Raw genomic sequence first — 57,671 nt, 5'->3', positions numbered from 1 at the left:
CCAGCGCGGGTTCGTCGAGGTCGACGAGCTCTGCCGCACCGCCGTCGACGGCGTGTGGGCGGTCGGCGACCTCATCGCCACCCCCGGCCTGGCCCACGTGGGCTATGCCGAGGCCATCCTCGTCATCAAGCAGCTCCTGGGCGAGGAGGCCATCCCGGTCGACTACGGCCGGGTGGCCTGGTGCATCTACTGCCAGCCCGAGGTCGCCTTCGCCGGCCTGTCCGAGCAGGCGGCCATCGACGCCGGCTACGAGGTCAAGACCACCAAGCACCGGTGGGGCGGCAACAGCCGGGCGCTGATCATCGGCGACACCGAGGGCGTGGTGAAGATCATCGCCGAGAAGCGCCCCGACGGCACGGCCGGCCAGCTGCTGGGCGTCCACATGGCCGGGCCGTGGGTCACCGAGCAGCTCGGCCAGGCCTACCTGGCGGTCAACTGGGAAGCGACCATCGACGAGATCGCGCCGTTCATCCAGCCGCACCCCTCGCTGTCGGAGAGCTTCGGCGAAGCCGTGCTCTCCCTCACCGGCCGCAGCCTCAACAGCTAGTCCAAGCCCCGCTACGTTCGGGGGGAGACTCCTGAGCAGGCAACCCCTCCACCCCCCTTCCACACAAGGAGATCGGCGCATGGCCGACATCGAGCTTCCCGCCCTGGGCGAGAGCGTCACCGAAGGCACCATCACGCGTTGGTTCAAGGAGATCGGCGACCAGGTGGCCGAGGACGAGCCGCTGTTCGAGGTGTCCACCGACAAGGTCGACTCCGAGGTGCCGTCGCCGGTGGCCGGCTACCTGACGGAGATCCTCGTCGAGGAGGGTGACACGGTCGACGTCGGCACCAAGGTGGCCGTGCTGTCCGACGCACCCGGCGGCGCGGCTCCGGCCGAGGCGCCCGCGGCTGAGCCCGCTCCGGCGGCCGAGCCGCTGCCCGAGCCGCTCCCCGGCTCGGTCGAGGCCCCCCGCCCCGAGCTCATCGAGGCGCCGGCGGCGGCCCCTGCCGAAGCTCCGCCCCTGCCCGAGCCCCTCCCGGTGGCCGAGCCTGCCGCCGCTCCTGCCGCTCCCGCCGCCGCCCCGGCGGCTGCCGCTCCGGCCGGGGCACCGGCGCTCCTGTCGCCGGTCGTCCGCCGCCTGCTCGACGAGGCCGGCGTCGATGCCGCCGCCGTCACGGGCACCGGCATCGGCGGTCGCATCACGCGCGCCGACGCCGAGGACTTCATCCGCAGCAACCCCCGCACGGCCCCGGCACCCGCGCCGGCGTCCCCCGCACCCGCAGCACCCGCCGCCCCGCCGGCGCCGGCAGCCGCTCCGGTCGCCGCTCTCGCCCCACGGCCCGTCACGCCCCGCGTGGTCACCGCTCCGGGCGCCGACACCCGGGTGCCGCTCAACAAGATCCGCAAGATCACGGCCGAGCACATGGTCCGCTCGCTCGGCGTGTCGGCCCACGTGTACGTGAGCACCGAGGTCGACTACGAGGCCATCGACCGGGTGCGCACCGCGCACAAGGCCGCGTTCAAGGCCGAGGAGGGCATCTCGCTCACGTTCCTCCCGTTCGTCGCCCGGGCCCTCGTCGATGCCCTCGAATCGTTCCCGCAGGTGAACGCCTCGATGGGCGAGGAGAGCGAGCTGGTCGTCCACGGCAGCGTCAACCTCGGCATCGCGGTCGACCTCGACCACGAGGGCCTCATCGTCCCCGTCGTGCACGACGCCCAGGACCGCCGGCTCCGGGCCATCGCCCGAGATGTCGCCGAGCTGGCCGACCGGGCCAAGGGCCGCAAGCTCACCGCCGATGACATCACCGGCGGCACCGTCACCATCACCAACGTCGGCAGCACGGGCAGCGCGTTCCTGCTCCCGATCATCAACCAGCCGCAGGTGATGATCCTCTCCACCGACGGCGTCAAGCGCCGGCCGGTCGTCGTCACCGACGCCACCGGGGCCGAGAGCATCGCCATCCACTCCGTCGGCAACCTCACCCTCGGGTGGGACCACCGTGCGTTCGACGGCGCCTACGCCGCCCAGTTCCTGGCCAAGATCAAGGAGATCCTGGAGACCCGGGACTGGGAGTCCGAGCTGTAGGACCCGTGGCCGTCCCCCGCCCGCTGCACGTCCGTTGGCTCGGGCGGGTCCGCTACCAGGACGCGCTCGCGCTGCAGCACGGGCTGCACGACCACGCGCCCGACGACCACCTGCTCCTCATGGAGCACCCGCACACCTACACGCTCGGCGTGCGCGCCGATCGATCCCACGTGCTGCGCGACCCGGCGTCGGTGGGTGCCGAGCTGGTGCAGAGCGACCGGGGCGGCGACGTCACCTACCACGGGCCCGGCCACCTGGTCGGCTACCCGATCCTGCACCTGCCCGGGAAGGGCGGGGGCGACAAGCCCGACTCCGCGGCCTACGTGCACGGCGTCGAGCAGCTGATCATCGACGCCCTGGCCGACCTCGGCCTGCCGGCGGACCGGCTGCCCGACTACCCCGGGGTGTGGGTCGGCGTCGGCTCCGACAACCCGAGGAAGATCTGCGCCATCGGCGTCCGGGTGAGCCGCGGCAAGAGCTTCCACGGGTTCGGCCTCAACGTCGATCCCGACATGGCGATGTTCACCCACATCGTCCCGTGCGGCATCCCCGACAAGGCGGTCACCTCCCTGCGCGCCGAGGGCATCGACGCCTCGATGGCCGACGTGGTCGACGCGGTCGTCGCCCGCGCCGTGCAGCGGTGGGGGAGCGGCGGCCACGACCGCCACGATGTCGTGTGGCGCCACCGAGACACCGACCTGGCCCCGTTCTCGCTCGGCGCCGGGCCCGGCGAGGTCCCGCGCCCGGCCGGCACCTCCGTGCGGCTCCAGGGCCGCCTGGCCGAGGCAGGCGTCGGCGAGGGCCTCCAGATCTCGTCGCGCAAGCCCGAGTGGATGCGGGCCAAGGCCAACTTCGGCCCCGAGTACCTCGAGATCCGCAAGACCATGCGAGACCTGAAGCTGGTCACGGTGTGCGAGGAGGCGGGCTGCCCCAACATCTCCGAGTGCTGGCACGACGGCACCGCCACGTTCATGATCAACGGCGAGCGCTGCACCCGGGCCTGCGGCTTCTGCCTGGTCGACACCCGGCACCCCGAGCCCTCCGATCCCGGTGAGCCCGAGCGGGTGGCCGAAGCCGTCGAGCAGATGGGCCTGCGCTACGCCGTGCTCACCACCGTCGCCCGCGACGACCTCGCCGACGGCGGCGCGTCGCAGTTCGCCGCCACCATCGGTGCCATCCGCCGCCGCACCCCCGGCGTCCAGGTCGAGTGCCTCATCTCCGACTGCAAGGGCGACCCGGCCAGCCTCGACGCCATCTTCGAGACCCGACCCGAGGTGCTCAACCACAACATCGAGTCGGTGGCCCGCCTCCAGCGGGCCGTGCGCCCCTCCGCCGGCTATGCCCGCAGCCTGGCGGTCCTGGCCCGGGCGAAGGCCGCCGGGCTCACCACCAAGAGCAGCATCATCGTCGGCATGGGCGAGACGTTCGACGAGCTGGTCGGCACCCTCACCGACCTCCGCGCTGTCGGCGTCGACATCGTCACGATCGGCCAGTACCTGCGGCCCACCACCAACCACCTGCCGGTGGCCCGGTGGGTCACGCCCGAGGAGTTCGCCGAGCTGAAGCGCATCGGCGAGGCCCTGGGCATCGGCCACGTGGAGTCGAGCCCGCTCACCCGCAGCAGCTACCACGCCCGTCAGGCCGCCGACGCCGCCGACGTGGAAACCGTCGTGGCCGTCACGCTGGGCTGACGGCAGACTGGTCCCATGGGCCGCAGCTACGACGCCATCCCCGAGCACCTCGTCGACTGGATGGAGGAGCAGCCGATCTTCTTCGTGGCGTCCGCCCCGCTCAGCGGCGACGGCCACGTCAACGTCTCGCCCAAGGGCGGCGACACGTTCCGGGTGATCGACCGCAACACCGTCGCCTACCTCGACCTCACCGGCAGCGGGGCGGAGACCATCGCCCACACCCGCGAGAACGGCCGGCTCACCATCATGTTCTGCTCGTTCGGCGCCAAGCCCAACATCGTGCGCCTGTTCGGCACCGGCGAAGCCGTCCTGCCCGACCACCCCGACTTCGTGGCCCTGGTCGCCCTGTTCCCGGCCAACCCCGGCACCCGCAGCGTGATCCGGCACCGGTTCGACCAGGTCACCGCCTCGTGCGGCTACAGCGTCCCGATGATGGACCTGGTCGGCCACCGCGACACGCTCGACCAGTGGGCCGAGCGCAAGGGCGCCGACGGCATCGGGGACTACTGGGCCGAGAAGAACCAGCGCTCGCTCGACGGTCTCCCAGCGCTCGCCGAGTGAGGCCGGTACCGTCCGGCCATGGCTGAACGAGATGTGACCGCACTGTTCGAGGGTGGAGCGTTCTTCGAGGGGCCGCGCTGGCGCGACGGCACCTGGTGGGTCTCCGACTTCTACCGCCAGACCGTCTCGCGCATCGCCCCCGACGGCACCGAGACCGTGGTGGTCGAGGTGGAGCACCAGCCTTCGGGCCTGGGCTGGCTGCCCGACGGATCGATGGTGATCTCGTCGATGAAGGACCACAAGGTGCTCCGCTACGCCGACGGCGCGCTGTCGACGCTGGCCGATCTGAGCGGCATGGTCGGCGGCCACCTCAACGACCTCGTCACCGACGCCAACGGCCACACGTTCGTCGGCAACTTCGGGTTCGACCTCATGGGCGGCGGCGACCCGGCACCGGCCCCGCTGATCCGGGTCGACCCCGACGGCGCGGTCACGGTGGCGGCCGAAGACCTGTACTTCCCGAACGGCACGGTGATCACGCCCGACGGCAGCACGCTGATCGTGGGCGAGACCATGGGCAACCGCTACACCGCCTTCGACCTGGGTGCCGACGGCAGCCTCACCAACCGCCGTCCGTGGGCGGTGTTCGGCGAGCTGCCCACCACCAGCTCCTTCGCCGAGGGCGTGGCCCAGATCAAGGTGTCGCCCGACGGGTGCACCCTCGACGCCGAGGGCCACATCTGGGCGGCCGACGCGCTCGGCAACCGCTGCGTGCGGGTGGCGCCCGGCGGCGGGATCGTCGAGGAGATCCGGGTCCCAGGCGGTCTCGGGGTGTACGCCTGCCAGCTCGGCGGCGACGACGGCACCACGCTGCTCCTCTGCTCGGCGCCCGACTTCTTCGAGCACAACCGGGTGGCCGCTCGGGAGGCGGTGCTGTTCACCACCACGGTCGACGTGCCCCACGCCGGGCTGCCGTAGCCGCCCGCCGCCGTAGCCTGAGCCGATGTCTGCCGAGCGCTTCGACCGTGTCCGTGCCGCCATGGCCGCCGCCGGGACCGACGTCCTGCTGCTGTCGGTGGGGCCCGACCTCCCGTGGCTGACCGGCTACGAGGCCATGCCGCTCGAGCGGCTCACCATGCTCGTCGTGCCGGCCGACGGCGCCGCCACGCTGGTGGTGCCCCGCCTCGAGGCGCCCCGAGTGGTGGAGAAGCCCGACCTGTTCGCCGTGCTCCCGTGGGACGAGACCGACGACCCGATCGCCGTGGTCGGCGGTCTGGTGGGTGCGGCCCCCGCCCTTGCTGTCGGCGACAAGACGTGGGCCCGCTTCCTGGTCGACCTCCAGGTGCAGCTTCCGGGCGCGTCGTGGCGCAAGGCCAGCGACATCACCGGGCCCATCCGGGCCGTGAAGGACGAGGCCGAGATCGCCGCCCTGCGCGCCGCCTCCCACGCCGCCGACCGGGTGGCGGCTCAGCTCCAGGCGGGGCAGATCCCGCTGGTCGGCCGGACCGAGGCCGAGGTGTCCGCCGACATCGGCAACCGCCTCATCGACGAGGGCCACCACCGGGTCAACTTCGCCATCGTGGCGGCGGGCGAGAACGCCGCCAGCCCGCACCACGAGCCCGGCTCGCGGGTGATCCGGGCCGGTGAGGTGGTGCTGTGCGACTTCGGCGGCACCATGGCCGCGCCCGACGGCACCGGCTACTGCTCCGACATCACCCGGTGCGTGTCGATCGGCGAGCCGCCCGCTGAGGTGGCCGAGGCCTACGCCGTGCTGCTCGAGGCCCAGCAGGCCGCGGTGGCCGCCGCCACCGTGGGCACCCCGTGCGAGGACGTCGATGCCGTCGCCCGCCGGATCATCACGGCGGCGGGCTACGGGCCCCGGTTCATGCACCGCACCGGGCACGGGATCGGCGTGGAGGAGCACGAGGACCCGTACGTGGTCTCGGGCAACGCCACGGCGCTGGTGCCCGGCCACGCGTTCAGCGTGGAGCCCGGGATCTACACGAGCGGCGCGTGGGGCATGCGCCTCGAGGACATCGTGGTGGCCGCGGCCGCCGGGCCCGATCCGCTGAACCTCACCGACCACTCGCTGGTGGTGGTGGACGGGTAGCTACTTGGCGCCCTGGCGCAGCGCCACCACGGGGATCGTCTTGGCCAAGATGGCCAGGTCGGTGGCGAGCGACCAGTTGTCGACGTAGTACAGGTCGAGCCGGGTGTAGTCCTCGAAGGTGGTGTCGGACCGGCCGCTGACCTGCCACATCCCGGTGATGCCGGGCTTGACCCGCAGCCGCTGGGTGAGCAGCGCGTCCCACTCCTCGGTCTCGTGGGGCAGGGCGGGACGGGGCCCCACCAGGCTCATGTCGCCGCGCAGGACGTTCCAGAACTGGGGGAGCTCGTCGAGCGACGTGACCCGGAGGAAGCGGCCCACCCGCGTGATGCGGGGATCGTCGGCCATCTTGAACAGGGGGCCGTCGGCCTCGTTCAGCTCGCGCAGGTCGGCGAGGCGGGCCTCGGCATCGACCACCATGGTGCGGACCTTCAGGACCGAGAACGGCTCGGAGTCGCGGCCGACCCGCACCTGGCGGAACAGCACCGGGCCCTTCGAGTCGAGCCGCACGGCGACGGCGACCACCGCCAGGATCGGCGCGGTGAGGATGAGCAGCATGCCCGCGCCGACCACGTCGAAGGTGCGCTTGGCCCACGCCCGCCAGCCGCCGCGGGTGACGGGCTCGACGTAGACGATGGGGAACCGGCCGAGCGGCCGCACGGTCAGCCGCTGCGACGAGATGTCGCGGAGGGTCGAGGAGAGCTCGACGTGGACGCCCTGGTCGAGCAGGTCGCGGGCCAGGCGGTTGGTGACGGCGCTCTCGACGGCGCTGGCCGCGACGATCACGCTGGCGTTGGGGAACTCGTGGAGGATGCCGGGCAGCTCGGCCACGCCGCCGAGCAGCGGCAGCCCGGGGACCGGCTCGCGGGCCGGGGCGCTGTCGTCGACGAACCCCACCACCTCGTAGCCGAGCCACGGCTCGGCCTGCAGCATGGCGGCGATGTCGCGTCCCTCCGGGTTGGCGCCGGCGATGATGACGTACCGGACCATCTGGCCGCCCGCCCGCAACCGCAGGAAGATCCGGCGGGCGATCTCCCGTTCGAGCGTGACGACGAGGATGGCGCACACGCACAGGACCACGAGGCCGCCGCGGCTCGGCAGGATCTTGACCAGGTTGGCGGCGAGGGCGACCGTGAGGGTGCCGAGCAGCGAGGCGTTGACCACGCGGCGGAACTCGTCGATGCGGCGGCCGATGAACCGGGTGTTGTAGAGCCGCTGGTTGGCGAAGATGGCCAGCCAGGCCGGGGTGATCAGCACGGAGGACCACCAGAGCTCCTTGGCGGAGTGGAGCGGCCCCAGGTTCCAGGCGTGGACCAGGACGCCGGCCATGGTGCTGAAGGTGAAGACGGCGAGGGCGTCGGCCGCCATCAGCAAGAGCTTGGGCCGCAGGCCGGCACCGGTTCGGCGGGGCGTGCCGCGGCCGGTCGCAGGCGCGACCTCGTCCGTCGCGGTGGACCGGGCGGTCATCTCGCTGGCGGTGCGCTCAGACATTGTCACGGAGCGTAGCGGATATTGGGAAAAGGTCACGATTGGTCACGAAACGTACCGGATCTCGGGGTTTGGTCCAGCAGGACCACCACGCCACGCGGTCCCGACCCGGTTCTCATCGGCACCAAGCCCTACGATCCGCGGCAATGCGAAGCTGGTCTCGGCGGCGAACCGTCGTCACGGTGGTCGCCGGCCTCCTGGTGGTCTGGCTGATCGGGGTGGGGTGGGCGCTGCTCGGCGCTCGCAGCCACGCCGACGCCGGCGCCGCCGAGCTCCGGTCGGTGCGCCAGCGGGCCACGATCGCCGCCCTGACCGCGCCATCCAGCCGCGCTGACCTGGGCGAAGCCCAACACGACTTCGACGCCGCCGCCGCCCGGCTCGACAGCCCGGTCCTGTGGCCGCTGCGGGTGGTGCCGGTCGTGTCGCGCCACCTCCGGGCGGCCGACAAGCTCGTCACCAGCGCCCAGGACGGCTCCCAGGCGGCCGACGATGCCCTGCGCGACCTCATCGCCCTGACCAAGCGGTCGCAGGCCGCCGGCCCCCAGCGGGTGACCACGCTCCGCGACCTGGCGGCGGTGGCCGGCCGGGCCCACCACGCGCTCGATGCCATCGATCCCGGGTCGCCCGACGCGCTCATCGGCCCGCTGGCCGACGCGGTGTCGGAGATGGATGCCCAGCGCGACGACGCCCGCCAGGCCGCCGCCGGGCTCCAGGCCACCAGCACCGCCCTCGCCGGGGTGCTCGAGGGCCCCGACCCCTACCTGCTGCTCGGCGCCAACAACGCCGAGATGCGCAACGGCGCCGGCATGTTCCTGTCGGCGTCCGAGGTGAGGTTCGACCACGGGTCGATGAGCCTCGGCGACGTCCGCCCCACGGCCGACCTGGTGCTGCCCAAGGGCTCCATCACCGCCACGGGTGAGCTGGCCGCCAACTGGCCGTGGCTCAACCCGGCGCGCGACCTCCGGAACCTCGGCCTGTCGGCCGACTTCCCGCAGAGCGCAGCGCTCGGTGTGCAGAACTGGGCCCGCGTCGACGGTGGCGGCCCGGTGGCGGGGACGATCGTGATCGACGTCGACGGGATCCGGAGCCTGCTCCGCGTGGTGGGGCCGGTCGAGGTCGACGGGGTCCGCTACACGCCCGACACGGTGCGCGGCGAGCTGCTCCGCCGCCAGTACCAGCGCTTCGACGGCGACCGGGACGGCCGCCGCGACCAGCTCGGGGCGGTGGCCCGGGCCATCTTCGAGCGCCTCGAGGCGGGGAGGTGGAAGCTGACCGACCTGGCCACCGAGCTCACCGATGCCGTGCAGGGCCGCCACCTCATGGTGTGGTCGGCCGATCCCAAGGTGAACGCGGCGTGGCACCATGCCGGCGCCGACGGCCACCTCACCGACCGGTCCGTGTCGGTCGCCCTGCTCAACCGCAGCGCATCGAAGCTCGATTCGTGGGTCGACACCGCCGCCGCCATCAGCACCGAGGCGGCCGGCGGCGGCCGGCGCCGGATCACCATCGTCTACGACATCGACAACCGGGCCCCGGCCACGGGCCCGCAGTACCAGGTGGGGCCCAACATCGACGGCATCGCCGCCGGCGACCACCGGGCCCTCGCCGTGGTCAACCTGCCGGCCGGATCGACCGAGGTGGCGATGGACGGCGCCGAGGTCTTCCTGCGCGGGGGCGACGGGCCCACGGTGGTCATCGGTGGTGACCTCACGGTCAAGCGGGGAACCAGGGCCAGGATCACGGTGACCGCCCTGCTCCCCGCTGGGCTCGACGAGATCACGCTGGAGCCCTCGGCGCGGATCAAGCCCACCGCCTGGGCCGTCGAGGGCGAGCCGCTCCGCACGGACCGGCGCCGGACCGTCCACCTCGGGGGCTGAGCCGGATCCGACCTCGGAGCGTGGCGGTACGGCTATTTGCTCACGCAGAGTGTTGACAGCGGTCAGACGAACACCTAGGGTGACCGCATGTCGACGAGCCGCCTCCTCCAGCTCACCGCCGCCGTGCTGGTGGCGGGGCTGCTGTGGGCCGCATCGGGGACCGCCGGCGCCACCGAGAACCCCGACTACACGGCGCCGCCGCCCACCGCGGTGGTCACCACGCCGCCGCCGGCGCCGTCGGTGAAGACCGCGGTGAAGGTGGCACCCCTGCGCACCCGGCTGGCCATCACGGGCTCCGACGCCTCGGGCACGGCCGCTCTGGGCGCCGGCCTGGTCATCGTCGGCGTCGGCGTGCTGGTGGTCCGCCGCCGGAGCATCGCCAGCCGGTAGCTGACAAGATCTTCATGGGCATTGCTTCCTGACAGCGGCGATGCGAAGAGCGGGAGAAGTCATCCTGGCCCGGCGGGAGACCGCCGGCGCCAGGATCGACGACCGGCCCGCCGGTCGGTGAGCGGGTCGACCACCGCCCGGAACGCCTCGATGGTGGCGGCCGACGCGCCCCGCTCCGGTGGGATCTTCACCCGATCGGGCCGGGCGATCGCCGCGTCGATCAGGTGGCGCAGCTCGTCCTCGTCGGCCGCGAGCCAGACCAGCTCCTTGGCCGCCATCCAGTCGGTGAACGCCACCTGGTGGTCGTCGACCACCTCGTTCAGGGCGCCGAGGCGCGGGATCACGATGGGCCGCTGGCCCACCGAACGGGCATCCATGATGGTGGCCGGCCCGCCCTGGGCGATCACCACATCGGCCCGGGCCATCTCGCCCACCAGCTCGTCGTAGCCGAGCATCACCACCGCGGTGCCGTGCTGGGGGGCCGTCGCGGTGCCGTGCTGGACCAGCACCTCCGCCTCGGGGTGGTCGGCCGCCCAGCGATCGACCCAGCCGATGAGCCGGTCGAAGCGGTGGTGGTCGGTGCCGACGGTGACGAGGACCCGTGGCGAGGTCACAGCAGCGGCCCGATCACGACGCTGCCGGGGTAGTGGGCCTGCTGCTCGGGCCACTGGACGCAGAACCGGGTGGCGATGGGTCGGACCAGCCGGCCCGTGAGGGTGGGGGAGTCGATCCGGTCGAACACCTCGACGTACACGGTGGGGATGCGCAGGGCGCGGGCCACCAGGAAGAACGGCACCGCGACCGCCGCGCCGGTGGACACGACCACATCGGGGCGCAGCCGCCGGACGTGGCGGAAGGCCAGGACGGTGTTGCGCAGGAGGTTGGGGATGTTGCGCGTGGTGGGGTGGTACGCCCAGATCACCGCCTCGCTCGCGAGCAGCGAGGTGGCGTCGGGCTTGTCGAACGTGACCCACGTGCGGATCACGTCGTCCCACCACGGCGACAGCCGCATGAGCTGGGCCAGGTGGCCTCCGGCCGAGCCCACGAGCAGGGCGTGGGGGCGGTCGAGGGCATCGGTCACCGGGGGAACGGTAGTGGCCGAGTGGCCGCACCCAGGGCAGGGTCCGTACCCTCGGCATCGCCATGTTCTGTGTGACGACGTGATCGACCTCGACGCCGCCTCCTTCCTGCTGCAGTGGGCGGTGGGCGGGCTCTTCTTCACCTGGGTCACGACCCGTCGCCGAGAGGTCGGCATCGGCTACGGCTGGATGATGCGGATCACCTTCGGGCTGATGGCGCTGGCATCGCTGCTGGCGAGCCACTTCCTCGGCTCGGTCCCCGTCCGCGACGCCGCCGCGGTGGGCGTGGTGCTGGCCACCGGGTTCGCCCTGCTGGTGTCGGTGCAGCGCAAGGCGGCGGGCGTCCGCGGCCAGCGCGAGGTGGTCGAGCGGCGCTCGGCCCGGGTGGCCGCCATGACGGGGATCGACCGCGACGAGCAGCGCTTCGACAAGGACGGCCCCGAGTTCCCGCCCGCCCTCGACCTGATCGCTCCGGCCATCGGCATCGTCGGCCTGGTGGCGGCGGGGATCGACGCCGGGTCGCCGGCCTGGCTGTCGGTGCTGCGCATCCTGGTCGGCGCCGCGTTCCTCGGGTCCATCACCGACGCCATGCTGCTGGGCCACTGGTACCTGGTGCAGCCCGGCCTGGCGCGCGGGCCGCTCCTGGAGCTGGTGCGGTGGACCCAGTGGATCTGGCCCTTCGAGGTGGCCGTGATGCTGATCCCGGTCGGCATGGTCTCGGTGCTCAACGGCACCATCGACGACCACTACGGCGGCATCCTCGGCTGGATGTGGGTGACGTGCGCGGTGACCACCCTCGGCCTCCTGATCGTCACCCGGGCGGCCCTCCGCGAGCGGCAGTACTCGGCGGTCATGGCTGCCACCGGGCTGCTCTACCTCGCGATCCTCACGGCGTTCGGCACCGACCTCGTCGCCCGCGCCGTCCTCTCCTGACGCCGGCGCCTAGACCGATCGGATGACGTCGGCCTGGCCGATGCCGACCTTCACGACCACGTACAGGCGCGGCGCCGCCCGCTCGGCGGGCCCGGTGCTGGTGGCGGGCAGGATGCGATCGACGCGCACGTCGGTGCCCTCGAGGTCGACGTCGGCGCCGTCGACGAGGACGGTGCCCGCGCTGACGTGGCCCTGGAGGTGGACGACGGCCTCGGCGGGGACCCGGATGGTCGCGGTACCGATGCCCACGGCCACCCGGACCGTGGTCGACGAGCCGGGCCGGAGGGCCAGGTCGCTGAGATCGACCTCCTGGTGCCCGATGCCCAGGCGGTAGCTCGGCGCGATCTCGCCGGCGGTGGCGGGGGCGGCCAGTCGGGTGCCGACGCCGGCCCGGAGGTGCACACCGGGGATCAGCGCGACGACCAGGACCGGGGTCACGAGCAGGGTGAGCAGGGCGACGGTCCACGACCATCCGACGACCACGCCGGCGCCCAGCCCGATCAGCAGCACGACCAGGACGGCCGCAGGGACCACCCAGCCCGACGCCCGCCAGGCCCCGGTGGCCCACAGGACCGTGCCGGCGCCACCGACGAGCAGGGCGGCGAGCACGGTGGTGTTGCGGACCGACCGCTGCCGGGCCCGGCGGGCGACCACCTCCGGGTCGAGCGGGAGGCGCATCGGCTCGACGGCCGGCGGGGCGACCAGGGTGGCGTCGCCCGGCGAGCCGATCGCAGAAGCCGCGGCCGCGGCCGGCTCGGCGCGGGTCGATCGGGTGGCGATGAGGTAGCCGACGATCCCGAGGCCGACGAGGAAGGGGACGGCGCCGACATCGCCGCCGTGCACCACCGAGGCCAGTCCGGTGATCGCCACGATGGCGACCGCGACGAGGACCACGAGCAGCACGATGGCGCCGGTGTCGCTGCCGTGGTCGCGGAACCAGCGGACCGCCGGCGCTTCATCGTCCTCGTCGTCGGGCAGCAGCAGCCAGGCCGCCGCGTAGAGGCTGAGGCCCACGCCGAGCGACACGACGGCCACCACCACGAACGCGAGGCGCACGAGCAGGGGGCTGATGCCGAGGTAGCGGGCCACGCCGCCGGCGACGCCGGCGAGGTGGCGATCGGTCGACGCCCGGCGGAGCCGGCGGGTGGTGTCGGTGAACGGGTCCGTCACGGTGTCTGGTGCCATGGAGCCATCGTGAGGCCGCCCGGGTGCGCGCACCATCGGGCATGTCCCGCCCGCGACCCCCAGCACCCTGAGGCCGCCTCGGGGTCATCCCCGATGTCGCCCGGTCGGCCCGGGTGCGAGCATGGGGACCCATGTCCTCCACCCCTGGGCCGTCCGGCGCCCCGCCGCCCGCCCCGTTCCTCAGCTCGCCGCGCCGCCGCCGGTTCGCGTTCGGGCTCGACTGGTCGCCCGGGCCGCCGTGGCGCAGCCGCGACGACCGCCTGCTCGCCGGGCTGGCCGGGGGCGTGGCCGAGTGGACCGGGGTCTCGTCGGTCATCACCCGGGCGGTGTTCGCGTTCGTGATCGTGGGCAGCGTGATCGGTCCGGTGGTCTACGTGCTGGTCGCGGTGATCCTGCCGGTGTCGGACCGGTCGGTCGCACCCGAGGACCGCCCGATCCGGCTCCCGCAGGGCACGGCGCTGAGCCGGGCCGGAATGGCCCTCGCCGTCGCCATCGGCGCCACCGTCGTGCTCCAGGCGCTCGGGATGTGGTTCGGCAGCGACCTGGGCCTGCCCGCCGCGCTCGCCGCGGCCGGGCTCTCCCTGGTGTGGGCCCGCACCGACCAGGAGCGCCGTGAGTTCTGGCGCTCGCGCCTGGTCCGCCTCCCCGGCGACGCGCCGGCCGCGGCACCCGATCGGCTGCCGATCCCCGTGCCGTCGCGCTGGCGCCTCCTGCTGGGCGGGGCGCTCTTCCTGATCGGCACCGTCTGGGTGCTCGACGCCACCGACCCCGGATCGGTCTACCCGGTGCTCACCGCCATCGCCATGACCGTCGGCGGCGTGGTGCTGGTCGCGGGCCCCTGGCTGTCGGCCCTGTGGCGCGACCTGGCTGACGAGCGGGCCGAACGGATCCGCTCCGACGAGCGCGCCGAGGTGGCAGCCCAGCTCCACGACTCGGTCCTCCAGACCCTGGCCCTGATCCAGCGCCACCCGGAGACCACGCGCCACGTCGCCCAGCTGGCCCGCCAGCAGGAGCGGTCGCTGCGGGCCTGGCTGTTCGAGATCGAGGGGACCGGCGACGGCGAGGCGCTCGACGGCTCCTTCGGGGACCGGCTGCGCTCCACCGCCCACGAGGTGGAGGACCGCTTCGACCTGCCCGTGGAGCTGGTCCTCGTCGGCGACCTCCCGCCCGGTGCCTGCGACGGGCGGATCGACGCGGTGGTGGCTGCCGCGCGCGAGGCGATGGCCAACGCCGCCAGCCACAGCGGCGAGGCGCTCGTGTCGGTGTTCGCCGAGGTGAGCCCGAAGGCGGTGTCCGTGTTCGTGCGCGACCGAGGGGTGGGGTTCGATCCGGCCGCCGTGGCGCCCGACCGCCAGGGCGTGCGCGAGTCGATCGTCGCCCGGATGGCGCGCAACGGCGGCCGAGCCACCGTGACCAGCGCCCCCGGCGAGGGCACCGAGATCGCACTCGAGCTCGACCGGTGACGCGGGTCTTCCTGGTCGATGACCACACGCTGTTCCGCGCCGGCGTCCGCGCCGAGCTCCAGGGCGAGGCGGCGATCGAGCTCGTGGGCGAGGCGGGCGACGTGGCCGACTCGGTCGAGGGCATCGTGGCGACCGCTCCCGACGTGGTCCTGCTCGACGTGCACCTGCCCGGCGGAGGCGGCCAGGCGGTCATCCCGGCCGTCCACGCCGTCCACCCGGAGGTGCGGTTCCTGGCCCTGTCGGTGTCCGACGCCGCCGAGGACGTGATCGCCGTCATCCGCGCCGGCGCCCGCGGCTACGTCACCAAGACCATCGACCGGGCCGGGCTGGTCGATGCGGTGGCCCGCGTGGCCGCCGGCGACGCCGTGTTCTCGCCCCGGCTGGCCGGCTTCGTCCTCGATGCGTTCGCCGGGGAGGCCCCGGCGGTGATCGACACCGAGCTCGATGCGCTGACCCCCCGCGAGCAGGACGTCCTGCGCCTGATCGCCCGCGGCTACACGTACAAGGAGCTGGCCCGGCGCCTGTCGATCTCCCCGAAGACGGTCGAGACCCACGTCTCGTCGGTGCTGCGCAAGCTCCAATTGTCGAGCCGCCACGAGCTCACCCGGTGGGCGGCCGACCGCAAGCTCCTGTGATGCCCTGACCAGGACCGACGGATCACTTGAAGGTCGCCGGTTCCCGCCGATCAGTTCTAGGACCACGGAGAGATGACGTTGCCTGAGCTCCTGCTCCAAGAGACCAGCCCGTACAACACCCGGCGCGCCTCGCTCCTGCGCGGCGACGGTGACCTCTACCTGTACCTCGAGGACCTGGTGGGGCCCACGCCGGCCACCACCTCGGCCGTCTGGGTGGCCAACTACCTGCCCGCTCCCACGGAGGAGTCCGAGCCGTCGCACGGCGGCGCCCCGCCGCGCATGGGGGCCGGCGGCACCCGGTTCCCCGAGGGCTGCCCCGATCTGGGCCGGGCCATGGACCTGGTCTGGTTCGAGGAGGGCGACGCCGTCGCGGTGGTCGACGCCGAGGGCGTGCTGGCCGCCATCCCCGGCTGGGCCGGCCGCAGCGAGTTCTACGGCTACTCCCGCTACGCACGCGGCCGCACCGGCCTGGCCTGGGAGCTCACCCGCGATGCCGGCCAGGCGCTGGCCACCAAGGTGGTCGAGTCGCGCGAGTTCTGGAACTGGCGGGGCAACGGCGCCTGGGGCGAGGTCCGCGCCACCGGCCTGGCCCACATCGAGGAGCACACCGGGCCGCAGGAGGCGGCGTGGCCGCTCGGCACCTCGGCCTTCCCCGAGCTGATCGCCACCCGGCACCGCGTCGGGCAGCTGCCCGTCTGGGTCACGGCCACCACCGGCCTGTCCGCCCAGCGCATGGCCGGTGTCGAGCAGTACGTCGACGACCCCGACAAGGCCGGCCGCATCGAGCTGGCCATCGCCCGCACCGTGCCCGACCAGGCCGGCGCCGAGCTGCTCAGCTCGCTCGCCACCATCCCGTTCGGCCGCTGCACCTGGTTGGGCGAGGGCCACACCATCGGTGGCTCGCCCGGCAACTACCCCGACTTCGGCGCCGACAAGGCGGCCGTGCTCCTTACCGCCAACCCGCCCCAGGGCAACCGGTACCCGATGCCCGACCTGCGCGGCCTGCTGCGCCGTCGCGAGCCCGTGGTCTACCTGTGGGTGATGGTGATCGACGAGGAGACGTTCCGCCTCGCCCGCGGCCGTGACGCCCGCGCCGCGGTGGCCCACCTCCAGAGCAACGGCGCCACCTGGGTGCAGTGACCCCGGCCCGCCCGGTGGCTACCGATGGTCAGCGGGCGACGAAGTACTTGGCCTTGGGGTGGTGGCAGATGATGGCGCTGGTGGACTGCTCCGGCACGAACTGGTAGCCGGTGTCCTCGTTGACCTCGAGCCCGATGCGCTCGGCTTCGAGGAGCTTGGCGACGCGCTCGTTGTCCTCGAGGTCGGGGCACGCGGGGTAGCCCCACGAGTAGCGGCCGCCGCGGTACTGCTGGCGGAACAGGCCGCCGACGGTGGGCGCGTCCTCGTCGGCGAAGCCCATCTCCTCGCGGACCCGGCGGTGCCAGAGCTCGCAGAGGGCCTCGGCCATCTCGACGCCGATGCCGTGGAGCATCAGGTACTCCTGGTACCGGTCGGCCTTGAACAGCTCGGCCGTGCGCTCGGAGACCTTGGCGCCCATGGTGACGATCTGGAACGCCACGTAGTCGACGTCGGGGCTGTCGATCGGCCGGAAGAAGTCGGCGATGCACAGGTGCGGGTCCTTGAGGCTCCGCGGGAAGCCGAACCGGGTGATCTCCCGGTCGCGCGACTCGTCGGCCCAGATGACCAGGTCGGTGCCGTCGCCGTTGCAGGGCCAGTAGCCGTAGACGAGCTGGGGCTGCAGCAGGTCGTCGGCGCGGGCCTTGTCGAGCTGGTCGCGCAGCTCGGGGCGGAGGCGGGCCTTGAAGTCGTCGTCGGACTCGCCGGCCTCGGGCCGGAAGCCCCACTGGTTGCGGAACAGGGCCGTCTCGTTCAGGTAGGCGGCGATGTCGTCGAGGGGGACGCCCTTGATGACGCGGCTGCCCGTGAACGGCGGCACGAAGATGGGGTTGTCGGTCTCGACGGCGGGGGAGCGGTCGGGCAGCTCGATGCCGCTGTCGTCGCGCTCCTCGATGCCGGCCCGGGCGCGCACCGTGGACTCCGACGGGACCATGCCCCAGTCGGGATCGTCCTTCGCCGGGTCGCGCCGGATCTCGCCCAGCTGGTCCATGACGCGGAGGCCCTCGAAGGCGTCCTTGCCGTAGAACAGCCGGCCCTCGTAGACGTTGCGGAGGTCTCGCTCGACGTACGAGCGGGTGAGCGCGGCGCCGCCGAGCAGCACCGGGATGCTGGCCAGCTCGCGGGTGTTGAGCTCCTGGAGGTTGTCGCGCATGATGAGCGTGCTCTTGACCAGCAGGCCGCTCATGCCGATGGCGTGGGCGTCGACCTCGAGGGCCTTCTCGATCATCTCGGAGATCGAGATCTTGATCCCGATGTTGTGGACCTCGTAGCCGTTGTTGGTGAGGATGATGTCGACGAGGTTCTTGCCGATGTCGTGGACGTCGCCCTTCACCGTGGCGAGCACGATGCGCCCCTTGGACGAGTCGACCCCGTCTTCGGCCTTCTCCATGAACGGCTCGAGGTAGGCCACCGAGGCCTTCATGGTCTCGGCGCTCTGGAGCACGAACGGGAGCTGCATCTCGCCGGCGCCGAACAGCTCGCCGACCACCTTCATGCCGCCGAGGAGGTGCTCGTTGATGATGTCGAGCGCGGGGATGCCCTCGGCCATGGCCGCATCGAGATCGACGGTGAGGTTCTCGCGGTCGCCGTCGATGATGCGGTGGTGGAGGCGCTCGCCGACCGGCCACCCGGACCGGTCGACCTTCTCCTCCTTCTGGACCTTGACGTCGGCGAAGACGTCGAGGAACTTGGCGAGCGGGTCGTAGTCGTCGGCGCCCTCGGACAGGGCGCCGGCGGCGCCGCGGCGGTCGTAGATGAGGTCCATGGCGACGTCTCGCTGCTCCTCGGGGATCTTGCTCAGCGGCAGGATCTTCGAGGCGTGGACGATGGCGGAGTCGAGGCCCACCTGCTGGCACTCGTGCATGAACACGCTGTTGAGCACGTGGCGCGAGGCGGGCGACAGGCCGAAGCTCACGTTGGAGAGGCCGAGCGTGGTGAAGCAGCCCGGGATCTCCTCCTTGATGGCCTTGATGGCGTCCATGGTCTCGATGGCGTCGCGGCGCAGGTCGTCGTCGCCGGTGGAGAGGGGGAAGGTGAGGGCGTCGAAGATGAGGTCCTCGTTCTCCAGGCCGTACGTGTCCCGGGCCAGCTCGGCGATGCGCTTGGCCACCCGGACCTTCCACTCGGCGGTACGGGCCTGGCCCTCCTCGTCGATGGTGAGGCAGATGACCGCCGCGCCGTACTCCTTGGCCAGCTTGAACACCCGGTCCAGGCGCGAGCCCTCGGCGAAGCCGTCTTCGAGGTTGGCCGAGTTGAGGATGGCACGGCCGCCGATCCACTGGAGGCCGGCCTCGATGACCTCGGGCTCGGTGGAGTCGAGCACCAGGGGCGCGTTGGCCTGGGTGGCGAAGCGGCTGGCGATCTCGTCCATGTCGCCGGTGCCGTCGCGCCCGACGTAGTCGACGCAGACGTCGAGCACGTGGGCACCGCTCTTGATCTGCTCGGTGGCCATGGCCGAGCACGTGTCGTAGTCGCCCGCGAGCATCGCCTCGCGGAACTTCTTGGAGCCGTTGGCGTTGGTGCGCTCGCCGATCATCAGGGCCGACAGGTCCTGGTGCAGCGGGACCGCCGAGTAGATCGACGCGACCGACGGCTCGTGGTCGATGGTGCGCACCGCTCGGGTGAGGTTGGGCGCCATGTCGGCGAGCAGCTTGATGAACTCGGGCGTGGTGCCGCAGCAGCCGCCGATCACCTGGACGCCGAGCTCCTCGACGAAGCGCCGCTGGTGGGTCTCCATCTGCTCGGGCGTGAGGTCGTAGTGCATCTTGCCGTCGACCACGCTGGGGAGGCCGGCGTTGGGGAGCACGGAGATCGGCACCCGGCTGTGCTGCGACAGGTGGCGGATGTGCTCGCTCATCTCGGTGGGCCCGGTGGCGCAGTTGAGGCCGACGATGTCGACGCCGAGCGGGTCGATGGCGGCGAGGGCGGCGCTGATCTCGGTGCCGACGAGCATGCGGCCGGTGAGCTCCATGGTGACCTGGCACTGGATCGGGACCTGGCGCCCGATCTTGGCCATGGCCCGACGCACGCCGATGATCGACGCCTTCACGGCGAGGAGATCGAAGTGGGTCTCGAGGATGAACAGGTCGACCCCGCCCTCGAGGAGCCCTTCGGCGGCCACCTGGTAGTGGTCGCGGAGCTCGGCGAAGCGGATCTGGCTGAGCGAGGGGGCCTTCGTGCCCGGGCCGAGCGAGCCGGCCACGTAGCGCTTGCGATCGGGCGTGGAGAAGCCGTCGGCCACCTCGCGAGCGATGCGGGCGTTGGCCAGGGCGATCTCGTGGCTGCGATCGGCCATGCCGTACTCGCCGAGCGGCACGCCGAAGGCGCCGAAGGTGTTGGTCTCGACCACATCGGCGCCCACCTCGAAGTAGGCGGTGTGGAGGGCGGCGATGACGTCGGGCCGGGTGATGCCGAGGTAGTCGGTGCAGCCCTCGAGCGCCTCGCCTCCGTAGTCGTCGAGGGAGAGGTCCTGGGTCTGGAGCCACGTGCCCGTCGCCCCGTCGTACACGACGACGCGTTCGGCTACGAGATCCAGGAATGACGAGGTGCTCACCCGCAGCAGGCTACCGGCGGCCCCCAACCGGCCCGTAGTTGGTTCGCCCGCCGTAGGCTCCGCCGGGCATGGCGAACACGATCAAGATCTACACGCGCAAGGGTGACGACGGGACCACGGGCCTGTACGGCGGAGGCCGCGTCCCCAAGGACTCGGCGGCCCCCGAGGCGTACGGGACGGTCGACGAGGCCCAGGCCGCGCTGGGGGTGGCGCGATCGCTGGCCGAGCGCGGGGGCGACCTCGACCGGATCCTCATCGGCATCGAGCGGGACCTCTGGGCGCTGATGGCCGAGCTGGCCACCGAGCACGACAAGGCCCACAAGCTCGTCGACGGCACCAGCCGCGTCACCGCCGAGATGGTGGCCGCCCTGGAGGCGACCATCGACGACGTGACCGCCCGGTTCGAGCAGCCCACCGAGTTCGTGGTCCCCGGCGAGACCCAGGTCTCGGCCCACCTCGACGTGGCCCGCACCGTGGTCCGTCGCGCCGAGCGCCGGTCCATGGCGGTCGTCGCCGAGGGCTCCCAGGTCGTGCCGTACCTCAACCGGCTGTCGGACCTCTGCTGGACGCTGGCCCGGTGGAGCGAAGGCGTCTCGATCATCACCAAGACCCTCCCGACGAAAGAAGCGTGACCGTGTCGGACCGCATCACCGCCCTCGAGACCTCGGTCGCCCGGCTGCGCGCCATCGTCGAGCCCCTCGACGCCGCCCAGCTCGCGCGGCCCGCCTACCCGAGCGAGTGGACGCTCGCCGACGCCTTGTCGCACCTCGGGTCCGGGGCCACGATCATGAAGCAGAACATCGAGGCCCACCTGGCCGGGACCGAGACGCCCGCCGACTTCAACCAGGGGGTGTGGGACCTCTGGAACGCCAAGGCCCCCGAGGACCAGGCCGCCGACTCGCTGGCGGCCGACCAGGCGCTGTTCGACCGCATCGCGTCGCTCGCCGACGAGCAGCGAGCAGCGTTCTCGCTCCCCCTCGGGCCGATGACCCTCGACTTCGACAGCGCGCTGGCCCTTCGCCTCAGCGAGCACGCGCTGCACACCTGGGACGTCGAGGTGGGGCTCGACCCATCGGCCACCATCCCCGGCGACGTCGCGGCCCACGTCATCGACAAGCTCGACATCGTGCTGCGCTTCGGGGCCAAGCCCGACGGCGTCGTCCGCTCGCTGGCCGTCGAGACCACCGATCCGCAGGCCGACCTGGTCCTCGCCACCTCAGCTGACGAAGCCTCGCTCGGAGCAGGCCAGCCGACCGGCGCACCCGACCTCCTGATCCCCACCGAGGCCCTGATCCGCCTGGTCTACGGCCGGCTCGACCCCGACCACGTACCCGCGGGTGTCGACGAAGCGGTCATCGCCGGCCTGCGCCCGGTCTTCCCGGGGATCTAGGTCGCCGCGCCGACACCCGAGGTCGGCACCATCTCGAACCGGTACCCCAGCCGAGCCCGCTCGGCGGTGGTCTCCTCGGCGAGCCGGCGGGCTCCGATCGGGTCCCCCTGCCGGGCGGCGATCTCCGCCTGCGCCCCGCGGGCGTCGATCGACAGGAGCGGGAACCGGTTCACCTCGGCCAGGTGCAGCAGGGCACAGGCGGCGGCCGCCGCTCCTTCGAGGTCGTCGGTGGCGAGGGCCAGCTGCGCCCGGCCCAGCAGCACCTCTGCGGCCAGCAGGGGGGCCGGCCCCATCTCGCCGACGAGCCGCTCGTCCTCCTCGACCATCGCCCGGACCACCGCGTGGCGGCCGGTGGCGAGCAGCGGGACGTTGAGCATGGCCTGCGGCTGGACGCGGCACGCGGGCACCAGCGCCGTCTCCTCCCAGTACTGCTCGGCCAGGATCGAGGCCAGCTCGTGGTCGCCGGCGACCAGCACCCGGTGGAGCTCGTCGAGCACGACGAGGTGGTGCAGCACCGCGATCGGGTTGGGGCGCAGCCACGGCTGCACCCGGTCGAGCGCGGCCCGGTCGCCGGCCAGCACGGCCGCGCGCCCGACCGCGCCGACGGCCGACACCGTGAACGCCGGATCCCGCGGCACCGGGCCGATCGAGCGCGCGCACGCCTCGGCCAGCCGCCCTCGAGCGGTGGCGCTCATCACCTCGGCGGCGTAGCCGTTCCCGACGGTGTCGACGCTGAACGCGACGCGCTGGCGGAGGGTCATGCGGCGAAGCTCGTCGAGCCAGCGGTCGGTGTCGTCCAGCACGCCGCAGACTGCCGACATGTAGGCGGCGAAGCCGACGTAGACCGAGATCTCCAGGTCGTTGCCGCCCGCGATGATCCGGTCGGCGTAGCGGCGGGCCGGACCGAGGTCGCCCCGGTAGGCGGGGATCATCGCCCGGCCGCGGGCCAGCCACACCTGGGCCTGCTCGTCGGCCGGGTCGAGCCGCGCCGCCACCTCGGCGGCCAGCCCGGTGATGTCGTACCCGGCCCCCGTGGCCGCGGCCATCTGGGCGGCCACGGCGCCGGCCCACTCGGCGGCCAGCTCGCCGTCGCGGTCGAACGCCATGAGCCAGTCCCACGTGTCGCGCAGGTTGGCGGCGTGCCCGAGCATGCTGCGCACCGAGGCCAGCCCCCGGCACATCTGCATCACCGCTTCGGGGTCGTGGACCCGGGCCCAGTCCATGGCCGCCACCACCTCGGGCATGGCCCGCACGAACGGGGCGCGGTCGATGCCCCGGGCCCCCGTGCCGACGGACGTGCACCACCCGGCGAGGTACCGGGCGTGGCGGTGGCGGGCGCCGTCCACCTCGGCCGCGCGGCCGAGGTCGAGGCACGCGTGCCGGGTGGTCTGCAGCAGGCGGTAGCGGTTGGTCGCCTCGTCGAGCTGCACCAGGCCCTTGTCGACGAGCCGGCCCAGCGCCTCGTGCACCCCGGCTCGGTCGACGATCTCACCGTCGGACCCCACGGCCTCGGCCGCCTGCTCGCCGAACGGCGAGGCGAACACCGCGAGCCGGTGGAGCACGAGCCGCTCCCGCTCGTCGAGCTGGGCGACGCTCCACGCGATCGAGGCCCGCATGGTCTGGTGGTGCGACACGTCCGCCGGCGAGCCGCGGTCGAGCGGTGCCAGCGTGCGCTCGAGGTCGGCCGCGAGCCGCTCGAGCGACATGGTGCGGATGCTCGCCGCGGCCAGCTCGATGGCGAGCGGAAGGCCGTCGAGCTGGTGGCAGATGGTGATCACGGCGGGGATCGACGACGGCTCGATCCGCAGGCCGGGCCGCGCCGCGGCCACCCGGTCGAGCAGCAGCCGGGCGGCGTCGGAGCGCTGGAGGTCGTCGGAGGTCGCCGGGCCGGGCTGCGCCGGGTGGGGGAGCGAGAGCGCCGGCACCTGCCAGACCAGCTCGCCGGGCAGGCCGAGCGGCTCGCGGCTCGTCACGACGATCCGACACCCGGTGCTCCCGCGCAGGACCCGCTCGGCGAGGCACGCCACCGCCGTGAGCACGTGCTCGGCGTTGTCGAGGATGAGCAGCGCGGGCCGCTGCTCATCGATGTGGCGGGTGAGCTGCTCGATCAGGCCGTCGTCGCCGGCGGCGTGCAGGCCCGTGGCCATCGCCACCCGCTCCACCACCTGGTCGGAGGCCACCACCGAGGCCAGCTCGACCCAGTGGATCGTCTCGGTCCGACCGCTCGGCGTCGTCCGCTGCGCCCGGCGCCGCGCCGCCTGCAGCGCCAGCCGGGTCTTCCCGCACCCGCCTGCACCGGTGAGGGTCACGAGGCGGTGCGCATCGCTCAGCGCCGCGACCGTGGCGGTGTCGGCGTCGCGCCCGATGAACGAGCTCCACGGCGCGGGGAGGCCGTGGCCCGCCGAGGTGGGTGCCGACGCGATGGCGCGATCGAGCGCCACCAGATCGGGCGACGGCTCGGTGCCGACCTCGTCGAGGAGCATCCGCCGGTACTCCTGGTAGGAGCGGAGCGCGTCGAGCTGCCGGCCGGAGCCGGCGAGCGCCTCCATCTGCAGGGCGCGGGGCCGATCGCGGAACGCGTGCTCGGCGATGAGCGGGTCGAGGTGGGCGAGCGCGCGGGCCCACTCGCCGGATGCGACGAGGTTGGCCACCAGCTCCTCGGTGGCGGCGGCGCGCAGCTCCCCGAGGCGGTGCGCCTCGACCTCCGCCCAGGGCTCGTGGGCGAACTCGGCGTAGGCGACCCCGCGCCACTGGTCCAGCGCCGCTTCGAGCAGCAGCCGGGCCTGGGAGCAGTCGCCCGTGGTCCGGGCCTCGTCGAGGAGCCGCTCGAAGCGCGCCGCGTCGATCGAGTCGGTGCGGAGCTCGTAGCCAGGGGCAGCCGTGAGGAGGGTGTCGAAGCCGACGACGCGCCGCAGCCGGCTCACCGAGGTGCGCAGCGCTCCCGGGCTCAGCCCGAGGTGGTCCTCGAGCTCCTCGGACCGGACGATGGTGTTCGCGCGCAGCACGAGGTGGCTGACCAGACGGCGCTGGGCGTCGCTGGCGAGGTTGATCCGGTTCCCTGCGGGCCCCACCAGCTGAACGGGCCCCAGCACCATGAACTCCATGCGAGCACCTCTCCGTGCTCGACCCACCGGTCAGGTGAACGCTACCCCACCCTCCGCGCGCAGGCCCCGGGAAGTGACGCGCTCCTGTAACAGCCCATCCCCAAGATGGACGGGAACCCCTTGGCGACCGTCGAGGGACGCACCCGAGGGAGCCCGCTCATGTACCTCTTCGCACGGACCGCCAGAATGAACACGCAGCGCACCTTGGACGCCACGGCGTTCGCCATCGACATCGCTGCCCAGGTCCACACCATCACCGGTGTCGAGGTGCACACCTGGTCGCTGCTCTACGGAGGGCCGATCAACTCGGTGGCCTGGACGGCGACGGTCGAGTCGCACGCCGAGATGGGCGCGATCGGGGAGAAGCTCATGGCCGACCCCGGCTACGTGACCCGCATCGGTGAGTCCGCTGAGCTCTTCGAGTCGGCTCCCGAGGACGCGCTCACCGAAGTGGTGGCGACGGTCAACGAGAGCCCGACCCTCGGCGAGTACGCCAGCGTGGTGACGGCGCAGTGCGCCGAAGGGAAGATCGCTGACGCCATGGGCTTCGGCGTCGACATCTTGAACCACGTCGCCAAGGTGACCGGCCTCCCGAGCATGCTGACCCGCTCGCTCTACGGGCCCTGGGCGTCGATGTCGTGGATCACGCTGGCGAGCTCGCTCGACGCGGTCGACGCGGCCAACGCCGCCATGGGCGCCGATCCGGAGTACATCCAGAAGGTCGATGGGTCCGCGGGGCTGTTCCTTCCCAACTCGGGCAGCAGCATCCTCAGCCAGCGGATCGCTTGAGCGGCCAGCCCCCACGGCGTGACCTGGAGTCCTAGTCTCCGAGCATGCCTGTCACCGTCACCATCGAACACGCCCCTGGATTGCCCGACGATCTACCAGAGGGCGCAGCGGTCGCCCTCGGCGTGCGCGTCGGCCACCTTGCCGACGATGCCCCCGGCGTCGACTCCACGGCCGCTGCGCTCGCCGGCTTCGAGGGCAAGGTCGGCCAGGTCTGGTCGGCCAGCGTCGACGCCGGCATCCGGCTCCTCGTCGGCCTCGGGGCCGAGCCCGACCCCGCCGACTTCCGCAAGATCGGCGCGGCCACCAGCAAGGCCGCGGCCAAGCAGGCTGCGCTCCACGCCGACCTCCTCGGCCACCTCGACGGTGCCGCTCGCGCCGCGGCTGCCGAGGCGCTGACCCAGGGCCTGATCCTCGGCACCTACCGCTTCACCCGGTACAAGGCGGCACCCGAGGGCACCAAGCTGGCCGCGATCACCGTCGTGGGCAAGGGCGGCAAGGGCACCACCAGCGCGGTCGACAAGGGCACGGCACTGGGCACCGCCATGGTGCTCACCCGAGACCTCGTCAACACGCCCGGCGGCGACCTCACCCCCAAGGCGTTCGCCGCCGAGGCGCAGAAGGTGGCCGACGCGGTGGGCCTCGAGATCGAGATCCTCGACAAGGCCGCCATCAAGAAGGCCAAGCTCGGCGGCCTGCTCGGCGTGAACCGCGGCTCCACCCAGGAGCCCCGCTTCGTGAAGCTGACCCACCGGCCCGAGGGTCGCCCCAAGGGCAAGGTGGCGCTCGTGGGCAAGGGCATCACGTTCGATGCGGGCGGCCTCAGCATCAAGCCCACCAGCGGCATGGAGTGGATGAAGGGCGACATGGGCGGCGCCGCCACCGTGCTCGGCGCCATGAGCGTGGTGCCGCTGCTCGCCCCCAGGACCGAGGTGGTGGCGTACCTCCCGCTCACCGACAACATGCTCGGCGGCGACGCCACCCGGGTGGGCGACGTGCTCACCGCCCGCAACGGCAAGACCATGGAGGTGCTCAACACCGACGCCGAGGGCCGCCTGATCCTGGCCGATGCCCTGAGCCTGGCCGTCGAGGACGAGCCCGACGCCATCATCGACCTCGCCACCCTCACGGGGGCGTGCATGGTGGCGCTCGGCGATCGCACCGCCGGGGCCATGGGCAACAACAAGGCGCTCAGCGAGCGGGTGCTCGAGGCGGCCGGCACCCAGGGCGAGGCCATGTGGCCGCTGCCGCTGCCCGACCACCTGCGCAAGGCCATCGAGAGCGAGATCGCCGACCTCCGCAACATCGCCACCACCCCGTACGGCGGGGCGCTGTCGGCCGGCCTCTTCCTCGAGGCCTTCGTCGACGACGTGCCGTGGCTGCACCTCGACATCGCCGGGCCGTCCGACACACCGTCGGCCTACGACGAGAACGCCCGGGGCGGAACCGGCTTCGGGGTGCGCACCCTCATCGCCGTGCTGGCCGGCTGGACCAAGCTGCCCGCGACCTGATCACGCCGCGTCGTCGGCCGGGCCGTACACGGGCCTCGGCCGGAGCGGCGGCGGGATCGGCGGCCTCGGCGCACCGGTGGTGGCCCGGGGGCCAGTGGCTACCGCCGATGCGGACGCCAGCGGCTCGTCGGACCGCTGGCCGCGCGCCCACCGCAGGGCCTCGTGGGCCGTGCTGGGGTGGATCTTCCACCGGTGGAGCTGGAGCTCCGTGGCCTCGTCGGTCTCGCCGAGCTCCAGCAGGCTGAGCGCGAGGCGCCGGGCGCGGGTGCGGCGCTGCTCCGCGTCGGGGACCGCCTCGGTGCTGGCCACCCACTCGGCGTGCTCGGCCTGGAGCGACAGCGGCAGCCGATCGACCTGGTGGCGCGTGAGCGTCTGGAGGCGGGTGCGCGCCGCCAGCTCGCCGGCGCCGGAGGCCTTGGTGATGTGGAACTGCCCGGTGCGCGCCAGGGCCCGGTAGAAGGGCCCGGACATCCCGCCGCGCAGGCCGAGGCCGATGGCCTTGGCGGTGTCCTCCAGGTGGAGGTCGAACCCTCCCGGCTCCACCTCGAGCGCAGCCGCGATCCGGCGGATCAGGAACGTGGTGCTCGGCCCGAGCAGCGACAGCCAGAACCGCTCGACATAGGACGAGCGGGGGTCGTGGCCGATCGCATCGAGCACCGGGTCCTCCCAGCGGACGATCCGCAGGGCATCGGTGGGGAGGTCGATCGCGAGCTTGGGACGGGACATGGCTGCCTCCTGGCGGGGAACGTTTCCAGCACTTTCGTGCTGTTCCATGTCAAGGTCAACGGCGCGTCGGCTCGTGCTGCCGATCAGGCGCTGGACGACGGGTGGATCTCGAACTCCACGAAGAACGGGTGCCCCCAGTGGGCCACCCGGTCGTCGCGCCAGGGTCCGTCGGCGGCGCGGGTGGCGAACGCGCCGGGCCCGCGGCACGAGTTGGTCCCCGCGGTCGGGCACTCGAACGCCAGGTCCACCAGCTGCTCGGGCCGGTCGGTGCGCCGGTAGGTGGCGGTGCCCGACGAGCCGGCGGCGCCGATCAGGTCCTGGACCCAGAACCGGCCTTCGGCGCCGGCCGCGATGCGCGCCGGCGGGGGGACCACGAACGTGCCGGCGAGCACCTGGTGGTCGACCAGCTCGAGGTCGGCGGCGCCGTGGCGGTTGTCGACCACCACGTAGCACGAGAAGTCCATGGAGGTGCCGTGGGTGACGGTGGTGGAAGCGACGTCGATGGGGTGGCAGCAGTAGGCGCCGTCGGTCTCCTCGACGGCCCAGATGGCGGCGTCGATGGGGTCGGCATCGCCGTCGGCGGCGCCGGGCGGCTTGGTGTCGATCACCGCGAACGTGACGTGCTGGGGCACCAGCTCCCGGGAGAGGTCGGGCTGCGACGGGCAGTCGAACCCGGTGTTCACGTAGTTCACGAGCGACCCGTCGAGCCCGCCCACCGGCACGTGCGTGTGGCCCATCACCACCAGGTCGGCACCGTGCTCGAACGCCATGCGCTGGGCGAACCAGCCAAGGTAGGAGCCGTCGAAGTCGGCCAGGGCGGCGCGGGCGGCGGCGCCCTGGCCCACCCGGCCTCCGCCGTGGGCGTCGGCCCACTCCGTCCAGCACTCGGCGTAGGCCGCGCGCACGTCGAGGAGCGTGGCGGTGGAGCCGTCGGGCAAGACGATGGGATCGAGCGGGGTCATGGCGGTGGCGCCCGCGATGAAGTCGATGAGGGTGGCGGCCACCGACCGCGCACCCACTCCCGACACCACGCCGGCGAGCGACTTGAGGTCGATCCCGTTGGGCGCGCCCTGGCCGGCCAGCTCGGCCACCGTCTTGCCCTCACCGAGGCCCTGGCTCCAGCGGGTGGCCACGGCGCGGGTGACGAAGTAGCCGAGCGGCAGCGGCGCCCAGGGCCCGGTGGTGGTGGGCGCGTTGAAGAGCGTGTCGTGGTGGCCGTGGGCCAGCGCCAGGCCAGGAGCAGGGGAGTACGGCACCTCCTCGACGAGGCGGACGTGGTGCCCGCCGCGGCTGCGGATGCTCGCCACCTCGTCGGCGGTGATGCCCTGGTCGTGGTTGCCGGGCACGTAGGCGACCCGGCCGTCGAGCGCATCGAGCACGGCGGCGAGGTGACCGTCGAGCCCGAAGATGGCGGGGTGGCAGGCGGCGATCTCGGCGAAGCCGGGCGGACGGACGTCGGCCGGGTAGGTCCAGAAGTCGACGATGTCGCCCAGCAGCACCAGCTCCTGGATGTGGTCGGCCTGGTCGACCACCCAGCGCAGCAGGTGCACGAGGTACGGCTCGTGCAGGTGGGGCTGGTACCAGACGGTGGGCGCGAGGGTGCCGAGGTGGATGTCGCTGACCGCCACGATGTGCTGCTTGTGGCCGGTGAGCACCTGGTCGGGGGTGACCTGGGCGGGAATCACTGGCCTGGAACGATTGTTGACCTCACCGGTAGGGTTTTACTTGCCCGGAGAGCTCCCTCTCCGCACCGCTGCGTCACGAACACCTGAGGACCACGTCATGTCCACCTTCCGAGATCTCCTCAACGCCACCAAGGCATCCATCCGCGAGGTCACCACCGCCGAGGCCGACGAGCTTCGCCAGGCCGACGGGGCCATCACCCTCGATGTCCGCGAGCCCGACGAGTACGAGCAGGGGGCCATCCCCGAGTCGATGCACATCCCCCGCGGCACGCTCGAGACCAACATCGAGATGCGGGTGCCGAACCACGACACGCCCCTGGTCGTCATCTGCGCCGGCGGCACCCGCTCGGCCTTCGCCGCCCAGACGCTCGAGCAGCTCGGCTACTCCGACGTCGTCAGCGTGATCGGCGGCTTCAACCAGTGGAAGGACGAGGGCCGCGACTGGAAGGTCCCGGCCGCCCTCTCCGCCGACCAGCGCAACCGCTACAAGCGCCACCTGCTGCTCCCCGAGGTCGGCGAGACCGGCCAGCAGAAGCTGCTCGACAGCAAGGTCCTGCTGCTCGGCGCCGGTGGCCTCGGCTCGCCTGCCGCCCTCTACCTGGCCGCAGCCGGCGTCGGCACCCTGGGCATCATCGACATGGACGTGGTCGACGAGTCCAACCTCCAGCGCCAGATCCTCCACAACATGGACCGCATCGGCGACCGCAAGGTCGATTCCGCCAAGAAGACCCTCACCGCGCTCAACCCCGACGTGAACGTCGTCACCTACGACGTGCGCCTCGACGCCAGCAACGTGATGGACATCCTCGCCGGCTACGACGTCGTGGTCGACGGCACCGACAACTTCCCGACCCGCTTCCTCGTGAACGATGCGTCGGTGAAGCTCGGCATCCCGGTGGTCCACGGCTCGATCTTCCGGTTCGAGGGCATGGTCACCGTGTTCGACCCGCAGAACGGTCCCACCTACCGCGACATGGTCCCGGAGCCGCCCCCGGCCGACATGGCGCCCAGCTGCGCCGAGGCCGGCGTGCTCGGCGTGCTGCCCGGCATCGTGGGCAGCATCCAGGCCATCGAGACCATCAAGCTGCTCCTCGACCTGGGCGAGCCGCTGCGCGGCCGCCTGCTGGCCTACGACTCCCTCGAGCAGAGCTTCCGGGAGTACAAGGTCCAGGTCGACCCCACCAACGAGGTCACCTACGCCAACCGCGACCGCATCACGGTGGCCGACCTCGAGGGCGCTTGCGCCCCGCTCCCGCTCCAGCCGCCCCCCGGCTGACCCGAGCTCTTCGACGATCGGCCGGCGCCAAACCACTCGGTCCGGCGCCGGCGGCGTCGGTAGGGTCGAGGCGTGACCAGCGATCCGCACGCCCTGCGCAGCGAGGCCGATCTGGAGGCGATCTACGGCGAGGTGGTGCCGGCCGCCAAGATCAAGGAGCTGCCGGTCATCATCGATGAGATCCGTCAGTTCATCGACGCGTCGCCGTTCCTGATCCTGGCCACAGCCGGGCCCGAGGGCCTCGACTGCTCGCCCCGGGGAGATCCCGCCGGCCAGCTCGTCCGGATCGTCGACGATCGCACCATCCAGATCCCCGACCGGCGCGGCAACAACCGCATCGACAGCCTGCGCAACATCGTCCGCGACCCGCGGGTGGCGCTGCTGTTCCTCATCCCCGGCGTGGGCGAGACCCTCCGGCTGAACGGCACCGCCCGGCTCACCGCCGACCCGGCGCTGTGCGCCAGCTTCGCCATGGGCGACAAGGTCCCGCGGTGCGTGATCGAGATCCGCATCGACACGGTGTTCACGCAGTGCCAGAAGGCCCTCGTGCGGTCGAAGCTGTGGGACCCGGCCACCCAGATCGAGCGCTCCGAGCTGCCCACGGTGGGCGAGATCATGACCGCCATCACCGCCGGCGAGTTCGACGGGGCGGCCTACGACGCGGCCTATCCCGAGCGCCTGAGGCAGACCATCTACTGAACCACCCCGTCCGGGCTGCGAGACTCTGGGCATGGACGTGTTGGTCTGCGCCACCCAGGTGCCCTTCATGCGGGGCGGGCTGGAGATGATGGTGGAGAACCTCGTCGACGCCCTGCGAGACGCCGGCCACCGCGCCGAGGCGGTCCAGGTGCCTGCCGCGTGGGACAAGGACCGCCTGCTCGATGCCGCCACCGCGTGGCGCATGGTCCCGCTCGATGCCGACGTGGTGATCCCGGTGAACTTCCCGGCGTACTACGCCCGCCACCCCCGCAAGGTCCTGTGGCTGGCCCACCAGCACCGGGCCGCCTACGACGCGCTCGGCCAGCCGTGGAGCGACTTCGGGCTCGACGACGCCAGCATCGACATGCACCGGCAGGTCGTCGACTGGGACACCCGGGCGCTGGGGGAGTGCATCTCCCGGTTCACCATCTCCGGTGTGGTCGCCCAGCGCATGCAGACCTACAACGGCCTGAGCGCCACGCCCCTGTACCAGCCGCCGCCGCTCGCCGACCGGCTGAAGCCCCGTCCCGGCGGCGTGGGCAGCCACATCCTCTGCCCCACGCGGCTCGAGGCCAACAAGCGCCCGGGCCTGTTCCTCGACGCCATGGCCTCGATGCGCACACCGGTCGACGGCGTGCTGGCCGGCAAGGGCTCGCTGGCGAAGGAGCTCCAGGAGAGCACCGAGCGCCTGGGCCTGTCCGGCCGGGTCGTGCTGCCCGGCTTCGTGTCCGACGACGCGCTCGTCGAGCTGTTCCGCCAGGCCACCGCGGTGGTCTACGCCCCCTACGACGAGGACTACGGCTTCGTCACGCTCCAGGCGTTCCTCGCGGGCGTGCCCGTGGTGACCACCGACGACAGCGGCGGTGTCCTCGAGTGGGTGGAGCACGAGGTCACCGGGCTGGTCACCGATGGCTCGCCCGACGCCATGGGCGCCGCCCTCGATCGCCTGGTCGCCGATCCGGTGCTGGCCAAGCAGCTCGGGGCCGCGGGCCGCGATCGGGTGAAGGACCTGCGCTGGGAGCAGGTGGTGTCGACGCTGCTGGGCGGGGCCCCCGGGTGACCGCGGTCGATCAGCGTCCGGTGCCCGCGGATGTCGACGCCGGAGCCGGTGCCGACGGCCAGGAGCTGCCGGTCCTGGCCCTGCTGGCCGCGCCGGGGACCACCAGCCGGGCCGTCCCGCTGCTCGGCCTCCTCGGGATCCACGCCCGGGTGGTGTCGTGGCAGCGCCGGGGCGACGTGGCTCCCGATGCGGTGATCGTCACCTCCGTCGACTCGCTGCGCGCCCTCCACGGGTCGCCGCCGATCCCCACCGCCGTGTGGGTCAAGCACCACGAGCACATCGATGAGGCGATCGAGGCGGGGGCCACCCTGCTCCTCACCGCCCGGCCCGAGCTGATGGCTCGCGGCGCGGTGCTGGTGCCGCCCATCGGCATCGAGGTCGACCGCTGGCCGGCCGCCGCGCCGCTGGTGCGCCGGCGCCGTCGGGAGCAGCGCGGGCTGCCGGCCGTCCACGTGGTCAAGCTCGAGCCGGGCATGGACCCCACCGAGGCCGAGATCGCGCTGTCGGTGGCGTCGGCGGCCGTGGTGAGCGGCCCGGCCACGCTGCTCGGTCTGGCCCTGGGCACCCCGCTGGTCACCAGCACCGACACCGCCCGCCGTCTGGGCGTGCGGCCCGGCCGCGACGTCGAGGTGGCGGCCGGGCCCGAGCAGGCGCTCGAGCTGGCCGCCGAGATCGCGGCCGACGACGCCCGCGCCGCGTCGCTGTCGCGCCGGGCCCGGCGCTGTGCCGAGCACCACCTCGACCTCGGCCGGCCGGCCCTCGTCGTGGCCCAGCGGCTCGGCCTGGTGGCCACGCCCGCTGGTCCCATCGCCCGCATCGACGGCCGGCTCGACGAGCTGGCCACCCCGATCGGCTCACCCGTGCGCGCCCGCGTCGACGACGCGTTGGCGGGGTTCCCGGCCGATGGTGGAGGATCATCGGCGTGACCGCACCAGAAGACGCCGGAACCGGCGGCATCAAGGCCCGAGCGAAGCGCCTCGCCGCGCCCGTCGTGGCCAAGGCCCGCCAAGAGGTGGTGCGCGCCACGGGCGACGATCTGCTCACGATGCGCGCCGAGCTGGCCGAGCTCCGAGCCGACCTGGCCCGCCAGCGCGCCGAGCACGCCGCCGAGATCGCCGCCCTCCACGAAGAGCTCGCCGGCCTCAACTCGAACCGCCGCCGCTGACCGGCGGTCGGCCGGCCCGTTCGCCTACTTGAAGCGGGACCGGTACTCGTCGCTGTCGTAGAGGTGGGCGGCCAGCGACGACACGGTGGTGGTCCCGGCGCTCATCTCCGTCTGGAGCGTGGCGTAGATGTTGGGGGTGGCGGCGCGCTTGAGCAGCGATTCGTAGAGCGACACGATCTGGGTGGCGTCGGCGGTGCCGCGCCGGAACTCGGTCGACTCGGAGAAGTTGGTCATGACCGTGCCGCGGGGCATGCCGCCGTTCAGGCGGGCGGTCCAGTAGGAGCGGCCGGAGGCGTCGGGCTGGCGGCCGAGGACATTGGTGTACACCTGGTCGACGAACGCGCTGTTGGTCAGCGTGCCGTAGCGCTTCTTGAACTCCGAGGACAGGGCGAACTGCTGCGAGATCGAGTTCAGCGAGTGGCCCTCGCCGCGCCGGGCCATCCAGTACGTGAACCCGCTGTGGTCGGGCTTGCGCAGGAAGTAGGCGAAGTACAGGCGGGTGACGGCGTGCACCCGGGTGTCGGTCTCGGGCTCCGCCTCCATGTTGGCGATGAACCGGCCTGGGGTCCACGTCGTCCCGGCTCGGGGCGTCCAGTAGCTCAGGTCGGCCGCCTTCGGATCCCGGAACAGCACGTCGCGGTACTGCTGGGTGACGAGCTGCGTGGCGTTCGCGAACGGGGCGAAGTCCGACGCCGGCGGCGGCGTGGTCGTCGTGGTGGTGGGCGCCGCCGTGGTGGTCGTGGTGACGGTCGCCGTGCCCTGCGCGGCCTTGGCGGCGGTGCGCACGGCCGGCAGCTGGCTGTAGAGGTTGGCGCCGGGGCAGGCGGTGTAGCCGACGTCGCGGTGGCCGATGATCCGGTTCAGGGTCAGCACCGTGCCGGCCGGCCACTTGTTGGAGCCGCCGCTGGTGACCGAGACCGTGCCGGTGGGATCGATCCCGTAGAGGCCGAGCTTCCAGCCGATGACCTGGGCGGCGGCGCTCAGCGCGGCGCTGCTGGGCTGGGCCGCGGTGGGCGAGGCGCCCGGCTCGAACTGGCCGAGGAAGGACACGCCGACGCTGCCGGTGTTGAAGCCCTGGGCGTGACCGCCCACGATCGGCTTGGTCACGCCGCCCGAGCGGCCCTCCCAGATGCGGCCGAAGCGATCGACGATGAAGTTGTAGGCCGTGTCGCACCAGCCGTTGGTACCGGTGTGGTAGGCGTAGATCGACGCGAGCAGGGCGGGCACGTCGGTGGCGGCGTACGTGTTGCTGTTGACCGTGTGGTGCACGACGGCGAACTTCACGCCGCCCGAGGCGCTGATCGGGCCGCTGGCGCAGCCGGAGTTGCCGGTGGCCCAGCCCTTCGACGTGTAGGTGGTCCGCGGGATGATCTCCGGCTGCTTGGCGCTGGCCCCGGCGATCGCGGCGGTCACGAGGCTGTGGCCCGACGGGGCCTGGTAGCGCATGGGCTGGACCTGGAGGTCGCTCAGCTCGCCCTTGTTCACCTTGACCTCGACGGTGTCGACGCCGGTCGAGCTGAACCAGGCCATGCCGCCCGCATCGCGGACGCCGTCGTCGGGGCCGTCGTCGGGGTCGGCGGCCAGCTCGGTCCAGTCGGTCCACCCGTCGTCGTCGTGGCCGCGGACCGAGACGCTGCCCTCCGGCGCACCGGTCCAGCTGGCGGCGACCGACTGGGTGCCGTCCTCGACGTCGATCGAGGCGCTCCAGGCCGGCCCGGCGGTCGTGGGGGCGCTGCGCAGGGTGGAGTCGGTGGCCGCCGCGGGGGCGGCCGCGACGCGGCTGGCGGGGGTGGCGGCGGCGGTGCGCTCGGCCTTGGGGCCGCTCAGCGTCACGATCTCGGTGTGCATGGTCCCGGGGGTGGCGCCGGCGGGAGCGAACGGCAGGCCGGTCATGACCACCCACGCGGTGAGCCCGAACGGGATGGAGGCCAGGATCCGTCGCCTGCGGCGCCGGATCCGTTCCGTCGTGTCGGTGCTTGGTCCGGGCACGAACCGTCTCCTGAGGTCTGGGGATGCCACCATGGACACCATCGGCAGCTCGGCCGGTTTCTTCAGGTCAGAGGTGCCTCGTGTCCGCCCAACCCGACTCCACGGCCCCGCTGCGGGTGAGCGTCGACGTCACCTCGCTGCTGCACGAGGCCACCGGGGTCGGGGTGTTCACCGGAGCCCTGGTCGCGGGCCTCGCCGAGCGGTCCGACATCGACCTGTCGGTGTTCGCCGTGAGCTGGCGGGGCCGCGATCGCCTGGCCTCGGCTGCGCCGGCGGGCGCTGCCGTCCGGGCCCGGCCCGTGCCCGCCCGGCTCGCCCGCGCCGCCTGGCGGCGCACCGATCTCCCCACGGCCCGGATGCTCGGCGGCCGGTCCGATGTGGTCCACGGGCCGAACTTCGTGGTCCCACCGGGTGGGGGTGCCACCGAGGTGGTCACGGTCCACGACCTCACCGCCCTGCGCTACCCCGAGATGTGCACTGCCGACGTGCTCGAGTGGCCGGGCCTGCTGCGCCGGGCGCTGCGGCGCGGCGCCTGGGTCCACGCCGTCAGCCGGTTCGTGGCCGACGAGGTGCGCGAGGCGTTCCCCGAGGCTGCTGACCGGGTGGTGGCGGTGCCCAACGGGATCCGGCTGCCGGCGCCGGCCGGTCCCACCACCGACGCGTCCGCGGGTCACCACCTGGCCGGCGGGCTGCGCTACGTGCTGGCGCTGGGCACGGTCGACCCGCGCAAGGACCTCACCACCCTGGTGGCCGCGTTCGACTCGCTCGCCGACGAGGACCCCGACCTGCGCCTGGTGATCGCCGGGTCCGACGGCATGGGCGCCGAGGCCCTGGCGGCGGCCATCGCAGCGTCACCGGCCCGCGACCGGATCGTGCGCCTCGGGCGCATCACCGACGCCGCCCGCCTGGCGCTCCTGCGCGGCGCATCGGTGGTGGCCTACCCGAGCCGGTACGAGGGCTTCGGGCTGGTGCCGCTCGAAGCCATGGCGGTGGGCACGCCGGTCGTGGCCACCGCGGTGGGGGCGGTGCCCGAGGTGGTGGGCGACGCCGCGCTGCTGGTGCCCGAGCACGACGCGCCGGCTCTGGCAGCCGCGCTGGCCCAGGTCCTCTCGGACCAGGCCCTCCGCGAGACCCTGGCCGACGAGGGCCTCGAGCGAGCGGCCGGTCTTCCGTGGTCGGCCACCATCGACGGCCTGGTGGCCCTGTACCGGACCGCGAGCGGCCGGTAGCGGGACCTAGCCCTCGGCGGCGACGGTGGGCGAGGGCTCGCCGGCCGATTCGGCGGTGCCGTCGGCGGGGGTCTCGTGGAAGTAGTGGACCACCTTCGGCTCGAGCGCCACCGTGCCGCGCTGGCGGCCGGGCTGCATGACCTCGAAGCGGTCCTTGAGGTCTCGTCCGTCGTACACGTGACCACCGCTACGGGTGGTGGCCGTGACCGAGATGAGCACGGCCCCGTCGAGCAGCGGCACCCGGGGCATGTCGAAGCACACCGCGCCGACGCCGTCGCAGGCGTGGATGGGCTGCTCCATGGTCTGGGTGTCGTCGCCGAAGATCACGTTGCCGCGCACGTCCTGGAACTCGAAGGCGAAGCAGATGTCTTCGATGCGCTCGGTGGCCACGTAGTCGATGCGCAGGCGGAGCGGCTGGTTGGGCAGCAGGAACCGGGCGTCGGGATCGGGGTACTCGGCCTGGACCTTGGTGATCGACAGCGGCTTGTCGAGCTTGACGGCCGGGACGGTGAGCGAGGGCGGGTCGGCCCACTTGGGCGGCGGGGGCGGCGCGGTGACGTCTTCGTCCTCGGCCAGCAGGGCGATGCCGCGGCGGGCGAGGGTCTCGCGCAGGGTGCGGATGGCCTCGCCGGGCTCGGCCACGTCGACCAGGTGGCCGTGGTCGAGCACCGCGGCCCGGTCGGCCAGCTGGCGCACCAGCTCGGCGGCGTGGGAGACGAGCAGGATGGTGCGGCCGTCGGCCTGGAGGCGCCGGACGCGGTCGATGCACTTGCGCTGGAACGACTCGTCGCCCACCGCCAGCACCTCGTCGACGAGCAGCACCTCGGGCTCCACGTTGATGGCCACCGAGAACCCGAGGCGGGCGTACATGCCCGACGAGTAGTGCTTGACCTGCTGGTCGATGAAGTCGTGGAGCTCGGCGAAGTCGACGATGTCGTCGAAGATCACGTCGATCTGCTTCTTGGAGAAGCCCAGGATCGACCCGTTCAGGTAGATGTTCTCGCGGCCGGTGAGATCGGCGTGGAAGCCGGCGCCCAGCTCGAGCAGGGCGGCGAGGCGGCCTCGGGTGGTGACCCGGCCCGACGAGGGGCGGAGCGTGCCGGCGATGCACTTGAGCATGGTGGACTTGCCCGAGCCGTTGTGGCCGAGGATGGCGAACGTCTCGCCCTGCTTCACCTCGAACGACACGTCGTCGAGCGCCTTGAACACGATGTGGGGGTTGCGACCGGCTCGGATGAGCCGCTCCTTCGCCGACTGGCCCCCCTCTTGGTAGACCTTGAACGACTTGGTGACGTTGACCACCTCGATGGCGGGGTGGGTCATCAGATCGCCTCGGCGAAGTTGTCTTCGAGCCGGCTGAAGAGCGCCAGCGCGCCGAAGAGCAAGACGATGGCGACGACGGCGTCGATGCTCAAGTAGGTGAGGTACCAGCTCATGGGGTGGTTCGGCAGGACCGCCGCCTCCTCCTTGTTGCTGTAGTCCGGGTTGTAGAGGGTCCGCTGGAACGCGATGACCACGGTGATCATCGGGTTCAGGTTGAGGATCCACTCCTTGCCGGCGTAGCGGGTGTTGTTGAGGTGCGTGACGATGGAGCCGTACGGGTAGGCGATGGCCGAGAGCCAGAACCAGGCCAACAGCACCACCTCGAGCAGGTGCTGGGTGTCGCGGAGGTAGACGTTGACGGCGCTGAGCCCGACGGCGAGGGCGGTGCCCAGGAGCATGATGACCACCAGGGCCAGCAGGAACACCGGGATGTACGTCGGGTCGGGCATGCGCCGGAAGACGAGCAGGGCGGCCAGCAGGACGATGCTCTGCAGGAAGAAGTGGACCAGGGCGGTGAACACCGACGCCAGCACCAGCGCTTCTCGGGGGAACCACACCTTGGTGACCAGCTGGGCGTTCTGGACGATGGACGAGGTGCCCGAGCCCAGCCCGGCGCTGAAGAAGTTCCAGGCCAGCAGCCCCGACAGGAAGAAGATGCCGTAGTAGGGCACGTGCACGTCGCTGATGATGTTGAACACCAGGGAGAACACGACCAGGTACATCAGCGGGTTGAGCAGCGACCAGGCGAAGCCCAGGATGCTGTTCTTGTACTTGACCTTCAGCTCTTTGCGGGTCAGGTTGCCGATGAGCTCCCGGTACTGCCACAGGTGCGCCACCCGCTGGAACGGGTTCGGGCGCTTGCTGACCTCCAGGGCCGGCGAGACCTTGACGCGGTCGGGGACGAGCGGTTCGTGGTGCTCGGGCGGAGGATCGATGGAGATGGACACGGCGGTACGAGGCTACTTGCGGGCCTCGGTCGGAACGACTTCACCGACCACGCTCGCCAGTTCGGCACCGAGCCGATCCCAGCTGTAGCGGGCGCTGACCAGGGCACGAGCAGCCTCGGCCCGCCGCTGGGCGCCGGCCGGGTCGGCCAGCACCTCGACCACGGCGGCGGCGAACGCCTGCGGCTCGGCGAAGCGGAGGTGCTCGCCGTCGACCACGTCGATGCCGCGTGCGCCGAAGGGCGTGGAGACGACCGGGATGCCCACCGCGAGGTACTCGAGCAGCTTGAGGTTGGTGCCCGAACCGAGGCGCATCGGGTTGAGGGCCACGTCGGCGGTGGCGAGGAGCCGGTCCTTGGTGCGCGTGGAGACCACCCCGGGGAAGACCAGGTTCTCGGGGATCGATCGGTTGGCGAACGCCTGGCCGTGGCGGCCGACGGAGAGGATCACCAGGTTCGGCAGCTGCGGAGCGATCTCGATGAGCAGCTCGGCGGCGTCGAGGTTCGGCGGGTGCCACGAGCCGAAGAACACCGCCACGTGCTCGGGCTCGGCCCCCATCGATCCGGCGGTCCAGTAACGGCGGCGCCATCGGGTGCTCTGGTCCTGGCGCTCGGCCGGCGAGGCGATCTCGGCGGGCACCGTCGTGCCGTTGGGGATCACGGCCATCCGGTCCGCAGCCTGGCCGGCGCCCTCGGCGAGCGCGACGGCGTCGGTGGACGAGCAGGTGGTGGTGCGGGCCGAGCGCAGCACGGCCCGGTTCTCGACGTCGACCACCTGGGCCAGCAGGTCCCGCCCCAGCTCGGTGTCGGGGAAGATGCCGGCCTTGAGCTGGGCCTCGACGTTGAACGCGTCGTAGATGACCGGGATGTCGGTGCCGAGCTGCTCGAGGGCGGGCAGGAGGTAGGGCTCGGCCAGGATCACCGCGCTCGCCCCGTCGATGGCCTCGGCCACGGCGGCGAGGTAGTCGGGGGTGAGCTCGATGTGGCTGCCCGCGGTGACGTCGGTGACCGGCATGCGGGCCTCGGCGCTGAGCTCCTCGCCGGCGAGGTGCTGGGCGGCCGACCGGGGCACGACCACCTGGGTGAGCCCCGGCGCGAGCGACTGGACCTCGGCCTGGTTCCCGAAGTCGACCAGCGCGACCACCTGCACGGGCCGCCACCGGGCGAGGGCGCCGTAGAGGTGGCGGGCCCGCAGCTGGCCGCCGTGGCCCGGGTTGTTGATGGGGAACGTGGTGAGGACGACGACCCGCCGGCGGCTGGCCGGGACGACGGCCGCGGGTGCGGCGCCATCGGAGCCCTGGGCCGCCCGCTCCTCGGGGGTGAGGCGCGCTTCGCCGAGCACCGCGTCGACCACGCCCTCCCACGTGATCCGGTCGCCTCGCTCCTTGCCGGCCTGACCGAGCTGGTGGGCCAGGCCGTGGTCGGCGACCAGGCGGGCGAGGGCGCTGCCGATCGACGCGGCCGTGGGCTCGGCGACCAGGCCGGTGGTGCCGTCCTTGATGAACTCGGTGGGGCCACCGGAGTCGGTGCAGGTGACCACCGCGGTGCCCTGGGAGAACGCCTCGAGGGTGATGAGCCCGAGGTCTTCGTCGGCCGGGATGAACGGCGCCGCGAGGGCGTTGGCGTACAGCTCGGGCAGCTCGTCGTCGCGGACGAACCCGAGGAACCGGATGCGGGGGTCGTCGGCCGCCTGCACCTCGAGCTGGGCGCGGAGGGCCCCGGTGCCGGCGATGCGCAGCTGGGTGGGGCCGGGCACGTGGGCCATGGCGTCGATGAGCAGGTCGAGGCGCTTGGGCCCGTCGAGGCGGGAGGCGGTGAACAGGTACGACCCGTACTCCTCGTTGCGCGGCGCCTGGGGCAGGTGGCCCGGCAGGTGGACGATGGTGGGCGTGACGCTGCGCGGGAAGTAGCCCTCCCGGACGGCGACCGTGTTGGACTGCGACAGGTACCGCTTCACGGCTCCCGGCGCCATGGCGATGCCGTCGAGCCAGCGCACGGCGGTGCGGGCGAACGGTCCGGGGAACACGAAGTCGGGGTGATCGGGGCCCAGGCGGGCGAGGGCGTTGTGCCACCGCTCGAAGAACTCGGCGAACGAGCCGCGGTGCTGGGACTGCTCCATGAGGTGGAGCATGGCGAACACGTCGGGGGACGGGTTCGGCACCGTGAGCGGCTGATCGTGGTACTGGTACGTGTCGTAGACGCCGCGCAGCGGGTGCATCATCAGCAGCGTCTTGTGCGGGTGGTCCACCATCCACGCCGGGTACTTGCTGACGATGATGCGGTCGAAGTGGTCGAGGTTGAGGTTGGCGTACGTCTCGTAGGCCTCGATCACCCCGGGCAGCGTGCGCTCGTCGACCGGGATCTTGATCATCTCGGCCTCGTGCTGGGTGAGGTCGTTGATCGCGGCCTGGATGCCCGTGGTGGCGCGCTCGGCGCCGCCGCGGGTGAACGGCACGGGGGAGGGGTGGACGACGGCGATCTTCATGCCAGCACCCGCTCGATGCCGGCCCGCAGCTCGTCGGCCGCGGCGTCCCAGGACAGCTCGGCGGCGCGTCGGCGGCCGTTGGCGCCGAGCTCGGCGGCCAGGTCGCGGTCGGTGGTGAGGCGCTCGATGGCCGCGGCGATGGCAGCCGGCGTGGGCTCCACGATCAGGCCGGTGCGCTCGTGGTCGACCAGCTCCGTGAGCCCGCCGCCGTCGGTGCACACGATGACCGGCTTGCCGACGGCCATCGCCTCGATGGCGGTCAGCCCGTAGTCCTCCTGGTAGGCGGGAGCCACGACGCACGGCGCCTCGGCGAACCGGCGCACCAGGTCGTCGTCGGTGACGCGGCCGGCGAACTCCACGTTGGAGCGGTGGTCGGCGGGAACATCCGGGGCGCCCTGGCCGGTGTTGCACCACGTCTCGAGGTCGGTGAGCGCGGCCGGATCGGCGTCGGTGGTGCTGAGGCGGTGGTCGAGCGCACGCGCCCAGGCCACCCGGCCGCCGGTGCCCACCAGCGCCACGTCGAGGTGGGGGAGCAGGTGCGCCGCCGCGACGACCAGCTCGGTGCGCTTGGGGAACTCGTGGCGCCCGACGCTGAGCACGGCGCCGGTGCCGGTGGCCGCCGGCTGGGCCGGATCGTCGTCGGCGTGGTGGCCGACGACGAGGCCGGCGTGGAAGGTGCTGGCGTTGGTGAGCCCGTTGAAGCGCCGCAGCCGTTCGGCCACCGTGTCGGACCCGGCGAGGAACCAGCCGACGTCGTCGAGGCTGCGCTGGTCGAGCTCACGGATGATGCGGCCCGCCTCCCGGTGCACCTCGGGATCGGGCGCGAACCCGGCCCGGACGTACGCCTCCTCGAGGTCGTAGTACACGCGGTGGTGGTGGTAGAAGAGCGCCAGGTGGCGGGGGTGGCGGGTGGCGAACGAAGGGGGCTGGGTGGAGATCACCACGTCGTAGCGGCGGGTGTCGATCCGCTCGAACCCGTCGAGCCCGGCCAGGTACGGGAAGTACTCGGGGGCCGCGTCCCAGACGGCACGGGGGATGTCGAGCCCGGCGACCGCCGCCCGAGGCGGCCGCATGTCGATGGTGAGGCGCTCCACCCGGTGACCGTCGGCCCGAGCGATGGCCTCGAGCTCGATCACGACCGACTCCAGCCCGCCGGCGACGCCGTGCTCGGGCTTGAGGAACGCGATGCGCAGGGCGGCGCTCACGCGGTGGCGGGGGCCTTGCGGGCGACCACGCAGTAGTCGAGCGGGCCCGACAGGGCCCAGTTCACCCGGTCGACCAGCGCCTGCGAGCGGGCCAGCTCGCCGTTCGGGGCCAGGTCGTCGACGGTGAGCGCCGGCAGGTCCTCGATGTTGAGGTAGCGCACCTCGGCCTCGGCGAACCCGCGCTGGGCGACGAGGAACTCGAGGAACTGGGGGTGCAGCGGCTTCAGGTGGGTGGGATCGAGGTAGAACGACGCCGCCCCCACGTTGACGTTGGTGGGGTTGGGCGTCTCGAAGATGAGGATGCCGCCGGGCTGGAGGGCGACCAGCGCCGCGTCGACCAAGCCGATCAGCGTGTCGAGCGAGAGGTGCTCGGCGACGTGGAAGCTGGTGATCGCTCGAGCGGAGCCTTCGGGGATCTCCCGCAGGTGCACCAGGGCGTCGGCCTCGCGGACGTCGAGCCCCATGCCCTGGCAGCGCTCCACGACGACCGCGTTGATGTCGACGCCGTAGGCGGTGACCTCGTCGGTGCGGAGCAGGTCGAGCCACTCGCCGCGCCCGCAGCCGACGTCGATGACGGGTCCGGTGCCGGCGGTGGCCCGGATGTCGGCGAGGTACGGGCTGAGCTTGCCCTGGACCACCTCGCGGGTGCCGCGGAAGTGGTCTTCGAGATCCTCGTAGAGCTGCTCGAAGCCGGTGGACAGCTCCCGGGTGAGCTCGGTGAGCTGGCCGGTGGAGAGGCCCTGGGCGGCCAGGCCCTCCCGGGCGGTGCGGAAGATCAGGTCCTGCTTGGCCGAGAGCGTGGCCAGGTCGGACCGGGCCTCGGCGACGTGGGCGTGCAGGCCGCCGAGCTGGTCGGTCAGCTCACCGATCTGGGCTCGCAGGGCCCGCACGTCGTCGACGAGGTCGTCGATCGTGAGGTCGGTGGTGGCGACGCCGGCCTGGAGGCGGTTGGCGTGCTGCTCTTGGAGGTCGACCGTATGGGCGAGGCCCTCGATGGCGGCGGCGGCGCCGTCGAGCGCCTGCAGCACCGCCTTGTTGAACGGGCCCTGGTTGGACGTGACCGGCCGGACGGCTCCCAACATGGCCTGCTTGACCGGGCGGAGCCGGGCGTGCTCGGGGAGCTCGGCGCCGGCGTGGGCGTAGGGGAGTGCCTCCTCGAGCCGGTCGCGGGTGTAGCGGACGGCTTCGGCGCCGGGAACGGGGGCAGGTTCGGTGGCGCCGCCCTCGACCCGGGCCTTGGCCCGGTGCAAGAAGAGGAGCACCTCGTCGGTGTCGGTCATCGGGGCGAGGCTACCTGGACGCGCACCAGGGACCCGGCGAGGGGTCCCTGGTGGCAAGGGGGATCTGGGTTCCGTCGGCGGGGCCGACGGGGAGATCGGTGATCAGGCGGCGCGGGCCACGAGGTCGCGGGCCTGCTTCACCAGGTCCTTGGCCTGCTCGGGGAGCTTGCCCTCGAGCTGGTTGAGCAGGGCCTCGAGGCGGCCTTCGAGGGCGGTGAGGCGCTCCTCGACGAGCTTCACGCGGTCGGATGCGAGGTCCGAGGCGCTGTCGAGCTGGGCCTTGGCCGTGGCCAGGGAGTCGTTGGCCGAGCCCTTGGCGTCGTCGATCTGGGCGGTGATGGTCTTGGTGAGCTCGACGCGCTGCACCTGCAGCTTCTGGAAGGCGATGACGCCGGCGCCGACGGTGACGTAGAAGGCGTCGCGGGCGGTATCGGTGACGGTGTCGAGGGTGAGTTCGGCCATGGTGGCGCTCCTGGGGGTGTGGGGGAGATCTGAGGGCTGCGAAGGGGTGCGGCACCAGGTTGGCGCCGCTCGCATGCGAACAACACTACGCACTTTGCATAACAGTTGCAAGCACTCGGCCGGCACTGTGCCCCATGTCGCACGGCACCCGCAGGCCGGTCCCATGACCCGGGTGGGTCGGCCGTGGGCGTTAGCCTCGGGCCATCGTGGATGCAGCAACACCGTTGGACGGCACGCCCCCCAACCCGGCGGACGGAGTGCCAGCGGCGGTTCCGCCGGTCGTGGCCGTGGTGGTGGCCCACAACCCTGGCGACTGGTTCGAGGAGACCCTCCAGAGCCTCGCCGACCAGACCTACACCGACCTCTCCGTGCTGGTCGTCGACGCGGCCAGCGACGCCGACCTGGCCGAGCGCATCGGGGCGGTGCTGCCCACCGCCCACGTCCACCGGCTCGACGACAACCCCGGGTTCGGCGCCGCCGCCAACCAGGGTGCCGCCCTCGTCGAGGGCGCCAGCTTCTACGTGCTGTGCCACGACGACATCGCCCTCGAGCCCGACTCGGTGCGCGCCCTCGTCGAGGAGGCCTTCCGGTCCAACGCCGGGATCATCGGCCCCAAGCTCGTCGACTGGAACGACCCGCGGCTCCTCCTCCAGGTCGGCCTGTCGGTCGACAAGACCGGCGCCCTGGCGCCCGTCTCCGAGCGCCTCGAGCTCGACCAGGAGCAGCACGACGCCATCCGCGACGTGTTCGTCGTCCCCGGCGCCTGCACCCTGGTGCGCGCCGACCTGTTCAGCGCGCTCGGTGGGTTCGACGACCAGATCTCCGGGCTCGGCGACGACCTCGACCTCTGTTGGCGCGCCCATCTGGTCGGCGCCCGCGTCCTGATCGCGCCCGTCACCCGGGTCCGTCACCTCGAAGCGCTCGGCGAGCGCGTCGGCGTCGATGACCGGCGCAAGCAGCTGGCCCGGCACCGGCTGCGCTCGTCGCTGGTCAACTACGGCCTCTGGCACCGCATCCGCGTCATCCCCCAGGCCTTCCTGTTCGCGGTGGTCGAGGCGCTGTACGCGCTGCTCGGCGGCCACCCGTCCCAGGCCCGAGACATCGCCGGCGCCTGGCCGTGGAACCTCCGCCGCTTCGGGCAGATCCGTGCCCGGCGCCGGTTCGTGAAGTCGATCCGCACGGTGCCCGACCACGAGGTGCGCGAGCTCCAGGTCGGGGGGAGCGCCCGCCTGAGCGCGTTCCTCCGGGGCCAGATCGGCACCCGCGAGGACCGGGTCACCACCGCCACGCGCTCGTCGCGAGACCTGGCCGGCTCGGTCCGCGACAGCGGCCGCCAGCTCACCAGCGCCTTCGCCATCGTCCTCACCGTCCTGCTCGTGGTGAGCTCGCGCGACCTGATCATCCACGGCATCCCGGCCATCGGCCAGTTCGCCCGCATGCCGAGCTCGCCGTCCACCTTCATCCAGACCTGGTGGAGCGGCTGGCGCCACGCCGGCCTCGGCTCGCCGGGGGCCCAGCCCACCGGCGACGGCCTCCTCGGCGTGCTCGGCTACGTGTTCCTCGGGTCGCTGGGCCTGATGCGCACCGTGCTGATCCTCGGGTGCATCCCGGTCGGCGCGCTCGGCGCCTGGCGCCTGGCCAAGCCCATCGGCTCGCCTCGGGCCAGCGTGGCGAGCTTCGCGGTGTACCTCGCCATCCCGGTGCCGTACAACGCGCTGGCCGAGGGGTCGTGGAGCGGGCTGCTCGTCTACGCCCTGTCGCCGTGGATGCTGCTCGCCCTCGGGCGCGCCAGCGGCGCCGCCCCCTTCGGTCCGGCGGGCGCGGCGCCCGAGGATGCGGCGGCGCGCACCCGCAAGCGCTCGCCCCTGGCCATCGTGCTGGGGCTCGGCCTGGGCCTGGCCGTGGTCGCCACCCTGGTGCCGTTCGTGCTCGTGCTGGTGGTTGCCGTCGCCGCGGCCCTCACGGTCGGCTCGATCCTGTGCTTCCGCATCGTCGGCCTGGGCCGGATGCTCCTGGTCGCGGCCGGCGCCGCGGGCCTCGCCATCGTCCTCAACCTGCCGTGGATGCTCAACCTCGTGACGGGCCCGTCGCCGTGGGAGTCCATCGCCGGGATCAGCAGCTCCAGCACCGCCCCGCTCACGCTGGCCGAGATCCTCCGGTTCGAGACCGGTCCGTGGGGCGCGCCCCCGCTGGGCTGGGCCTTCCTCCTCGCCGGCGCCCTGCCGGTGATCATCGGCCGGTCCTGGCGGCTCGAGTGGGCCGTGCGCGCCTGGATGATCGTGCTCGGCGGGTGGACCGTCCTGTGGCTGAGCCAGCAGGGCCACCTTCCCGGCGGCCTGCCGCCGGCGGAGGTCATCCTCGCCCCGGTCGCCGCCGCCCTGGGCCTGGCCGCGGCGCTCGGCCTGGCGGCGTTCGAGACCGACCTGCGGGCCTACCGGTTCGGCTGGCGCCAGCTGCTGGCCGTGGTGGCGGGCCTGGGCGTGGTGCTCGGCGCCGCGCCGCTGGCGAGCGGCCTGCTCGACGGCCGCTGGCGCACCCCCGCCACCGACTACGGCGCCGGCACGGCCGACCTGCTCGACGACCCCAGCGCCGGCGCGTTCCGCGTCGTGTGGCTGGGCGATCCCGCGGTGCTCCCGGTGCGGGGCTGGCAGTACGACGACCAGCTGGCGTTCGGCACCTCCGACGCCGGCGCGCCCACCATGATCGAGCGCTGGGTGGTGCCGGAGTCGGGCGCCACGCCGCTGGTGGCCGACTCGCTCCACGCCGCTCAGGACCGCCGGACCAGCCGCCTCGGCCGGCTGCTCGGGCCGATGGGCGTGCGCTACATCGTCGTCCAGAGCCAGCTGGCGCCCACCGCCGACGAGAGCGTGCCCACGCCGGGTCTGGTGCCGATGCTCGACGTGCTGGCCCAGCAGCTCGACCTCCAGAAGGTGCCGGTGGCCGACGGCCTCACCGTCTACCGGAACCTGGCGTGGGCCTCGAGCCGCTCGGTGCTGCCTGCCCGCGAAGGCGATCGCACGTCGTACCTCGATGCCGCGGGCGACGACCTGAGCACGGCCAAGGCGGCGCTCAAGGAGCCCGACGGCGTCGACGGGGCCACGGGCGACGTGCCCGCCACCGGTGACCTGCTCATCGCCAGCACCGCCGACCCGGGCTGGCACGTGCGCATCGAGGGGGCGGCCGCCCGCCGCTCCGACACCTACGGCTGGGCCAACCAGTTCAGCGCCATGCGCTCCGGACCGGGAACGCTCGCGTTCGAGACCCCGCTGAGCCACCGTGGGGTCGCGCTCGGGGAGGCGCTGGTCTGGATCCTCGCCCTGTGGGCGTGGCGGCGCTCCCGCCGCCGGGCCCGCGACCGAGCGCAGGCCGTCGAGGTCACCCCGACCCCGTCCGCACCGATCGACGATGCCGACGACGACCTGTTCGTGGAGGTCGAGTCCTGATGGCCCGCCGATCGATCGCCCGTCGCCGTCGCAGCCGCCGCTTCACGCCGCGCCGGTGGCTCCCGTTCGTCGCGCTCTCGGCCCTGGTGGTCGGCGCGGTCATGGTCTCGTCGGAGCAGCCGCCGGCTGGTCCGGCCGCCGGCGATGCCAGCCTCGACGTGGCCCGCCTGCCCGCGGTCACGTCGACCGACGCCATCTCTTCGGCCTGGTACTGCGCGGGCGGCACCGCCACCGGCAAGGGCGGCACCGCCGAGCTGTCGGTGGTCATGGCCAACGACGCCACCCGCGGCGCGGTGGCCGAGGTCACCGTCACCGACGAGGCCGGCAAGCACGTCACGCAGCAAGTCGACGTGCCTGCCAACGGCCGGGCGCGCGTCGTGGCGTCCGACATCCTGAAGGCCGATTGGGTCGGCGTGCTCGTCGAGGTCCGCGGCGGCCGCGTGGCCGTCGACCGAGAGGTGACCGGCCCGCTCGGCTTCGACTCGTCGCCGTGCTCCACCGAGGCGAGCGGCCACTGGTACGTGCCCTCGGGGTCCACGCTCCGCGGGGCCGAGGAGTACCTCTCGCTCTTCAACCCCTTCCCCGACTCCGCCAGCGTCAGCGTGGCCTTCGCCACCGACACCGGACGCCGCACGCCCCGCGCCCTCCGTGCGCTGTCGATCCCCGGCCGCTCGGTCCGGGTGGTCAAGGTCAGCGACGACATCACCAACCGGGCGGCCATCGCCGCCACGGTCACCGCCCGCGCCGGCCGGGTGGTCGTCGACCGGGTGCAGACCTACGACGGCAGCGGCGATCCGCTGGTCGGGTCGGCGGCCGGCTCCACCAGCTCGCCGGCGCCCAAGGGCCTGGTCTCCACGGCAGCGTCGCCGGTGCGCGGCCCGCGCTGGATCTTCGCCGGGGCGCGCGTCTCGCCCGACGTCCGCACCCAGATCGTCGTGTTCAACCCCGGCACCCGTACGGCCGAGGTCGATGTCGACATCAACTACGAGGAGCCCAAGGTGCACACCTCGCTCGAGCCGGCGGAGCTCACGATCCGCCCGGGCGAGCAGGCCATCGTCGACCTCACCGACATCAGCGGCATCGTCCCCGACACCGATCTGTGGATCGACGTGCGGTCGCTCACCGGCGTGCCGGTGGTGGCCGAACGGCTCTCGTTCTTCGGCTCCGAGGCCCGCACCGGCGCCACCGCCACCCTGGGGAGCCCGCTCGCCGCCACCGGCTGGATGGTCACGCAGGGCGGAGCCACCGATGCCCGCTCCACCACCGTGCAGGTGGTCAACCCGGGCACCTCGTCCGCCGAGGTCACCGCGTTCGTGCTCTCGGGCGGGACCCGCACCGAGCTGAAGGCGGCGGCCACCACCGTGCCGGGCGGCGACCGGCGCACCCTCGTGCTCGACGGGGCCGGGTCGTCGGCCACGGTGATCGTGCAGAGCACCAAGCCGGTGGTGGTGGCCTCGTCGATCGCCATCGCGGGCGGGCTGGGCATCTCCGTGCAGCCCGCGTTCCCGTATCCCGAGACCGTGGTGGCCCTTCCCCCCATCAGCTAGCCAGACTGGTCCCATGCTGCAGCTCGTCCTCGTCCTCGTGCTGGGGGTCACCGCCGGCGCCTTCGCCTGGTTGCTCCACCGCCGCGAGCGTCCCGATCCCGAGCGCGGCGCGTCGTGGACGGTCCCGGAGCTGGTCAACCGCGACGACTTCGACCGGCCCGATGCCCCGTGGCTCGTCGCCCTGTTCTCGTCGTCGACGTGCCTCGCCTGCGTCGGCACCGCCGACAAGGCGCAGGTGCTGGCCTCGGACTCGGTGGCGGTCCAAGACATCGACTCGATCGAGCGCAAGGACCTGCACGACCGCTACGGCATCGATGCCGTCCCGCTGCTGCTCGTGGTCGACGAGGTGGGCGCCGTGCGGCGCCACTTCATCGGCGAGCCCACCGCCACGGACCTCTGGGCGGCGCTGGCCGAGCTGCGCGAGCCCGGCACCGTGCCGCCGTCGTGCACCCACGACGGCTGAGGCACGGCGACAGGTTCAGCTCTCGGTGCTGGCCGGCTCGGGCTCCTGGTGGACCGCCGTGGCGGGGTTGGCACCCAGATCGCACAGGCGCCGCACCTCGGCGCCATCGATGGTCTCGTGCTCGAGGAGGCTGCGCGCCACCAGGTCGAGGCCGTTGCGGTTGGTGGTGAGGAGCTCCTCGCAGCGGCACTCGCAGTCGCGAAGGATCTGCTCGACCTCTTGGTCGATGACCCGTGCGGTCTCGTCGGAGTAGTCGCGAGCGTTGCCCATGAGGTCTTCGCCCAGGAACACCTGACCCTGCGAGCCCCAGGCCATCGGCCCGATGCGCTCGCTCATGCCCCACTCGCGGACCATCTTGCGGGCCCGCTCGGTGGACACGACGAGGTCGTTGTTGGCGCCGGTGGAGACCACGCCGAACACGAGCTTCTCGGCGATGCGGCCGCCCATGGCCACCACGATCGACTGCTCCAGGTACTCCTGGTTGTACGAGTGGCGGTCCTCGGAGGGCAGCTGCTGGGTGACGCCCAGGGCCATGCCCATCGGGAGGATGGTCACCTTGTGGACCGGATCGGCGTCATCGAGGATGGTGGCGCACACCGCGTGGCCGGCCTCGTGGTAGGCGGTGAGCTCCTTCTCCTTGTCGGAGAGGGCCATCGACTCGCGGCGCTGGCCCATGAGCACCCGGTCACGGGCGTACTCGAAGTCTTCGCGGGTGATCATCTCGGCCCCGCGGCGCACGGCGTAGAGCGCCGCCTCGTTGACCAGGTTGGCCAGCTCGGCACCGCTCATGCCCGGGGTGCCCCGGGCCACGACGCTGAGGTCGACGTCGGGGCTGATGCGCTTGCTCTTGGCGTGGACCCGCAAGATGGCGAGGCGCTCGGAGTGCTCGGGGAGCGGCACGACCACCTGGCGGTCGAAGCGACCGGGGCGGAGGAGCGCCGGATCGAGCACGTCGGGCCGGTTGGTGGCGGCGATCATGACGATGCCCTCGGTGGCCTCGAAGCCGTCCATCTCGTTGAGCATCTGGTTGAGCGTCTGCTCCCGCTCGTCGTGGCCGCCGCCCAGGCCGGCGCCGCGCTTGCGGCCGATGGAGTCGATCTCGTCGACGAAGATGATGGCGCGGCCGAGCTTGCGGGCCGACTGGAACAGGTCCCGGACGCGGCTGGCGCCGACGCCGACGAACATCTCCATGAAGTCGGAGCCCGACACCGAGAGGAACGGCACGCCGGCTTCGCCGGCCACCGCCCGGGCGATGAGGGTCTTGCCGGTTCCAGGGGGACCGACGAGCAGCACGCCCTTGGGGATGCGGGCGCCGATCTGACCGAACTTCTCGGGGTACTTCAGGAAGTCGACGACCTCACGGATCTCGGTCTTCACCCCCTCGTAGCCGGCGACGTCGGCGAACGTGGTGCCCGGCCGCTCGGTGGAGTACGTCTTCGCCCGCGAGCGGCCGATGGACATGATGTTGCCCATCTGGCCCTGCGCCCGGCGCTGCATGAACACGAAGAAGCCGATGATCAGCAGCGGGAACAGCAGGATCGGCAGCCACGTCTCGAGGAACGTGGGCTGCGGGGTCTTGGGCTTGAAGATGACGTCGTTCTTGTCGAGCAGCGCGCGGTCTGCGCTCGGGAACGGGATGAGGCCGGTGGTCTTGAACTCGGTCTTGTTGTCGTCGTCGAGGTGGCCGGAGATCTTGCCGGTCTTGTTGTCGTACGTGATGTCGTGGACGTTGCCGGCGTCGACCTGCGCGATGAACTTGGTGTAGCTGTAGTCGCTGTTGCTGCGGCTGCTCTGGTTCAGCACCACGAGCAGCAAGACGCCGGCTGCGATGGCGATGGCCCACACACCCCAGCGGGCGGGACCGGTCAGGCGGCTGGGCATGCCGCTGCCCGAGCCTCCGCCGCTGCCCTGCCCACCGGCACCGCCGGGACCACCGGAACCGGACCCGAGCGGGCCGCGGTTGCGGGGTGGGGGAGGGGGAGGGGGCGGTGGAGGCGGCGAACCGTCGGGTGACATGGCGCCATGCTAGGGGTCCGATCCCCCCACGAGGCAGCCGGGGCGGTCACAACCATCCCCCCGCGCCAGCGGATGCATCGGTACCCTGCCGGCCATGCGCCGTGGATGTGCCCGCCCCGCCTGCTCCGAGGCGGCGACCGTCACCCTCTCCTACGGGTACGAGTCCGCCACCGTGTGGCTCGAACCGCTCACCCCCGAGGGCCACCCCATGACCCACGACCTGTGCGATCGCCACGCCGCCCGCACGGTGCCGCCGCGCGGCTGGGAGCTGGTCGACCTGCGCCAGGTCCCGGCGACGATGGCCTCCTGAGCCACTCGGCTGACGGCAGCCCAGCTGCCACCCCCCGTTAGGCTCGCTCCGCCATGGCCATCCCCTACCCGTCCGACGGGCCGATCGACCGCCCTGTGGTGGAGCCCAGATGGGGTCTCGGCGATGCCATCGGCGGCTGGTTCGTCGTCTACAGCGCCGCCATCTTGTTCGGGGCGCTGATCCTCGCCATCGGCGGCTACGCCAGCAAGCCCGACGATGCGCCGCTGGCCTGGATGCTCGTCGCCAACCTGCCCATCTGGATCGGCTTCGTGCTGGTCGCGGTGTGGGTGGCGGCCATCAAGGGCAACGGCTGGATCAAGGACTTCCACGTCTCGATCCGGCCGTGGGACGTGCCGCTCGGCATCGGGGCCGGCCTGGCCGCCCAGCTCATCTTGGTGCCGATCCTGTCGTGGCCGATCCTCCAGCTCAGCGGGAAGTCGGCCGACGATCTGGCCAAGCCGGCCCAGGACCTGGCCGACAAGGCCCACGGTGCGGGCGGGGCGCTGCTGTTCATCGTCGTCGTCGGGATCATCGCCCCGTGCGCCGAGGAGCTGTTCTTCCGCGGGCTCATGTACCGGGCGCTCGAGAAGCGCTGGGACAAGTGGTGGGCCCTCGGCCTGTCGAGCGTGGTGTTCGCCGCCACCCACCTCGAGCCCCTCCAGTTCATCCCGCTGCTGGGCGCTGGGCTGGTCTTCGGTGGCCTGGTGGTGCGCACCGACCGGCTCGGGCCGGCGGTCCTGGCCCACATGTCCTTCAACCTCACGACGGTGGTGGTCCTGCTGTGGCTGAGCTGACCGACCCCGACCTGCTGGTCGACGAGCCCGACCAGCCCATCGAATCCGAGGCCGACCCGTTCCCCACGGTGCGCGAGCGGATCGGCGCCTGGTGGGACCGGGTGGTCGATCGCGCCGCGGCCGATCCCGGTCTGGTGGTCGAGGCCTGCGTCACCATCGCCGTGCTGGTCCTCGGCACCGGGCTGGTGCTGGCCACGCTGCACCCCGCCGACCTGTTCAGCAACACCACGCCCACCGGCGGCGACCTCGGGTCGCACGTGTGGGGCCCGCGCTACCTGATCGACCACCTGCTGCCGCACTTCCGGCTCTCGGGCTGGACCCCCGACTGGTACGACGGCTTCCCGGCGTACCAGTTCTACATGGTGGTCCCGTCACTGATCGTGGTGCTGCTGACGGTCGGGCTCGTCTGGTGGCTGGCCATCCCCCTGGCGCTCGTCTCCATCGCCATCGGGCTCTCGGGCTGGACGCGCCGGCGCCTCTACCCGTACCGCTGGGTCCTCGCCACGGTCGGGTTCATCCTGTTCAACCTGGCCGTGCCGTTGTCGTACAACCGGTCGTTCAAGCTGGTCACCGCGCTGGGCCTGCTCACGCTCCCGCTGGCGTGCTGGGCGCTGGCCAAGGCGGCCGCCCTCAAGTTCCCGATGCCGCCGCTGTTCGCGGCGGCCGGCGTGGTGTTCATCTTCAACCGGGAGCCGGTGTTCAACAACACCGGCAACATCATCGGCGGCAACTTCCAGTCCACGATGGCCGGCGAGTTCGCCTTCTCCATCAGCCTCACCTTCGCCATCCTCTACCTGGCGGTGGCCGTCCGGGGGCTGCGCACGGGCAAGCACCGCGCCCTGGCGGCGGTCCTGTTCGCGCTGGCCGGGCTGTGCCACCTGATCCCGGCGTTCTTCGTGCTCGGCTGCACGGCGGCGCTGTTCCTGGTGCACCCGGATCGCAAGCGGTTCCGCTGGCTCATCACCATGGTCCCGGTGGCGGGCCTGCTCACCGCGTTCTGGGTGCTGCCCTTCTACCTGCGCAGCGACTACGTCAACGACATGGGCTGGGAGCGGCTGCCGCTGGCCTCGGGCGACGTCACCTCGGTGTCGTACTACCTCTACCCGGGTGCGCTCCGGTACCTGTTCCTGCTCGGCGGGCTGGGCGTCGTGCTGTCGTTCGTGCGCCGCTACAGCGTCGGCGTGGTGCTCGGCCTGGCGTGGCTCGGCGTGGCCCTGGGCTTCTGGCACCTGCCGCAGGCCCGGCTGTGGAACGCCCGGCTGCTGCCGTTCATGTACCTGTCGGTGTCGCTGCTCGCCGCCATCGGCGTGGGTGAGACCATCCGGATCATCGCCACCGCGGCGTCGGGCGACGTCCGCCGGCCGCTGCGCCTCGTCACCGTCGGCGGGGCGATCGCCGCCGCGTTCGGCGCCCTCATCTACGCCGCGCTCCCCATCAACACGCTCTTCCCGCACCAGGTCACGCGCGTGGCCGTCACCCAGGGCGCCAGCGGGGTCACCAAGACCAAGTCGTCGTGGGGCCCGTTCTCCACCACCGAGCTCAACCAGGCGGCCGGCTGGTCGGCCACCGACTACCGGGGCCTCGAGAAGAAGGAGCCGGTCCCGGCGGGCTGCGCCGACCCGGGATCCACCGTGGCGTGCACCTCGGGCGGCTGGCCGGAGTACAAGCACCTCATCCAGACCATGGCCGGCATCGGCGAGGACCCCCGCTTCGGCTGTGGACGGGCGTTCTGGGAGTACGACTTCGACCGAGAGGGCGGCTACGGCACGCCCATGGCGCTGATGATGCTCCCGTACTTCACCGACAGCTGCATCGGCTCGCAGGAGGGCCTCTACTTCGAGTCGTCGGCCACGGTGCCGTACCACTTCTTGATGCAGGCCGAGCTGTCCACCAAGCCCTCGAGCCCCCAGCGGGACCTGCCCTACCCGGGCTTCGACATCGACGCCGGTGTGCGGCACCTCCAGCTGATGGGCGTGAGGTACTACATGGCATCCACGCCGAACGCCGTCGACCAGGCGAGCCGCCACCCCGACCTCACCGAGATCGCGGTCAGCGGCCCCTGGCACATCTACGAGGTCGCCCAGTCCGAACCGGTCTCCGCGCTCACGAACCAGCCGGTCGTGCTCAAGGGCGTCGACGAGAGCCAGGACGGGTGGCTGCCCACCGCGTCGTCGTGGTTCGGCAAGCAGAGCGACCTCGACGTCCTCCTGGCGGCCAACGGTCCCGAGGAGTGGAAGCGGGTCACGGCCAAACCGGTCCCCACCGACCTGCGCCACATCGTCAAGTACGCCCGCGACCAGCTGGGCCAATCGGGTGCCATCGACCAGGTGCCCGAGCTCACCCGCACCGCCCTGCCCCCCGTCAAGGTCTCCGGCATCGACATGGGCAGCGACACGATCTCGTTCAAGGTCGACAAGGTGGGCGTCCCCGTGCTGGTGAAGGCCTCGTACTTCCCCAACTGGGAGGTCAGCGGGGCGAAGGGGCCCTACCGGGTCTCGCCCAACCTGATGGTGGTGATCCCCACCAGCAACGAGGTGTCGATGCACTTCGGGCGCACCCCGGTCGACTGGCTGGGCATCGGCCTCACCCTCCTCGGCCTCGTGGGCCTGGTGTGGCTGGCGCGCCAGCCCGCCATCGCCGTCGAGCCGGAGCAGCAGCCCCGGCTGTCGAAGTGGATCGACCGCCAGCTCACCATCGAGCGAGCCGCCGCCGCGCCGCCGGCCGACCTCGAGGTCCCCGCCGTCCCCGTCCCCGTTCCCGTCGATCCGGCACCGGTCGATCCCGCCGATCCGGCTGAGCCTGCCGCCCCCAGCGAACCGGCGCCGGTCGGTTCCCGCGCCTGGGCCGATCCACGGGTCGACGCCGAGCGGACCTCGTCGGTGGAGCCGGGTTCCGTCGACGACGAGAGCATCTGGACCACCGACCCCGCGGATCCCACCGTCGAGGACCGCTGAGGTGAGCCGGCCGTCGCGGGCCGTCGTGGCCCGTACGCTCACCGCCCCGCGCCCCCTGCCACCGGCTCCCGGAGGCCCGCGCCTGAGCGTGGTGGTCCCGGCGTACCGCGAGGCGGCCGCCATCGCCGCCACGGTCGAGCGCATCCGCCGCGAGCTCGCCGCGGTGGCGACCGACGGTGGCCTCGAGGTGGTGGTGGTCGACGACGGCTCCGGCGACGGCACCACCGATGCCGCCGAACGGGCCGACGCCGACCAGGTGATCTCCCTGCCGGTCAACCGCGGGAAGGGGGCGGCCGTGCGGGCCGGCATGCTGGCCGCCACCGGGCGCACGCTCGTGTTCACCGACGCCGACCTCTCCTACGCCCCCGCCCAGATCCTCCGCCTGCTCGACGCGGTCGAGGACGGCTGGGACGTGGTGGTGGGCAACCGCCACCACCAGGACTCCAAGGCGCTGGTGGCCGCCGGCACCCTGCGCCAGGTCGGCGGTCGGGTGATCAACCTGGCCACCCGGGCGGTGCTCGTAGGGCCGCACCAGGACACCCAGTGCGGGCTGAAGGCCTTCCGCTCCGATGTGGCCCGGGTGATCTTCGGGCACAGCCGCATCGACGGGTTCGCCTTCGACGTCGAGGTGATCCACCTGGTCGAGCGCTACGGCCTGTCGCTGCAGGCGGTCGAGGTCGAGGTGGTCAACTCCGACAGCTCCACCGTCCACGTGGCCCGTGACGCGCTCGCGCTCCTCGCCGACCTGGTCCGCATCCGGCGCGGCTCGGCGCAGGGCCTCTACGACCTCAGCGCGTCGGACCGGAAGGCCCTCTCGCTCGGGGACGCCCAGCCGGGCGAGTAAGGTCGCTGGGCCATGTCGGACCTCGATGCCATCTTCAAGGCGTACGACATTCGGGGGACCTATCCCGATCAGATCGACGCAACCGGTTGCTACGCGATCGGTGCCGCCTTCGCCCACTTCGCCCTCCAAGAGGGGGGTGCTGTCCCCGAGATCCTGGTCGCAAGGGACATGCGGCCCTCCGGCGTGGAGCTCGCCGAGGCCTTCAGCGAGGGCGTGAGGTCCCAGGGCGTCGACGTGGTCGACGTGGGCCTGGCCTCCACCGACCTCATGTACTTCGCCTCCGGCACCCGGGGCGCCCCGGGGGCCATGTTCACGGCGTCGCACAACCCGGCCCAGTACAACGGCATCAAGTTCTGCCTGGCCGGGGCCCGCCCCCTCGGGCTCGACTCCGGCCTCGACCAGGTCCGCGAGCTGGCCCGCACCGGCGTGGCGCCCGTCGCCACCAAGGGCGGCACCAGCAGCGTCGACCTGCTCGGCGCCTTCGCCGACCACGTCCGGTCGTTCGTCGACACCTCGGTGTTCAAGCCCCTGAAGGTGGTGGCCGACACGGCCAACGGCATGGGCGGCCTCGTGGTCCCCGCCGTCTTCGACGTGCTCCCGTTCGACCTCGAGATCATGTACAAGGAGCTCGACGGACGGTTCCCCAACCACCCCGCCGACCCGCTCCAGCCCGAGAACCAGCGAGACCTGTGCGCCCGCGTGCGCGAGGTCGGCGCCGACATCGGGTTCGCCTTCGACGGCGACGCCGACCGCGTGTTCGTGGTCGACGAGCAGGGCATCGGCATCTCCGGCTCGGCCACCACGGCCCTCGTCGCCGCCGGCGTGCTCGAGAAGGAGCCCGGCGCCACCATCCTGCACAACCTGATCTGCT

Annotated in this window: 45 protein-coding genes and 2 pseudogenes (2 of these 47 cut by a window edge); 31 read left to right on the top strand and 16 right to left on the bottom strand. The window is 72.4% G+C overall.

From position 1 onward, the window contains the following. The 7 genes and pseudogenes from lpdA to ACPPVX_RS03065 all read left to right on the top strand — a co-directional run. Positions 1 to 547: the end of a dihydrolipoyl dehydrogenase gene (lpdA, locus tag ACPPVX_RS03095; protein WP_426573422.1), read on the top strand. 869 nt of this gene lie to the left of the window's left edge; only the last 547 of its 1,416 coding nucleotides appear in the window; its start codon lies beyond the left edge, outside the window; it ends in the stop codon at positions 545 to 547. Between the two features lie 19 nt (positions 548 to 566). Next, a pseudogene (gene sucB / locus ACPPVX_RS03090) lies at positions 567 to 2,072 on the top strand (2-oxoglutarate dehydrogenase, E2 component, dihydrolipoamide succinyltransferase); the annotation flags it as partial. Then, a pseudogene (lipB, locus tag ACPPVX_RS03085) lies at positions 1,976 to 2,698 on the top strand (lipoyl(octanoyl) transferase LipB); the annotation flags it as partial. The pseudogenes sucB and lipB, both read left to right, overlap by 97 nt. A 72-nt stretch (positions 2,699 to 2,770) precedes the next feature. Next, a complete protein-coding gene (lipA, locus tag ACPPVX_RS03080) occupies positions 2,771 to 3,763 on the top strand; it encodes a lipoyl synthase (RefSeq protein WP_426574982.1) in 993 nt (330 codons plus the stop codon). 15 nt (positions 3,764 to 3,778) lie between these two features. After that, positions 3,779 to 4,324, top strand: a complete 546-nt coding sequence (locus ACPPVX_RS03075; RefSeq protein WP_426573421.1) for a pyridoxamine 5'-phosphate oxidase family protein — start codon at positions 3,779 to 3,781, stop codon at positions 4,322 to 4,324. Between the two features lie 18 nt (positions 4,325 to 4,342). Further along, complete coding sequence (locus tag ACPPVX_RS03070) at positions 4,343 to 5,242, top strand: SMP-30/gluconolactonase/LRE family protein (RefSeq protein ID WP_426573420.1); 900 nt, start codon at positions 4,343 to 4,345, stop codon at positions 5,240 to 5,242. Positions 5,243 to 5,267: 25 nt separating this feature from the next. Continuing rightward, the gene (locus tag ACPPVX_RS03065; RefSeq protein ID WP_426573419.1) at positions 5,268 to 6,374 is read left to right on the top strand and encodes a M24 family metallopeptidase; all 1,107 of its coding nucleotides are present in this window, start codon (positions 5,268 to 5,270) and stop codon (positions 6,372 to 6,374) included. On the opposite strand, the gene ACPPVX_RS03060 is transcribed toward ACPPVX_RS03065, so the two are convergent. Next, positions 6,375 to 7,862: a sugar transferase gene (locus ACPPVX_RS03060; RefSeq protein WP_426573418.1), complete on the bottom strand. Its 1,488-nt coding sequence runs from the start codon at positions 7,860 to 7,862 to the stop codon at positions 6,375 to 6,377. It abuts the gene before it with no gap. 143 nt (positions 7,863 to 8,005) lie between these two features. Here ACPPVX_RS03060 and ACPPVX_RS03055 point away from each other — a divergent pair, with 143 nt between their 5' ends. Next, positions 8,006 to 9,736 (top strand): DUF4012 domain-containing protein, encoded by a 1,731-nt coding sequence (locus tag ACPPVX_RS03055; protein ID WP_426573417.1) that lies wholly within the window; start codon positions 8,006 to 8,008, stop codon positions 9,734 to 9,736. 87 nt (positions 9,737 to 9,823) lie between these two features. After that, a complete protein-coding gene (locus ACPPVX_RS03050; RefSeq protein ID WP_426573416.1) occupies positions 9,824 to 10,126 on the top strand; it encodes an LPXTG cell wall anchor domain-containing protein in 303 nt (100 codons plus the stop codon). Between the two features lie 59 nt (positions 10,127 to 10,185). Here ACPPVX_RS03050 and ACPPVX_RS03045 read toward each other — a convergent pair whose 3' ends face one another. Together ACPPVX_RS03045 and pssD are read right to left on the bottom strand one after the other, a co-directional pair. Then, on the bottom strand, positions 10,186 to 10,740 hold the full coding sequence (locus ACPPVX_RS03045; protein ID WP_426573415.1) for a glycosyltransferase: 555 nt from the start codon (positions 10,738 to 10,740) through the stop codon (positions 10,186 to 10,188). Then, positions 10,737 to 11,207 carry a PssD/Cps14F family polysaccharide biosynthesis glycosyltransferase gene (pssD, locus tag ACPPVX_RS03040; RefSeq protein ID WP_426573414.1) on the bottom strand — a complete coding sequence of 157 codons (471 nt, stop codon included), beginning with the start codon at positions 11,205 to 11,207 and terminating at the stop codon, positions 10,737 to 10,739. Before pssD ends, ACPPVX_RS03045 begins: the two co-directional genes overlap by 4 nt. Before the next feature lie 79 nt (positions 11,208 to 11,286). Between pssD and ACPPVX_RS03035 the strand changes: the two genes are divergently transcribed. Next, positions 11,287 to 12,138, top strand: coding sequence for a hypothetical protein (locus ACPPVX_RS03035; RefSeq protein WP_426573413.1), 852 nt, complete (start codon positions 11,287 to 11,289; stop codon positions 12,136 to 12,138). A gap of 9 nt (positions 12,139 to 12,147) precedes the next feature. Here ACPPVX_RS03035 and ACPPVX_RS03030 read toward each other — a convergent pair whose 3' ends face one another. Beyond that, a complete protein-coding gene (locus tag ACPPVX_RS03030; RefSeq protein WP_426573412.1) occupies positions 12,148 to 13,323 on the bottom strand; it encodes a PspC domain-containing protein in 1,176 nt (391 codons plus the stop codon). Positions 13,324 to 13,454: 131 nt separating this feature from the next. Between ACPPVX_RS03030 and ACPPVX_RS03025 the strand changes: the two genes are divergently transcribed. The 3 genes from ACPPVX_RS03025 to ACPPVX_RS03015 all read left to right on the top strand — a co-directional run bounded on the left by ACPPVX_RS03025 (position 13,455) and on the right by ACPPVX_RS03015 (position 16,561). Further along, positions 13,455 to 14,786: a PspC domain-containing protein gene (locus ACPPVX_RS03025; RefSeq protein WP_426573411.1), complete on the top strand. Its 1,332-nt coding sequence runs from the start codon at positions 13,455 to 13,457 to the stop codon at positions 14,784 to 14,786. Then, complete coding sequence (locus ACPPVX_RS03020) at positions 14,783 to 15,421, top strand: LuxR C-terminal-related transcriptional regulator (RefSeq protein WP_426573409.1); 639 nt, start codon at positions 14,783 to 14,785, stop codon at positions 15,419 to 15,421. The genes ACPPVX_RS03025 and ACPPVX_RS03020 overlap by 4 nt, the downstream gene beginning before the upstream one ends. A 72-nt stretch (positions 15,422 to 15,493) precedes the next feature. Then, complete coding sequence (locus tag ACPPVX_RS03015; RefSeq protein WP_426573408.1) at positions 15,494 to 16,561, top strand: suppressor of fused domain protein; 1,068 nt, start codon at positions 15,494 to 15,496, stop codon at positions 16,559 to 16,561. Positions 16,562 to 16,589: 28 nt separating this feature from the next. Here the strand turns inward: ACPPVX_RS03015 and metH are convergent, their stop codons facing one another. Beyond that, positions 16,590 to 20,111: a methionine synthase gene (gene metH / locus ACPPVX_RS03010; RefSeq protein WP_426573407.1), complete on the bottom strand. Its 3,522-nt coding sequence runs from the start codon at positions 20,109 to 20,111 to the stop codon at positions 16,590 to 16,592. A 68-nt stretch (positions 20,112 to 20,179) separates the two neighbouring features. Here metH and ACPPVX_RS03005 point away from each other — a divergent pair, with 68 nt between their 5' ends. Both ACPPVX_RS03005 and ACPPVX_RS03000 read left to right on the top strand, forming a co-directional pair. Next, a complete protein-coding gene (locus tag ACPPVX_RS03005) occupies positions 20,180 to 20,743 on the top strand; it encodes a cob(I)yrinic acid a,c-diamide adenosyltransferase (RefSeq protein ID WP_426573406.1) in 564 nt (187 codons plus the stop codon). Beyond that, positions 20,740 to 21,501 carry a maleylpyruvate isomerase family mycothiol-dependent enzyme gene (locus tag ACPPVX_RS03000; protein WP_426573405.1) on the top strand — a complete coding sequence of 254 codons (762 nt, stop codon included), beginning with the start codon at positions 20,740 to 20,742 and terminating at the stop codon, positions 21,499 to 21,501. Before ACPPVX_RS03005 ends, ACPPVX_RS03000 begins: the two co-directional genes overlap by 4 nt. On the opposite strand, the gene ACPPVX_RS02995 is transcribed toward ACPPVX_RS03000, so the two are convergent. Beyond that, on the bottom strand, positions 21,498 to 24,605 hold the full coding sequence (locus ACPPVX_RS02995) for an ATP-binding protein (RefSeq protein WP_426573404.1): 3,108 nt from the start codon (positions 24,603 to 24,605) through the stop codon (positions 21,498 to 21,500). The genes ACPPVX_RS03000 and ACPPVX_RS02995 overlap by 4 nt on opposite strands. Positions 24,606 to 24,791: 186 nt before the next feature. Between ACPPVX_RS02995 and ACPPVX_RS02990 the strand changes: the two genes are divergently transcribed. After that, positions 24,792 to 25,394 carry a hypothetical protein gene (locus ACPPVX_RS02990; protein WP_426573403.1) on the top strand — a complete coding sequence of 201 codons (603 nt, stop codon included), beginning with the start codon at positions 24,792 to 24,794 and terminating at the stop codon, positions 25,392 to 25,394. 44 nt (positions 25,395 to 25,438) lie between these two features. Then, positions 25,439 to 26,902, top strand: coding sequence for a leucyl aminopeptidase (locus tag ACPPVX_RS02985; protein WP_426573402.1), 1,464 nt, complete (start codon positions 25,439 to 25,441; stop codon positions 26,900 to 26,902). Here the strand turns inward: ACPPVX_RS02985 and ACPPVX_RS02980 are convergent, their stop codons facing one another. Both ACPPVX_RS02980 and ACPPVX_RS02975 read right to left on the bottom strand, forming a co-directional pair. Further along, positions 26,903 to 27,628 (bottom strand): hypothetical protein, encoded by a 726-nt coding sequence (locus ACPPVX_RS02980; RefSeq protein WP_426573401.1) that lies wholly within the window; start codon positions 27,626 to 27,628, stop codon positions 26,903 to 26,905. 83 nt (positions 27,629 to 27,711) lie between these two features. Further along, a complete protein-coding gene (locus tag ACPPVX_RS02975) occupies positions 27,712 to 29,313 on the bottom strand; it encodes a metallophosphoesterase (RefSeq protein WP_426573400.1) in 1,602 nt (533 codons plus the stop codon). Positions 29,314 to 29,410: 97 nt separating this feature from the next. Here ACPPVX_RS02975 and moeB point away from each other — a divergent pair, with 97 nt between their 5' ends. From moeB to ACPPVX_RS02950, 5 genes are all read left to right on the top strand, one after another. Continuing rightward, on the top strand, positions 29,411 to 30,589 hold the full coding sequence (moeB, locus tag ACPPVX_RS02970) for a molybdopterin-synthase adenylyltransferase MoeB (RefSeq protein WP_426573399.1): 1,179 nt from the start codon (positions 29,411 to 29,413) through the stop codon (positions 30,587 to 30,589). Positions 30,590 to 30,661: 72 nt separating this feature from the next. Continuing rightward, positions 30,662 to 31,288 carry a pyridoxamine 5'-phosphate oxidase family protein gene (locus ACPPVX_RS02965; protein ID WP_426573398.1) on the top strand — a complete coding sequence of 209 codons (627 nt, stop codon included), beginning with the start codon at positions 30,662 to 30,664 and terminating at the stop codon, positions 31,286 to 31,288. Between the two features lie 31 nt (positions 31,289 to 31,319). Continuing rightward, complete coding sequence (locus ACPPVX_RS02960; RefSeq protein ID WP_426573397.1) at positions 31,320 to 32,348, top strand: glycosyltransferase family 4 protein; 1,029 nt, start codon at positions 31,320 to 31,322, stop codon at positions 32,346 to 32,348. Then, a complete protein-coding gene (locus ACPPVX_RS02955; protein ID WP_426573396.1) occupies positions 32,345 to 33,274 on the top strand; it encodes a hypothetical protein in 930 nt (309 codons plus the stop codon). The genes ACPPVX_RS02960 and ACPPVX_RS02955 overlap by 4 nt, the downstream gene beginning before the upstream one ends. Continuing rightward, complete coding sequence (locus tag ACPPVX_RS02950; protein WP_426573395.1) at positions 33,271 to 33,513, top strand: hypothetical protein; 243 nt, start codon at positions 33,271 to 33,273, stop codon at positions 33,511 to 33,513. Before ACPPVX_RS02955 ends, ACPPVX_RS02950 begins: the two co-directional genes overlap by 4 nt. Before the next feature lie 24 nt (positions 33,514 to 33,537). Here ACPPVX_RS02950 and ACPPVX_RS02945 read toward each other — a convergent pair whose 3' ends face one another. Further along, complete coding sequence (locus ACPPVX_RS02945) at positions 33,538 to 35,502, bottom strand: DUF4214 domain-containing protein (RefSeq protein ID WP_426573394.1); 1,965 nt, start codon at positions 35,500 to 35,502, stop codon at positions 33,538 to 33,540. 80 nt (positions 35,503 to 35,582) lie between these two features. Between ACPPVX_RS02945 and ACPPVX_RS02940 the strand changes: the two genes are divergently transcribed. Continuing rightward, positions 35,583 to 36,731 carry a glycosyltransferase family 4 protein gene (locus tag ACPPVX_RS02940; protein WP_426573393.1) on the top strand — a complete coding sequence of 383 codons (1,149 nt, stop codon included), beginning with the start codon at positions 35,583 to 35,585 and terminating at the stop codon, positions 36,729 to 36,731. 6 nt (positions 36,732 to 36,737) lie between these two features. Here ACPPVX_RS02940 and ACPPVX_RS02935 read toward each other — a convergent pair whose 3' ends face one another. The 6 genes from ACPPVX_RS02935 to ACPPVX_RS02910 form a co-directional block, all read right to left on the bottom strand. Then, entirely contained in the window at positions 36,738 to 38,054 is a 1,317-nt protein-coding gene (locus ACPPVX_RS02935; protein ID WP_426573392.1) for an ABC transporter ATP-binding protein, read from the bottom strand. Further along, positions 38,054 to 39,001 carry an ABC transporter permease gene (locus ACPPVX_RS02930; protein WP_426573391.1) on the bottom strand — a complete coding sequence of 316 codons (948 nt, stop codon included), beginning with the start codon at positions 38,999 to 39,001 and terminating at the stop codon, positions 38,054 to 38,056. Before ACPPVX_RS02930 ends, ACPPVX_RS02935 begins: the two co-directional genes overlap by 1 nt. Positions 39,002 to 39,013: 12 nt before the next feature. Further along, positions 39,014 to 41,482: a glycosyltransferase family 4 protein gene (locus tag ACPPVX_RS02925; protein WP_426573390.1), complete on the bottom strand. Its 2,469-nt coding sequence runs from the start codon at positions 41,480 to 41,482 to the stop codon at positions 39,014 to 39,016. Beyond that, entirely contained in the window at positions 41,479 to 42,687 is a 1,209-nt protein-coding gene (locus ACPPVX_RS02920) for a glycosyltransferase family 4 protein (protein WP_426573389.1), read from the bottom strand. Before ACPPVX_RS02920 ends, ACPPVX_RS02925 begins: the two co-directional genes overlap by 4 nt. Continuing rightward, a complete protein-coding gene (locus ACPPVX_RS02915; RefSeq protein WP_426573388.1) occupies positions 42,684 to 43,967 on the bottom strand; it encodes a methyltransferase domain-containing protein in 1,284 nt (427 codons plus the stop codon). Before ACPPVX_RS02915 ends, ACPPVX_RS02920 begins: the two co-directional genes overlap by 4 nt. 102 nt (positions 43,968 to 44,069) lie before the next feature. Next, on the bottom strand, positions 44,070 to 44,429 hold the full coding sequence (locus tag ACPPVX_RS02910; RefSeq protein ID WP_426573387.1) for a hypothetical protein: 360 nt from the start codon (positions 44,427 to 44,429) through the stop codon (positions 44,070 to 44,072). Between the two features lie 206 nt (positions 44,430 to 44,635). Here ACPPVX_RS02910 and ACPPVX_RS02905 point away from each other — a divergent pair, with 206 nt between their 5' ends. The 3 genes from ACPPVX_RS02905 to ACPPVX_RS02895 are packed head-to-tail and all read left to right on the top strand — an operon-like array spanning position 44,636 to position 49,882. Continuing rightward, entirely contained in the window at positions 44,636 to 47,872 is a 3,237-nt protein-coding gene (locus ACPPVX_RS02905; protein ID WP_426573386.1) for a glycosyltransferase, read from the top strand. Beyond that, positions 47,872 to 49,419: a DUF5719 family protein gene (locus ACPPVX_RS02900; RefSeq protein ID WP_426573385.1), complete on the top strand. Its 1,548-nt coding sequence runs from the start codon at positions 47,872 to 47,874 to the stop codon at positions 49,417 to 49,419. Before ACPPVX_RS02905 ends, ACPPVX_RS02900 begins: the two co-directional genes overlap by 1 nt. A gap of 13 nt (positions 49,420 to 49,432) precedes the next feature. After that, entirely contained in the window at positions 49,433 to 49,882 is a 450-nt protein-coding gene (locus tag ACPPVX_RS02895; protein ID WP_426573384.1) for a hypothetical protein, read from the top strand. A 15-nt stretch (positions 49,883 to 49,897) separates the two neighbouring features. Here the strand turns inward: ACPPVX_RS02895 and ftsH are convergent, their stop codons facing one another. Next, entirely contained in the window at positions 49,898 to 51,763 is a 1,866-nt protein-coding gene (gene ftsH / locus ACPPVX_RS02890) for an ATP-dependent zinc metalloprotease FtsH (protein WP_426573383.1), read from the bottom strand. Between the two features lie 229 nt (positions 51,764 to 51,992). On the opposite strand from ftsH, the gene ACPPVX_RS02885 reads away from it, so the two are divergent. The 5 genes in view from ACPPVX_RS02885 to manB are tightly spaced (at most 53 nt apart) and all read left to right on the top strand, a layout consistent with a single transcriptional unit that may run on beyond the window. Beyond that, positions 51,993 to 52,208, top strand: coding sequence for a DUF3499 family protein (locus ACPPVX_RS02885; protein WP_426573382.1), 216 nt, complete (start codon positions 51,993 to 51,995; stop codon positions 52,206 to 52,208). Between the two features lie 53 nt (positions 52,209 to 52,261). After that, the gene (locus ACPPVX_RS02880) at positions 52,262 to 53,002 is read left to right on the top strand and encodes a CPBP family intramembrane glutamic endopeptidase (protein WP_426573381.1); all 741 of its coding nucleotides are present in this window, start codon (positions 52,262 to 52,264) and stop codon (positions 53,000 to 53,002) included. Further along, complete coding sequence (locus ACPPVX_RS02875; protein ID WP_426573380.1) at positions 52,990 to 55,956, top strand: hypothetical protein; 2,967 nt, start codon at positions 52,990 to 52,992, stop codon at positions 55,954 to 55,956. The genes ACPPVX_RS02880 and ACPPVX_RS02875 overlap by 13 nt, the downstream gene beginning before the upstream one ends. A gap of 1 nt (position 55,957) precedes the next feature. After that, positions 55,958 to 56,800: a glycosyltransferase gene (locus ACPPVX_RS02870; protein WP_426573379.1), complete on the top strand. Its 843-nt coding sequence runs from the start codon at positions 55,958 to 55,960 to the stop codon at positions 56,798 to 56,800. Positions 56,801 to 56,812: 12 nt separating this feature from the next. Further along, on the top strand, positions 56,813 to 57,671 hold the 5' portion of the coding sequence (manB, locus tag ACPPVX_RS02865) for a phosphomannomutase/phosphoglucomutase (protein WP_426573378.1). It continues 506 nt past the right edge of the window; the window shows 859 of its 1,365 coding nt (coding positions 1-859); its start codon is at positions 56,813 to 56,815; its stop codon lies beyond the right edge, outside the window.

Origin of the sequence: Aquihabitans sp. McL0605 (assembly GCF_049993875.1) — a bacterium.
Taxonomy (GTDB): Bacteria; Actinomycetota; Acidimicrobiia; order Acidimicrobiales; family Iamiaceae; genus Aquihabitans.
This window is presented reverse-complemented; position numbering and strand designations above follow the sequence as displayed.

Coding starts and splice junctions, on each gene's coding strand:
- ACPPVX_RS03075 (WP_426573421.1), top strand. CDS start 3,779: ATGGGCCGCAGCTACGACGCCATCCCCGAGCACCTCGTCGACTGGATG.
- ACPPVX_RS03070 (WP_426573420.1), top strand. CDS start 4,343: ATGGCTGAACGAGATGTGACCGCACTGTTCGAGGGTGGAGCGTTCTTC.
- ACPPVX_RS03065 (WP_426573419.1), top strand. CDS start 5,268: ATGTCTGCCGAGCGCTTCGACCGTGTCCGTGCCGCCATGGCCGCCGCC.
- ACPPVX_RS03060 (WP_426573418.1), bottom strand. CDS start 7,862: ATGTCTGAGCGCACCGCCAGCGAGATGACCGCCCGGTCCACCGCGACG.
- ACPPVX_RS03055 (WP_426573417.1), top strand. CDS start 8,006: ATGCGAAGCTGGTCTCGGCGGCGAACCGTCGTCACGGTGGTCGCCGGC.
- ACPPVX_RS03050 (WP_426573416.1), top strand. CDS start 9,824: ATGTCGACGAGCCGCCTCCTCCAGCTCACCGCCGCCGTGCTGGTGGCG.
- ACPPVX_RS03030 (WP_426573412.1), bottom strand. CDS start 13,323: ATGGCACCAGACACCGTGACGGACCCGTTCACCGACACCACCCGCCGG.
- ACPPVX_RS03025 (WP_426573411.1), top strand. CDS start 13,455: ATGTCCTCCACCCCTGGGCCGTCCGGCGCCCCGCCGCCCGCCCCGTTC.
- ACPPVX_RS03015 (WP_426573408.1), top strand. CDS start 15,494: ATGACGTTGCCTGAGCTCCTGCTCCAAGAGACCAGCCCGTACAACACC.
- ACPPVX_RS03005 (WP_426573406.1), top strand. CDS start 20,180: ATGGCGAACACGATCAAGATCTACACGCGCAAGGGTGACGACGGGACC.
- ACPPVX_RS02995 (WP_426573404.1), bottom strand. CDS start 24,605: ATGGAGTTCATGGTGCTGGGGCCCGTTCAGCTGGTGGGGCCCGCAGGG.
- ACPPVX_RS02990 (WP_426573403.1), top strand. CDS start 24,792: ATGAACACGCAGCGCACCTTGGACGCCACGGCGTTCGCCATCGACATC.
- ACPPVX_RS02985 (WP_426573402.1), top strand. CDS start 25,439: ATGCCTGTCACCGTCACCATCGAACACGCCCCTGGATTGCCCGACGAT.
- ACPPVX_RS02980 (WP_426573401.1), bottom strand. CDS start 27,628: ATGTCCCGTCCCAAGCTCGCGATCGACCTCCCCACCGATGCCCTGCGG.
- moeB (WP_426573399.1), top strand. CDS start 29,411: ATGTCCACCTTCCGAGATCTCCTCAACGCCACCAAGGCATCCATCCGC.
- ACPPVX_RS02960 (WP_426573397.1), top strand. CDS start 31,320: ATGGACGTGTTGGTCTGCGCCACCCAGGTGCCCTTCATGCGGGGCGGG.
- ACPPVX_RS02935 (WP_426573392.1), bottom strand. CDS start 38,054: ATGACCCACCCCGCCATCGAGGTGGTCAACGTCACCAAGTCGTTCAAG.
- ACPPVX_RS02925 (WP_426573390.1), bottom strand. CDS start 41,482: ATGAAGATCGCCGTCGTCCACCCCTCCCCCGTGCCGTTCACCCGCGGC.
- ACPPVX_RS02915 (WP_426573388.1), bottom strand. CDS start 43,967: ATGACCGACACCGACGAGGTGCTCCTCTTCTTGCACCGGGCCAAGGCC.
- ACPPVX_RS02910 (WP_426573387.1), bottom strand. CDS start 44,429: ATGGCCGAACTCACCCTCGACACCGTCACCGATACCGCCCGCGACGCC.
- ACPPVX_RS02900 (WP_426573385.1), top strand. CDS start 47,872: ATGGCCCGCCGATCGATCGCCCGTCGCCGTCGCAGCCGCCGCTTCACG.
- ACPPVX_RS02895 (WP_426573384.1), top strand. CDS start 49,433: ATGCTGCAGCTCGTCCTCGTCCTCGTGCTGGGGGTCACCGCCGGCGCC.
- ftsH (WP_426573383.1), bottom strand. CDS start 51,763: ATGCCCAGCCGCCTGACCGGTCCCGCCCGCTGGGGTGTGTGGGCCATC.
- ACPPVX_RS02885 (WP_426573382.1), top strand. CDS start 51,993: ATGCGCCGTGGATGTGCCCGCCCCGCCTGCTCCGAGGCGGCGACCGTC.
- ACPPVX_RS02880 (WP_426573381.1), top strand. CDS start 52,262: ATGGCCATCCCCTACCCGTCCGACGGGCCGATCGACCGCCCTGTGGTG.